This window comes from Streptomyces sp. NPDC001339, from assembly GCF_042895955.1.
Lineage (GTDB): Bacteria > Actinomycetota > Actinomycetes > Streptomycetales > Streptomycetaceae > Streptomyces.
Map to the genome: position 1 here is coordinate 115,344 of NZ_JBIAWT010000012.1, position 56,536 is coordinate 171,879.

Here is a 56,536-nt window from a genome sequence, read left to right on the forward strand (position 1 = left end):
CGGCGGACGCCGGGCATCAGGGTGGTGTCGGAGTCGGCGGGGCCGCGCTGGCCGATCACGGTCTGGGACGGCGTGGTCTGGGCGGGCGGGGGGTCGTCGAGGCGGACCCGGGGCAGGACCTGGGTCGTGCCGACGTCCTCGCCCTGACCGCCGTCGAGGCCGATGCCCGAGTTGCGCACCGCGTGCAGGAGTTGCGTGGTGGCGCCGGCCTGGCCGCCCGGTGCGGTGCGGCCGCTCCACACCACAGGTGCCCGGCGCCGGGCGCCGGAGGCCGGGCGCGGGACGGCGGGGATCCGCGCGGTGTCGGCCATGGCCGCGCCGGTCACCGGTGCGGCGAGCTGTACGCGGAAGCTGGCGTGGTTGACGATGACCTGCGCGGGATCGCACGGCACCTTGACCGAGCTCAGGCCCGGCTCGTCATCGAAGCCCGGCGAGCGTCCCCCCGAAGGCGTGCGGGGTGTTCTGGTGTCCACGCTCATCTAACCGAGTGACTCGCGTATAAGACACTGCCTCGGCCGTCCCGATCTGTCCGAGGCCCGTCAAGACGATCACGGGATGCCCGGAAGACGGACGGAGGGTCACGTTATGCCCTGAGATGCGTGAGGTGCGCGAGGTGCTGAGGTACGTGAGGTGCGTGAGGTGCGTACGGGTGCGGCGCGCCCAGTCGCACCCGTACGACGTCATCACGCCCGTACCCGTACGTATCCGTACGGCCCCAGGGCCGACCGACGGGCTCAGCCGCGCCGCCGCGCCGCCTCCCACAGGACGACACCGGCCGCGACACCGGCGTTCAGCGACTCCGCACCGCCCGGCATCGGAATCCGTACGCGCACGTCGCAGGTCTCCCCGACGAGCCGCGACAGGCCCTTGCCCTCGCTGCCGACGACGATGACGACCGGGCCGTCCAGGACCTCCAGGTCCTGGAGCTCCATCTCGCCGTCCGCCGCCAGGCCGACGACCGTCAGGCCGGCCTTCTGGTACGACTCCAGCGTCCGGGTCAGGTTGGTGGCACGGGCCACCGGCGTACGGGCCGCGGTGCCCGCCGAGGTCTTCCAGGCGCCGGCCGTCATACCGGCGGCGCGGCGCTCCGGTACGACCACGCCGTGGCCGCCGAAGGCGGAGACGGAGCGGACGACGGCGCCCAGGTTGCGCGGATCGGTGACGCCGTCCAGCGCGACGATCAGCGGGTCCTCACCGATGTCGAAGGCGGCCGCGGAGAGGTCCTCCGGGTGCGCGTAGTCGTACGGCGGGATCTGCGCGACCAGGCCCTGGTGGTTGAGGCCGTTCGTCATGCGGTCCAGCTCGGCGCGCGGCGCCTCGAGGAGGTTCAGCCCGCGCTCGGTGGCGAGCTGCAGCGCCTCGCGTACCCGCTCGTCGCTGTCGATGAACTGCTGCACGTACAGCGTGGTGGCGGGCACGCCCTCGCGCAGCGCCTCGACGACCGGGTTGCGGCCGACGACCAGCTCCGCGGTGCCCTTGGCGCCGCCGCGCCGCGGGGCCGGGCGCTTGGCCGTCTGCTTGGCCTTGGCGTTGGCGATGCGGTTCTTGACGTGTCCCTTGCGCGCGGAGGCGGGCGGGGTCGGGCCCTTGCCCTCCAGGCCCCGGCGCCGCTTACCGCCGCTGCCGACCTGCGCGCCCTTCTTGTTGGACGTGCGGCGGTTCCTGCGCTGGCTGTTGCCGGCCATGGGTCACCTGTTTCTTCACTGCTCTCGACGTCTCGCGACGTGGAGTGGGGACGTACGTATGGATTGAGTGTGGCCCGTCGCCACCCGGAAGGGCGAATCCCGGGCGTGTGGCTACGGAGCGCGAGCGGGCCGGTACACGGCTCGCGGCAGTGCGGTCAACCGCTCACAGCACTGCGGTCGACCGCTCACAGCACTGCGATCAGGACAGTGACCAGCGGGGGCCGGAGGGGGTGTCCTCGATCGACAGGCCGGTCTGCTGGAGCTGGTCGCGGATGGCGTCGGCGGTGGCGTAGTCCTTGCGGGAGCGGGCCGCCTGGCGCTGTTCCAGGACGAGGCGGACGAGGGAGTCGACGACCCCGTGGAGGTCCTCACCCCGGCCCGCGCCCCCGGACCAGTGCTCGTCGAGCGGGTCCAGACCCAGCACCCCGAGCATGGCGCGCAGCTCGGCCAGCCGGGCCACCGCGGCTTCCTTGTCGTCGGCGCTCAGGGCGGAGTTGCCCTGGCGGACGGTGGTGTGCACGATCGCCAGCGCCTGCGGTACGCCCAGGTCATCGTCCATCGCCTCGGCGAAGGCCGGCGGCACCTCGGCGGCCGGCTCCACCGCACCGCCGGCCAGCTCCACCGCACGCTGTACGAAGCCCTCGATCCGCGCGAAGGCCGACTCCGCCTCCCGCAGCGCCTCCTGGCTGTACTCGATCATCGAGCGGTAGTGCGGGGTGCCCAGGTAGTAGCGCAGCACGATCGGGCGCCAGCGCTTGACCATCTCCGAGACCAGGACCGAGTTGCCGAGCGACTTGGACATCTTCTCGCCGCTCATGGTCACCCAGGCGTTGTGCGACCAGTACGCGGCGAAATCGTCCCCGAAGGCCTTGGCCTGGGCGATCTCGTTCTCGTGGTGCGGGAAGACGAGGTCGACGCCGCCGCCGTGGATGTCGAAGGCCGAACCCAGGTACTTGTGGGCCATGGCCGAGCATTCCAGGTGCCAGCCCGGCCGGCCGCGGCCCCACGGGGTCTCCCAGCTGGGCTCGCCCTCCTTGGCGGCCTTCCACATCGCGAAGTCGCGCGAATCCCGCTTGCCCGTCTCGCCCTCACCCGATGGCTGCTGGAGGTTGTCCAGCTCCTGGTTGGACAGTTGCAGGTACCCGGGGAAGGACTTCACATCGAAGTAGACGTTGCCGCCGGCGGCGTAGGCGTGGCCGCGCTCGATCAGGCCGCGCATCATCTCGATCATCTCGGGGATGTGGCCGGTGGCCCGCGGCTCGTATGTCGGACGCAGGCAGCCCAGGGCGTCGTACGCCGTGTTGAAGGCCACCTCGTTCTCGTACCCGATCGACCACCACGGCCGACCCTGCGCCTGCGACTTCGCGATGATCTTGTCGTCGATGTCCGTGACGTTGCGGACGAACGTCACGTCGTAACCGCGGTACGCGAACCAGCGGCGCATGATGTCGAAGTTCAGGCCGGACCGGATGTGCCCGATGTGCGGGGCGGCCTGCACGGTCGCGCCACACAGGTAGATCGAGACACAGCCCGGCACAAGCGGGGTGAAGTCGCGGATCTGCCGGGCGCTGGTGTCGTACAGGCGAATCGTCACGGAACCAGGGTAGTCGGAAGCGGGCAGTGCCCTGGGACGCATGGGCCGCACGGACACCGATCCGTGACAACGGGTCCGTGACAGGCGTCCGAGGTGCTGGATGCGGCGGCCGGCGTTCCGGATACGGGGGCCATACGGGGGGCCGGTGTCCCGTATACGGGGACCATACGGGAGGCCGGTGTGCCGGATGCGGCGGCCGGGTCGCCGGGCGCCGCATCCGCCCCCCCCATGTCAAGCTCCGGGCGCCGTTTCCGGCCACCCCAGGCCACCCGGCCGGCCCCCGCCCACCGCGCCACCTGGCCCTGCGGCTCAGGCCACCTCAAGCCACCTCGGACCACAGAGAAACGCGGAGAACTCAGGCCACGGAGAACACGATCGCCGTGGCGATCGCCGCCAGGCCCTCTGCCCGGCCCGTCAGGCCCAGCCCGTCCGAGGTCGTGCCGGAGACCGAGACCGGTGCCCCGACGGCGTCCGACAGCACCTTCTGGGCTTCCTGGCGCCGCTTGCCGATCTTCGGCCGTACGCCGACGACCTGGACCGAGACATTGCCGACCACGAAGCCCGCGGCCCGTACGATGCCGGCGGCCTCCTCCAGGAGGGCCACGCCGGAGGCGCCGGCCCACTCCGGGCGGTCGGTGCCGAAGTGCGTGCCCAGGTCGCCGAGTCCGGCCGCGGAGAAGAGCGCGTCGCAGGCGGCGTGCGCCACGACATCGCCGTCGCTGTGCCCGGCGAGCCCGTAACCGTCGCTCTCGGAGGCGTCCCAGAGCAGACCGGCGCACCACAGCTCCCGCCCCTGCTCAAAGGCGTGGACATCGGTTCCGATGCCCACCAGCGGTGTCGCGGACGGTTCAAACATAGCCATCGGTGGCCCTCCTTCGGGCGAGTACGGCCTCGGCCAGGACCAGGTCCAGCGGCCGGGTCACCTTGAATGCCTCCTCGTGGCCGGGGACGACCACGACCGGCGTGCCGAGTCGTTCGACCAGCCCGGCGTCGTCGGTGGCGCCCTCGCCCTCGACGACGGCGTGGTGCGCCTTGCGCAGGGTCTCGGGGTCGAAGCCCTGCGGGGTCTGGACGGCACGCAGCAGGGCCCGTTCCGGGGTGCCGACCACCGGCTCCGGCGTGCCCTGGGGCTGCGGCTCGACCTGCTTGACGGTGTCGGCGAGCGGCAGCGCGGGGACGACGGCGGGGGCACCGGCGCGTACCGCCGCGATCACCGCGTCGACGGTGTCCACCGGGACGAGCGGGCGCGCGGCGTCATGCACCAGGACGACGTCGATGTCCTGCGGCAGCGCCGCCAGGCCGAGCCGTACGGACTCCTGGCGGGTCTGCCCGCCGGGGACGACCACCAGGTCGGTGCGGTCGGCGAGCGGGTACTCGTTCAGCAGGCGGTCGACGTCGGCGGCGCCGTCGGGCGGGGCGACGACGACGATGAGCGAGACGGCGCGGGAGGCGGCCATCGCGCGGACGGCGTGCACCAGCATGGGGGTGCCGCCCAGCGCGCGCAGCGCCTTGGGCGTGCCGGGACCGAGCCGGACCCCGCGGCCGGCCGCGGGGATCACCGCGGCGGTGCGGACCGGGCGGGAGGGTTCTGACATCGTTGGCTCCGGAGTCCGGGCCGAGCCCGGAATTGGCGCAGACAGGTTTGTTTCCTCGGGCGGGGTGGGTATGGCCTGGGGGTACCCCTTGCTCGCAGAGCTCGGGGCCGTGCCGGGTGCGTCACGCCTTGACCGGACCCTTCCGTGACATCGGTCGAGTCAGCTGCCCGGGCCCGGCACACCACAGTGAGCCGGCGGTCCTCGCCGATCCCGGCGCAGATCGCCGCCTTACCGGCGGATACATCCCCTTACCGGCAGATACGTCCCCGCAGATGTGCCAGATATGCCGCAGCGCCCGGCAACAGGCCGTCTCTCCGTTCCGGAGACGGTCGTCACTCGGGCACCGCGGCATTGCTACGTCACTGCGTCGCTGTATCGCTACATCGTCACAACGAACAAGACGACGAACAAGACGAGCCAGCCGTCACGGCGAGTCGTCACTGTGCGACTTCGTCAGGACGCGAGGACCTCGTCGAGCAGGGCCTCGGCCTTGTCCTCGTTGGTGTTCTCCGCGAGGGCGAGTTCGCTCACCAGAATCTGGCGGGCCTTGGCGAGCATCCGCTTCTCACCGGCGGAGAGTCCGCGTTCGCGTTCGCGGCGCCACAGGTCGCGCACCACTTCGGCGACCTTGATCACGTCGCCGGAAGCAAGCTTCTCGAGATTCGCCTTGTAGCGACGGGACCAGTTCGTCGGCTCTTCGGCATACGGTGCGCGCAGCACCTCGAAGACCCGGTCCAGTCCATCCTGACCAACCACGTCGCGTACGCCGACGAACTCCGCATTGTCCGCTGGCACACGAACAGTCAAGTCGCCCTGGGCGACCTTCAGCACCAAGTAGGTCTTGTCCACGCCTTTGATCTGGCGAGTTTCGATGGCCTCGATCAGCGCGGCCCCGTGATGGGGATAGACCACGGTGTCGCCAACCTTGAACGTCATGTGACAGGTACCCCTTCCGTGGCTATCCATGCTAACACGGGAACGGGCCGTTCTGAATGGCGTTTTCGCAGGTCAGGGCATATCTCGGGGCTTGACAACAGCGGTCGGGACGTGCTTCTGGGGGTTCCGCGACAGGGGTATTCGCAGGTCGGAGGGGCTTCACGGGTGAACGGAAACGCGCCCGCCACACTCCGGGAAGGCCATGATCGACAGGCCGAACGTCCCGATTTGCACGGATCCGCATGAGCGACTTCCGCTACTCCGTTCGGATGCTCGCACACCCCTCGCGACCGAATCCGGAATTGATCACCTACCGGCCGGCGAAGAGGGTGATCAATTCCGCGAGGCCTTCACATTCCCTGCGAATACTGTTTTTCGCCGGGGATTCGTGACGGGAGAAACGGGTGGGGCGCCACTCGAACGGTCGCGTGGCGAATATTCGTCCCCGTTCCGGCCGTGTTCCCGCCGCGATCGCGGTAGCGATCCCGCCGTTCCCGGCAGCGTTCCTCCCTCGTCCCGGTCGCGTTCCGGTCGCGTTCCTGTCGAGGGATCTCAGGGAGAGATCTCGGGGAGGGAGCGGGGAGGGGTCTCCGTCGCCTTGTGCCGTCGTCCCGGACCGTTGTCCGCGGGCGACGGTGACGGGAGCGGTGACGGTGACGGGCCCGTGATCACCCAGGGGGCGGGTCGGGTGCGGCGGCGCGGGGACGGCTCGGTAACCTAGCGGCGCTGACACACCCTTAGGGCGGCTTTACGCGACCGTCGCATGACGCGTACGCGGCGCCGCCCAAGCCGTCCATCCGCGACCGGGCACGAACGTTCGGCCGCCGTAGCTCGTCAAGGAGATGCCGCCGCCGTGAGCCGCAGCCTTCGACGCGGCGTCCTCGCCGCCACCGTCCTTTCGCTCTCCCTCGCCACGCTGTCCGCGTGCGGGGCCGGGAACGACGCCCAGACGCTGGAGATCAAGCCGGACAACGCCTGGGCCGTCGCGGGCGACATCAAGGTCCTCAACGCCCTCGTCATCACCCAGCCCGATCTGAAGGCGAAGGGCCCGGCGGTGGTGTCCGCGACGCTGTTCAACAACGGCGGCAAGGACCAGAAGCTGACCTCGATCTCCCTCGACGGCACCAGCCAGTCCGCGAAGCTCTCGCCCGCCGACGGCGGCTCGGGCCCGATCACCGTGCCGGCCGGCGGCTCCGTCGTGATCGGCGGCAAGGGCAACGCCTCGGCCGTCCTGCCGAGCGGCCGGGAGGCCGTCCAGGACGGGAACGCGCAGCCGCTGACGTTCGACTTCAGCTCCACGGGCAAGGTGAAGCTGAGCGCCTTCGTCGTCCCGGCGAAGACCTACTTCAAGGACTTCGGCCCGTCGCAGGTTCCGCAGCCGCCGACCGGTACGGCCACTCCGGGCGGCACCGGTGAGCCCAGCCAGAAGGGCACGCCGTCCGGCAAGCCCACCGGCACCGCCACGCCGTCCTCCACCCCGGCGGGGACGGCTCAGGGCGAGCAGGCCGAGCACGGCGAGCACTGACCCCATATGCGTCAGGGGCGCCGGTCCGGGTCGGACCGGCGCCCCTGACGCATATCGCTGAATCCCTGAATCGCTGAACCACTGACCGCCGACCTACGGCTCGAACTTGTACCCCAGGCCGCGGACCGTGACCAGATAGCGCGGCGCCCCCGGATCGGGCTCGATCTTGGCGCGCAGCCGCTTGACGTGGACGTCCAGGGTCTTGGTGTCGCCCACGTAGTCGGCGCCCCAGACCCGGTCGATGAGCTGCATCCGGGTCAGCACCCGGCCGGCGTTGCGCAGCAGCATCTCCAGGAGGTCGAACTCCTTCAGGGGCAGATCGACCTTGCCGCCGGAGACCGTGACGACATGGCGGTCCACGTCCATCCGCACCGGGCCGGCCTCCAGGGCCTGCGGAGCGACCTCCTCCGGCTCGCCGCGGCGGCGCAGTACGGCGCGGATGCGGGCGACCAGTTCACGGGACGAGAAGGGCTTGGTGACGTAGTCGTCGGCTCCTATCTCAAGACCGACGACCTTGTCGATCTCACTGTCCTTGGCCGTCACCATGATGACGGGGACGTTGGAGCGGCCGCGCAGCTGACGGCAGACCTCGGTGCCGGGCAGACCCGGCAGCATCAGGTCCAGCAGGACGAGGTCGGCGCCGTTGCGCTCGAACTCGTCCAGGCCGTCGGGGCCCGTTGCCGCGACGGCGACCTCGAAACCCTCCTTGCGGAGCATGTACGACAGTGCATCGCTGAACGATTCCTCGTCCTCGACGACAAGCACTCGGGTCACGGAAGGACCTCCGGGGCTGGGTGAGCAGGGAGCGGATCGTTGAAGGTCTCGTACGGGCGGTCCTCGTCGGTCCGGTCCTCGTACGGGCGGTCCTCGTCGTCGAGGCCGTCCGCGGAGAGGCCGGCGGCGGGCCGCCCGCGGTCGCGTCCGGCGCCGGCTTCCGGCAGACGCAGGGTGAAGGTGGAGCCCTGTCCCTCGGCACTCCACACCGTGACCTCCCCGCCGTGCGAGGCGGCCACATGCTTGACGATGGCGAGGCCGAGGCCGGTCCCGCCGGTGGCGCGGGAGCGCGCCGGGTCCACGCGGTAGAACCGCTCGAAGATACGGTCCCGGTCCTTCTCGGATATCCCGATGCCCTGGTCGGTCACCGCGATCTCGATCAGGTCACCCCCGGGCGCGGGGACACGGCGTCCGGCGATCCCGACGCGGGTGCGCGCCGGGGAGTAGTTGACGGCGTTCTCGACGAGGTTGCCGAGGGCCGCGGCGAGCTGGCCGCGGTTGCCCCAGACGCTCAGGTCGGCGGTCCCTCCGGCGGCCATGGTGATCTGCTTCGCGCCGGCCTGATGGCGGCAGCGGTCGATCGCCTCGGCGACCAGCACGTCGACCGGGACCGGCTCGGCGTCCTCCAGCGGGTCGTCGTTCTGGACCCGGGAGAGGTCGATGAGCTCCTGGACGAGGTTGGTCAGGCGGGTGGCCTCGTTCTGCATCCGGCCGGCGAAACGGGTGACGGCCTCGGGGTCGTCACTGGCGTCCATCACGGCCTCGGACAGCAGGGAGAGCGCGCCGACGGGGGTCTTGAGCTCATGGCTGACGTTGGCGACGAAGTCGCGGCGGACCGCCTCTATGCGCCGGGCCTCCGTGAGGTCCTCGACCAGCAGCAGGACGAGCCGGGAGCCGAGCGGGGCGACCCGGGCGGAGACCGCCAGCGCCTCTCCGCGGCCGGTGCCCCGGCGCGGCAGATCCAGTTCGACCTGGCGTATCTCGCCGTCCCGGCGGGTGTCGCGGGCCATCTGGAGCATCGGCTCGACGGCGAGCTTGCCGCCGCGGACCAGGCCCAGCGCGTACGCGGCCGAGCTGGCCTTGACCACGGTGTCGGCCTCGTCGAGGACCACGGCGGAGGACCGGAGCACGGAGAGGACGGTGTCCACGCCGGGCGGCAGCTCGGTGTCGGTGTGCAGGGAGGTACGGGTGGGTTTGGCCTGGTCGCGCTCGCTCCAGCGGAACGCCAGCATGGCGAAGACGCCGGTGCACAGCCCGGCGATCGCTGCCACTGCGGCGACGGCCGCATCCACGTTCATGAGTCCAGAGTATGTGCCGGGTCGGACACTCCCCCAGCCTCGAGAGCCGCTGCTCGAACAGCCGTCGCCCAGAGTTCACCGTGGCGTTCACGCGGGTTCACTCCGGCGGCCGGGAGGCGGCGCGCGACCACCTGCCAGGTGCCCGTAGGGGATCCGGCGCGGGGCCCCGCCGCTCCCCCGTACGACGAGGTGAACCGTGCGGACGGCGTGACGGCCGGGACGGTGTCGCCCAGAGTTCACCTTCACGTCGGCACCGGTTCACCCCGGGTGGGACCGGAGGACGCGATCCGGCCGCAAGGTGAGGGGGCGGGTGACGCCGGGTGACGCATGGCGCCCTCCCGGTTCCTCTCCCCTTGAGGATCCGGACCCCTCCGGAGGGATCCGTCGGCCGGGTTGCTGGATCCTCCCGCGGGCCGAGTGGACCTCTCCCGCCGGGCCACTGACCGTGAGAGCGTGGGCAAAGGTCTTCCCGGCACCCCCTCCCACCTCCCCCACGCACCATGCGCCACGCGCCGAGCCCCACGCCCCAGAGAGCACACAGCCGCACCCCACACCCCCACACCACTCCCCCCCCACACACCCACAGACCCACAGACCCACAGACGCGAGAGAAGGTCACAGATGCGGGACGCGTACCACGAGGAGCTGGATTCGATCGGCGAGGGCCTGGTCGAGATGGCCCGGCTCGTCGGCTCCGCGATCGGGCGCGCCACCACGGCGATCCTCGACGCCGACCTCAAACTGGCCGAGCACGTCATCGCCGCCGACGAGAAGGTCGACGATCTCCAGCGCGACCTGGAGGCGCGGGCGATCGCCCTGCTGGCACGGCAGCAGCCGGTCGCCACCGACCTGCGGATAGTCGTCACCTCGCTGCGGATGAGCGCCGACCTGGAGCGCTCGGGCGACCTGGCCCAGCACGTAGCCAAGCTGGCCCGGCTGCGCTTCCCGGACACGGCCGTCCCACGGGACCTGCACGCCACGATCCTGGAGATGGGGCAGCTGGCGCAGCGCCTGATGGCCAAGGCCGCCGAGGTCATCATCACCAAGGACGTCGATCTCGCACTCCAGCTGGAGCAGGACGACGACGCGATGGACCTGCTGCACCGCGCCCTCTTCCAGCACCTGATGGACGACCGCTGGAAGCACGGCATCGAGACGGCCGTCGACGTGACCCTCCTGGGGCGCTACTACGAGCGCTTCGCGGACCACGCGGTCTCCGTCGCCAAGCGGGTCGTCTACCTGGTGACCGGCGAGCACGCCGACGAGATCACCGCGCCGACGGCGGTCGAGGGAGTGTAGGGAGCGTAACGACGAGGGCAGGGGCGAGCGCGGCGCAGCTCCGCCCCCCTGAGCCACCGTGCGCCGTTGACGTGTGCCTCCACGCGCCGTTGACGCGCCTTGTCACCGGGGCTTGCAATGGGCTGCGGTGACCCGCCGGGCATGACCCCACGGGCACCACGGCGACCCCTAGGAGGCAAGACATGGCACCTACGGCGCACTCGCACTCCCCCGGCCCAGCCGCCGCCCGGGACGACGACCCGGTGGCCGTCGACCGCCCTCGGCTCCCCCTGCTCGGCAACTGCGGCTGCGGCCCCGGCTGCAGCTGCGGCTGCCAGGCGGGCGGCCCCTGCCAGTGCGGCGGCAGCTGCGGCTAGCGAAACACCGGAAACACCAGCCACCCACGGCACAGCGTCACAACGGCCCCGGCCGGCCCACCGCCGACCGGGGCCGCTGCCTGCCCGTGATCCGGCCCGCCGGATCGCTGTCGCCAGGGGCCAGGGTTACACGATCCCGTAGACCAAAGCCCCGCGGGAGCCCGGAACGTCCTTACCGTTCTTGCCGTTGAACGCCTGGAGCGTGAACCGCTGTCCGTTGTGGAGCTTGGGCTTGTACGTCTGGCACTCGCCGCTGCCCTTGGTCATGTTGTAGCCGAAGAAGTTGCCGTCGTCCTCGATCGTCACCATGACGCTGAGGCCGTCGGCGGCGTTGTCGCACACCTTGAGCGTGTTGGTGGAGCTGTCGAACACGGCGCTCCCCTTGTTCATGTAGTGAGGGTGCGCCGTGTACGTGGCCGCGTATGCGGGCGAGGTCGCGAGCACGGTGGCTGCCGCGGCGAAGGCAGCAGCCCCCAGCGTCCGGGCGAAACGCATGTTTCCTCTTTCTCCAGGTGAGTCGTACAAGGTTGCGACGCTACCAGCACGATCAACTGCCTGGAGCAGGCTGCCTGGTTCAGACTGCCGGACTGCCTGGTTCAGGCTGCCTGGTTCAGGAAGACAGGCAGGCCGAGCACCGCGAAGGGCCCACCACCAGGGAGAAAGCACTGGTGGCGGGCCCCTCGGCGGGGATTACTTCTTCTTGCCCTGATTCTTCACTGCCTCGATGGCGGCCTTGGCGGCCTCCGGGTCGAGGTAGCGGCCACCGGGGTTGACCGGGCGGAAGTCGGCGTCCAGCTCGTAGGCGAGCGGGATGCCGGTGGGGATGTTCAGGCCGGCGATGTCCGCGTCGGAGACGCCGTCGAGGTGCTTGACCAGGGCGCGCAGGCTGTTCCCGTGGGCGGCGACCAGGACCGTGCGGCCGGCGAGGAGGTCCGGCACGATGCCGTCGTACCAGTACGGCAGCATGCGCGCGACGACGTCCTTCAGGCACTCGGTGCGCGGGCGCAGCTCGCTGGGGATGCCGGCGTAGCGCGGGTCGTCGCTCTGGGAGAACTCGGTGCCGTCCTCGAGGGCGGGCGGCGGGGTGTCGTACGAGCGGCGCCAGAGCATGAACTGCTCCTCGCCGAACTCGGCCAGGGTCTGCGCCTTGTCCTTGCCCTGCAGCGCGCCGTAGTGGCGCTCGTTCAGCCGCCAGCTGCGGTGAACCGGGATCCAGTGCCGGTCGGCGGCCTCCAGGGCGATCTGCGCGGTGCGGATCGCGCGCTTCTGGAGGGACGTGTGGACCACGTCGGGCAGCAGTCCGGCGTCCTTCAGCAGCTCGCCGCCGCGGACCGCCTCCTTCTCGCCCTTCTCGTTGAGGTTGACGTCCACCCAGCCGGTGAACAGGTTCTTCGCGTTCCACTCGCTCTCGCCGTGGCGGAGGAGGATCAGCTTGTACGGTGCGTCGGCCATGGCGTCGAGCGTAATCGAATTCCGCGAAAGGGCTTGCGCACGGCCGTGACCTGGGCTTCTCTGTGACGTTTGACGCTTCCGGTCAATTGGATGGCGCCGACGACCGACCCGCCAGTAGGTTGCGATCAACGCCTTCACCACTTACGCCCTCTTGCTCACCACTCACGTCCTCTTGCTTCACCACTCACGTCCTCTTACGCCCTCGCCGGCCCACCGACGGAAACGGAAGTGTCATGTCCGCATCCACGCCGCCCACGCGAACCCGTGCGCTGGCCCGCCTCAGACGCGCAGCGGCGGAGAGCGTGTCCGGCCTCCCCCGCCAGTTCTGGTGGCTGTGGACCAGCACCCTGATCAACCGTCTCGGCGCGTTCGTCGCTACCTTCCTGGCCCTCTACCTGACCGTCGAGCGCGGTTTCTCCGCCTCCTACGCCGGCCTGGTAGGCGCGCTCTACGGGCTCGGCGGCGTGATCTCGTCCATCGGCGCCGGGGTACTGGCCGACCGGCTCGGCCGACGGCCCACCATGCTCATCGCGCAGCTGTCGACGGCAGCGTCCGTGGCGCTGCTGGGCTTCCTGACGGACCCGGTCGCGATCGCGGTGGTGGCGGGCGTGGTCGGTATGGCGACGAACGCCTCCCGACCCGCCGTACAGGCGATGATGGCCGACATCGTCGCCCCCGAAGACCGTGTCCGCGCCTACTCCCTCAACTACTGGGCGATCAACCTCGGCTTCGCGATCTCCGCCACCGCCGCCGGGCTCATCGCCGAACACGGCTATCTGGTCCTCTTCCTGGGCGAGGCGACGCTCGTCCTGGCCTGTGCCGTGGTCGTCTTCTGCAAGCTCCCCGAGTCCCGACCCACCGCCACACCGGCGACCGCGGACCACCGGAACACCTCCGGCTCCGGGTCCGGCTCCGCGCCCGCCCCCGCTTCTGCCCCCGTCTCCATGCTGACCGTCCTGCGGGACGGCCGTTTCATGACCGTCGTGGCCCTCAATCTGCTGCTCGCCCTGCTCTTCCAGCAGGCCTACGTCTCCATGCCGGTGTCGATGAGTCAGAACGGCTTCTCCAGCGCCGACTTCGGCTCGGTGGCCGCAATCAACGGCATCCTCATCGTCCTGCTGCAGATCCCCGTCACCCGCTTCATCGAGCACCGCAGCCCTGCGATGCTCCTCATCGGCTCGTCCCTGCTGACCGGTTACGGCTTCGGGCTGACCGCGCTGGCCGATTCGGTCGCCGTATACGCCCTCACCGTCGCCATCTGGACCCTCGGCGAGATCATCAACTCCCCTACCCAGATGGGCCTGGTCGTCCGCCTCTCCCCCGTCCACGGCCGCGGCCGCTACCAGGGCATGTACGCGCTGTCCTGGTCCATCGCCTCCCTCACGGCCCCGCTGCTCGGCGGCACGGTCATCGACCACTTCGGCTCGGACGTGCTCTGGGCAGGCTGCGCAGCCGTGGGCACGCTGGCGGCGGCCGGCTACGGGCTGCTGCTCAGAAACCTGCCGGCCGGGACGAAGTCCGAGGCAAGGTCCGAAGCGAGGTCCGAAGCGAGGTCCGAAGCGAGGTCCGAAGCGAAGCCCGAGGCGGGGGCCGCCTCCACGCCGGACCCGACCTCAACACCGGCCTCGGCACCGGTCTCGGCCGCATCGGCATCGGCGTCTCCGGCGGCGCCGAGCGATCCGGTGGCGTAACGCGGCGGGCGAAGGGCCACGGGCCCGAAGGACCGGGTCTCGCCGAACCGCACGTCACCGAACCGCACGTCACCGAAGTACAAGGCCATCGAAGTGCACAGTCATCGACGTGCACAGTCACCGAAGTGCACGGTCACCGAAGTGCACCGTCTTCGCGGTCAGGAGGAACAGGTCCGGGCGGCGGTCGACGCAGGCCGGGTCGGCGGGGTCGAGGAGCCGGTCCAGGGCCGCCAGGTCCTCCGTGTCCAGGAGTTCGTCGAGCATCTCGCGGCGGCGTTCCAGGGACAGTCGCGCCCAGAGCCGTAGCGGCTGTTCCGGGCCCTCGGGCAGCGGAGCGGGGTGGTCGACGAGGAAGGTCTTACTCCGTACGCCGGTGAGGCCCGCGGCGCGCAGCATGCCGGGCCAGTCCTCGACCACCGAAACCGAGGCGGGCAGCTCGGCGCGCATCTGGGTGAAGCGGTCCGCCATCGCCGCATCGAGCCGTTCCTGCAGTCCGGGACGTCCGAAGCCGAGATCGCGCGGCAGCCAGCGGGACGGCAGGCCGCCCTCGACGACGGCCAGGACGCCGCCGGGGTTGAGCAGCCCGGCCAGCCGGTTCAGCGCGTCCTGCTGGTCGCCCACGTGGTGGACGGCCTGTGCCGACCACACCAGGTCCGCCGGGCCCAGGCCGGCCAGCCCGGCCGGGAACTCGGCCACCCGCGTCCGCAGTCGTACGCCGAGACGTGCGGCCCGCTCCTCAGCGCGGGTCAGCAGCGCCGGGGTGCCGTCCACGGCGGTGACCTCGGCCTGCGGAAACACCGCCGCCAGCCGGCAGGCGGCGACGCCCGGGCCGCTGCCGATGTCCAGGATCCGGCGGGGAGTCAGGTGTTTCAGCTCGTCGAGGGCCTGCTGAACGTAGGGGCTGTGCGTCTCGCCCTCGAGTTCCAGCAGATCGGCCAGTGCGGCCCAGTCGAAGTCCTCGACCTCGCCGTCACCGTGGCGGACGTGGCCGTGATCGTGGTGAACGTGGTCGGCGTCGTGGTGAACGTGGCCGTCATTGTGGTGGACGTGGCCGTCGTCGGCCGGTGTCGCTGTCGCGTTACGGGTCGTCCTCGCGTGAGCTGCCATGACACTCGCTCCCGTGCTCGTACGGTCTGCCTGATGGCGCCGACCATGCGCCCGGGCGGACGGAGCAGGCAAGCATTGTTGCCGTTCCGGCAACAGGCTTACGCCTCGTCGCCGCTCCCGCGCGTCGGATTTTCGCCGCTCCCGCGGGTCAGATGCGCGAAGGCCGCCAGGTTGCGGGTGGACTCGCCGCGGGAGACCCGCCAGGCGTACTCCTTGCGGATGGCGGTGGCGAAGCCCATTTCCAGAAGGGTGTTGAAGCTGCCGTCGGCGTTCTCCAGAACGGTGCCGAGGACGCGGTCGAGTTCGTCGGGGGTGACGGCGGCGAGCGGGAGCTTGCCGGCCAGGTAGATGTCGCCGAGCCTGTCGATGGCGTAACTCACGCCGTAGAGCCGGGTGTTGCGCTCCAGCAGCCAGCGGTAGACGGCCTCGTGGTTCTCGTCGGGGCGACGGACGACGAAGGCGTTGATGGAGAGGGAGTGCTTGCCGACGATGAGCGAGCAGGTGGTGGAGAGCTTGCGGGTGCCGGGGAGGGTGACGACGTAGTTGCCGTCGGAGGGGGACTCCCAGACGAGGCCGGCGTCGGTCAGAGCCGTCTCGATCACCCGCCGCGGGTCGCCCGCGCGTCCCGCCTCGTCAGCCATCGCCTGTCGCGCCTCGTCAGGCATCGTCCGTCGCGCCTCGTCAGCCATGCAGGGATCGTAGGTGACGCCGCCGTTCCTGCATCGCCGCGGTGTACACGTCGCCGGTCGCCACCGCCGCCGTACCCCAGCCGAAGGACTGGGCGTGCCGGGCCGCGTCGGCGCCCATACGGGTGGACAGCGCCGGTTCGGCGACGAAGCGCCGCAGGGCTCGGGCGTAGTCGGCCGGGTCATGGCCGGCGACTAGGAAGCCGCTGACGCCGTCGCGTACCGCCACCGGCAGGCCGCCGACCGCGGCAGCGACGACCGGTGTGCCGCAGGCCTGCGCCTCGATGGCGACCAGTCCGAAGGACTCGCTGTGCGAGGGCATGACCAGCACGGATGCGGCGCGGTACCAGTCGGCGAGCCGCTCCTGTCCGACCGGTGGACGGAACTGCACCACATCGGCGATGCCGAGCCGGGCCGCCAGCTTCTGCAGGCCCTCGGGCTTGGCCAGGCCGCTGCCGCTGGGCCCGCCGACGACCGGCACGACCAGGCGGGAGCGCAGTGCGGGGTCCGCGGCCAGCAGGTCGGCGACCGCGCGCAGCAGGATGTCCGGAGCCTTGAGCGGCTGTATTCGGCCGGCGAAGAGCGGGATGACCGCGTCCTGCGGCAGGCCGAGGCGGGCGCGGGCGGCGGCCCGGCTCGCTGCGACATCCCCGGCAGCGTTCGCAGAGGCATTCCCAGCGACACCCCCGGCGGCATCCCCCTTCGCGGGCGCGGGCCGGAAGCGGTCGAGGTTGACGCCGGGGTGGACGACAGCGACCTTGCCGGGGTCGGCCTCGTAATGCCGGACGAGCTCGTCGGCCTCCTCGGCGGTGTTGGCTATCAGGCGGTCGGCGGCCCGTACGATCTGGGTCTCGCCGATCACCCGGGCGGCCGGCTCGGGGGTGTCACCGGCCGCCAGAGCCGCGTTCTTGACCTTGGCCATGGTGTGCATGGCGTGCACCAGCGGAACGCCCCAGCGCTCGGCGGCCAGCCAGCCGACGTGGCCGGAGAGCCAGTAGTGGGAGTGGACCAGGTCGTAGTAGCCGGGGCGGTGTCCGGCCCAGGTCCGCATCACGCCGTGGGTGAAGGCGCACAGCTGGGCGGGCAGCTCCTCCTTGGCCAGGCCCTCGTACGGCCCGGCGTCCACATGCCGTACGAGGACGCCGGGAGCGAGCTCGACGGCGGGCGGGAGGGCGCCGGTCGTGGCGCGGGTGAAGATCTCCACCTCGATGTTGATCGAGGCGAGCTTCTTGGCGAGCTCGACGATGTAGACGTTCATGCCGCCGGCGTCGCCCGTGCCGGGCTGGTGCAGCGGGGAGGTGTGCACGCTGAGCATGGCCACCCGGCGCGGGCGCCGCGGGCCGCCGGGCAGGCGCAGCCGCCCCTGGCCCGAGAACTGGCCAGGGGGACGGCTGCGGAGCCGGGACACGTATCCGCTCACGTCGAGCTACCTCCTAGGCGGGGCGGGCGGCAGCGCGCCTCCGAACCCCTGCAACAACACACCTCGGCATTCCCTTCCCGTCCGGCCCGCCGTCTCCGTACTTTGCCAAAGCATGACCGTGCGCGGCCGCCCGGGTGCGCCCCGACCAGCGACGACACGGCACCGGGCCAGTGACGGCGTGGCACCTGACCAGCGACGGCGCGGCAGCTGACCAGGGAAGACACAGCGTCCGTCCAGGAAGGTACGGAGCCCGGCCAGGCACCCTGGCTATGGCACCTGACCAGGGAAGATACGGAGCCCGGCCCGAGAAGCCATACTCTCGAAGCCATGCCCCGCCGCCCCCTGCCCGCCGCCGCGCCGCCGTCCCGGCCCGTCGGCAATCCCACCCGAGGGACCACCAACCCCAACCGGCTGCGCCGTATGGACCGCTGGATAGCCGCGGAACACGGCGCCGAGCTACGCCGCGCCGCCGACCCCGTCGCGGTGGACCTCGGCTACGGGGCCGCGCCCTGGACGGCCGTGGAGCTGCTGGACCGGCTCCGTACGGTCCGGCCGGACGCGCATGTCGTCGGCGTCGAGATCGATCCGGGCCGGGTCGAGGCCGCCCTCCCGTACCGCAAACCGGGGCTGGACTTCCTGCACGGCGGATTCGAGGTACCGCTGCCCGGCGAGCGAGGCCGGGCTCCGCTCCTGATCCGGGCGGCGAATGTCCTGCGGCAGTACGACGAGGACGAGGTGGCCGCGGTCTGGCGGCGCCTCTGTGCCCGGCTGGCGCCCGGCGGCCTGCTGGTGGAGGGCACCTGCGACGAGATCGGGCGGCGGCACGTATGGATCGCGCTGGGCCCCGAGGGCCCCCGCACCGTCACCTTCGCCACCCGGCTCAGCTCCCTGCGGACCCCCTCCGACCTGGCGGAACGCCTCCCCAAGGCGTTGATCCACCGCAATGTGCCGGGCGAGCCGGTACACGCCTTCCTCCGGGACTTCGACCGCGCCTGGGCGGCGGCCGCCCCGCTCGGGGCACTCGGCGCACGCCAGCGGTGGCGCGCCGCCGTACAGGCCCTGGCGACGGACTGGCCCCTGGCCGGCGACCCGCGACGGCGCCGCCAGGGCGAGGTCACGGTGCGCTGGGAGGCACTGGCCCCGCGGGCATGAGCGACCGCCCGCCGCCCAGCCGCTCCCCCATCTCCCCCAGCTCCCCCAGCTGCTCCATCTCCTCCAGCTCTTCCCTCTCCCCCAGCTTCCGCAGCTTCCGTAGCCGCCGTTCCGTCTCCGACCCGCGCGGGGCCGTGTACGTCACCAGGCACTGGTCCTCGTCCGCACTCAGCCGGAAGCTCTCGAACGTGACGTCCAGCGCGCCGACCTCCGGATGCTGAATCCGCTTGGTGCCGCGCAGGCACTCGTGTACCGACTGGGTCTCCCAGATCCGCCGGAAGTCCGCACTGCGCGCCAGCAGCTCGTTGACCACCGCGCAGACCCGCGGGTCGTCCGGGTACCGCCCGCTGTCGGCGCGGAGGTTGCCGACCACCTCCACGGCCTTCGCCTCCCAGTCCGGGTGCAGCTCGCGCGCGACCGGGTCGAGGAAGACCAGCAGCGCGGTGTTCCGGCGGTCCGGGGCGAGGGCCTCCAGGTCGAAGGCGAGCCGGCCACCGAGCGCGTTCCACGCCAGGATGTCCAGACCACGGCCGACGATCATGGCCGGAACGGTGTGGTCCATGGCATCCAGCAACTGCCGGATCCCGGGCCGTACCCTCCGCCGCACCACGGCCCCGGGACCACAGCACCCCGCTGCACACCCCTCACCACTTGCGCACCCCTCACCACTTGCACATCGCTCACCACTCGCGCATCCCGCCCCACTCCGACGCCGGGGAACAGCGATATTGCGCAAGTACGTCGCCTCGCCGCCGGACAGCCGCAGCGCCCGCGCGAGGGCGTCGAGCACAGAGTCGGAGATGGTGTGCGCACGGCCCTGCTCGATGCGCGTGTAGTAGTCGACGCTGATACCGGCGAGCTGGGCCACCTCCTCACGCCGCAGCCCACGCACCCTCCGGCGGTTGACGCCGCCGGGCAGCCCGAGGTCAGCGGGCTCGAGGGCAGCGCGGCGCGCCTTGAGGAACGAGCCGATCTCGATTTCCGCGTACAGCATCCGTCCAGTATGCGACGGCCGACGCCCGGGCGGCCCCGCTGCCGGCCGGGCCGCCTACGGGCCCTTCGGTACCGCCATGGCCTTCCGCTGCTGCCCCGCACGAGGCTGCCGCACGCCGTGATCGGCGGCATCACGGCCGCGCTCGGCTACGCCGTGGGCGCGCCGCTCGGCGCCGCCCTCGTCCTGATCGTCATGATCGTCCGGGTCGTCCACATGGCCTCCCGCCAGGTGGTCAACATCCTGAACATGGACGGGAGTTATCCGTTGTGACTGAGCGGCCGAGTTGGCCCGGGAGCGTCGCGGTTGGCCCACACAGGGTGCGACTCAAGTCGTCAGGATGCGCGGCCGAAGACGACGTCCTTGGTCTCGACCGTCCCAGCCGTCCGCCCCGGCGCTGTCTGGTAGGTCCAGTACAGGTTCGTGTGCGCGATGACCTGGTCCGGCGGCGGCGCGCCCCATGCCGTCTTGTCGCTCGTCGTGTGGGCGTCGCTGACCAGGGTCGCGTCGTATCCCCTGGCGAACGCGCCGTGAAGCGTCGAGCGGATGCACGCGTCTGTCTCCGCGCCGACGACGACGAGGCGCCCCGCGTCGAGCCCCGACAGCACGCTCTCCAGAGTGGTGTCCTCGAAGGAATCGCCGTAGCTCTTCTCGACGAGCGGCTCGGTGTCCTCTGGAGCGAGCTCCGGGACGATCCGCCAGCCGTCGCTCCCCTTCGTGAGCTCCTCGTCGGAGTGCTGGACCCAGACGACCGGGACCTCTTCCCGCCGCGCCCGCTCGACGAGGCCGGCTATGTTCGCGACGACCACGTCGCGCTGGTGGGCCCCTTCGACGACTCCCTTCTGCACGTCGACGACAAGGAGCACGGTGTTCGGCCGGTTCGCCAGTGTGGTCATGTTCTCCCTTTACTCACGCTGGGCTCGTGTATCCATGCACGGTAACCCCATCCACTGACAGCGGGCCGGCCATCGATCAGCGCCACCGCCTCGGCAGCAGCACGAGGAAATCCGGTACGTGGCAGCCCGGGGCGATGCCGCTGTCCCGCGCGTGGTTCGGCGAGAGCCGGGGGCAGGGTTCGGCGATGTCAGGGGCGGGGAGCGCTATACGAGCGGGTGGGCGGGGCGGGGAGCTGTGTGGGGGCCTGGGGTGCGGCCGATGGTGCGGGCTTTCCCGGCGTGGTGGGCGCGTCGGTGCCGCACATCGCCTTCTGGGCGAAAGCCCCGGACGCGGTGTCGATCGGGCCCGGCTTGATGTGGTTGTTCTCGTCGAGCTGCTGGTACTTGGCCCGGTTGAAACCGAGTGTCATCTGGCGCTTCCCGTCGGGCGTGGAGAACGTCAGCGTCTCGGCGCCCCACACTGAGCCGGTGTGTCCCCAGAAGCGCCCGCACGCCGTGTCCGTCGCGGAGATGCCGAGGCCGTAGTGCATCAGCAGATTGCCCTCGGCGTCCTTGGCCTCGACGGTGGTCTGCATCTCGCGGAGTTGGGCCGGAGCGAGCAACTTGCCGGTCAGCAGCGCCCGGTAGAAGTCGTTCACGTCCTCCATCGTCGCGACCAGTGCCCCGGCGGTGCCCGCCCAGGACACGTCGTAGGTGCTGTAGTCGCGGGCCGGGCTGATCAGTCCGTACATGGACTCGTACATCTTGGAGTGCGGCCCGGATATCCGTGCGGAGGTCGGGAAGTAGGTGTTCTTCAGGCCGGCCTTGCGGATGACGTTGCGGGTGATGTACTCCTCCGGATTCTCGCCGGTGACCTTCCGCAGCAGCAGTCCCGCGATGACGTAGTTGGTGTTGGCGTACGACCACTTCTCGCCGGGCTTGCCCGTCGCCGGTGCCTGCAGGCCGAGGCGGACCAGTTCCTCGGGGTCGAAGTGGCGGTAGCGGTTGTCGTCCAGGCTCTTGGTGCTCAACTTGAGGAGGGAGGGGAAGGCGCCGGGAATGTAGTCGGCGATGCCGCTGGTGTGGTTGAGCAGCATCCGGACGGTGATCTGCCGGCCGCGTTCGCCGGGGACGAGGTCGGGAAGGTAGCGGGCGACGGGAGCGTCCAACTCGATCCGGCCCGCGGCGACCTGCTGCAGTACGGCGACGGAGGTGAAGGCCTTGGTAATGCTGCCTATGCGCTGCCGCATATCGGGCCGGACCGGGCGGTTGGTGGCGATGTCGGCGACACCGGCCGCACCTCGCCATGCGTCCCCGCCGTCCCGGACGGCCGCGTAGGCGCCGTACATGCCCGCCTTGTGCAGGGCCGCCAGTCTCGCGTCCAGGGCCTTGTGGTCGAGGTGGAGCGGGGCGGCGGCCGTCGTTCCCGTGCCGGGGGCGCCGGGCGCGGCCGTGGGTGCGGTGGCGGCCTGGGCCGGCACCGCCGCTGCTGCCAGCGAGAGCAGAACGGCCGTGGCGGTAGCGGCGGCCCGGGCGCGACGGCGGGCGGGGCGGTGCAGGGGCGGCAGGGGTGGCAGGGTCATGGGGTCTCCCATCACGACGTGCTACTGCGGTCGGTCGGTCAGTCAATCGATCGACCGCCTGTGCGATCTCGGTTGTCTCGATTCTCGCGACCGCTGCCGCCCCCGGAGGCCCACCCGTGTCATCGAATCCCATGACATTTGTCAGGCGTACGCGAGCCCGAAGTGTGCCTGCTGGAGGATGAGTTCAGAGGGGGTTCGGAGGGGGTTCAGAGGGGTGGGATCGGAGGGGTGGGATCGGGGCGGGCAGAGGGGGCTCAGGGCGTGCGCGGGTCCGGCGTGTGCGTGGTGCCGAGTTGTGCCCGGTCCGCGGCCTCCGTGCCCTGGTGCCAGCCCTCGGCGTCACGCACTCCGCGCAGCCGGACCGGGGCCGTCTCAGGGAACAGTTCGCCTGCCGTATCCCGCACGGCCGCTTCGCGGGCGGCCAGCACCGGCAGAAGATCCGGTGCCCGGCTCGCGGCCTGTGCCGTGGCCTCTCCGGTGGCGGCCGACAGCCGGCCGCGGATCCGGTCCGCGTACGCGACGAGGAAGGACTGCCGGAAGTCCCGGGTACGGCGCGAACGGCCGCGCGCATGGTGGTCGTCGCCCGCGCGGTTCATGGCGAAGGTGGCCTGGAGCAGCAGCGAGGTGTAGAGGAGTTCGACGGCCTCCAGGTCCGGCGGGAAGCCGACGACGGTGGAGAAGCCGAGCTCGGCCGCCCACACCGCCTGGCAGCGGTTGGCAGTGGCCACCGCGTCCAGGAGGAGCGCCTTGGCCTGCTCGTACGGCCCCTCGATGCCGATACGGACGGCCGACGGCGCCCGGCCTCCCGCCGCCGCACCGCCCGCCCCACCGAAACCACCGGAACCACCAGACCCACTGGTCCCGCCCGTCCCGCCTGAGCCCGTGTCCAGCAAGGCCTCGTCGATGCTGTACCGGGCCATCAGCTCCTGCGCCTTGGCCGACAGCGCCTCGGCCTCCTCCGGGAACTGCGTCGCCTCGGCCTTCGCCAGCAACCCGCGGATGCGGCCGAGCGCCCGCGGATCGCCTCCCCCCGCTGGGCTTCCGCTCGCCGACGCGGCCGCGCCCCAGCTGGGCAGCGGTGTGATGCGCGGCAACCGGGCGATCGTACGCAGCGCCTCCAGTACGTCGTACGCCGTCTCGAAGCGCGAGGTGCGGCGGCGGCGCGCCAACCCGTCCAGATAGCCGCCGTCCGTCTCCCACCACACCTCGGCGCGCAGTTCTCGCAGTTGGGCCGCCCACCGCGGATCGCGCCGGTCAGCGGCACCGGCACCGCGCCGGGCCTCGGCGGCAATCGCGTCCACGGCCAGCGGAGCCGCCCGCTCCGCCGTACGCCGTACCATCCGCTCCAGATCGGCGGGCTGCCAGCCGCCCTCCCAGCACCGCCGTACCCGCGCCTCGGCGGCGGCCAGCACGGCCTGGCTCACCGCCTCCCAGCCCACCGGGGCCGCGGCCAGCATCGAGGCGCCCGCCTCGATGGCATCCTCGGAGGGCTCGCCGTCCGCCGCGTAGACGACGGTCCCGAGCACGGTCCCGACCAGCTCCTCGGCGGCGGCCGCGCACCGCCCCTCGCGCCCGCTCTTGCTCTTGCTCTCGCCCTTACCCTTGCCCTTGCCCTTGCCCTTGCCCTTGCCGCTGCTACTGCCCCTGCTCTTGCCCTCACTCACACGATCACTGTACGGACCACAGCCCACACCGCCCCGGGACAGCAGACCTGGCACTAGACCCGGCGCTCAGGCCAGGTGCAGCGTCGCCAGGAGCGCGTCAACCAAGGGGCGGTCTCGTTCGTAGGTCAGGCGGGCGCGGGCTTCGGCGGGTGGGAGCCAGATCAGGCGGTCGACCTCGGCGCTCGGCGTGAACGAGCCGGTGACGGCTTCGGCGGCCCAGTAGCGGACCCGCTTGGGGCGGCCGCCGGCGAGGTAGTACGAGGTCGGCAGCGGGGCGCCGGGACGGCAGTCCATGCCGGTCTCCTCCGTCACCTCGCGCACCGCACCGGCCAGCGCGTCCTCGCCACGCTTCAGCTTGCCTTTCGGGTGTGACCAGTCGTCGTATTTGGGACGGTGGACGAGGCCTATCTCCAGGTTTGTCTCCAGGTTGCCGGTTCCCGCATCCAGGTCGTTACCGGATGGCGCGTGCCGCCAGAGGACGCAGCCCGCGGCGCGCACCACTGACTTCTGAGGGGACGTCACGCCTGCTCATCCCCTTCGGGGGAGCCAGAGGCGGCCGAAGGTGAAGCGGGCCGCTTCCACCTGATGGCGCTGGTCGGCGTGCAGGATGCCGAGGGCGTATGCGGTGGCCGGGGCGATTCTGGGAGTGCGGGCCGCGGCGGCGGCCGCGGCGGCGGCCTCCGCGGCGTCCCGGTGGCGGTCCAGTACCCGGGCTGCCTCGGCCAGGTGGGGGTCGGCGTGGTCCGGTGCGATCAGCTCCTGGGCGTAGCGGGTCAGCCGTACGAGGAGCCGGACCTGGTGCCAGGGTGCGTCCTGGCGGTGGTCGGCGGTGAGCGCCTCGGCGTTGTACGGGTGCCCCGCACGGGACAGCGGCAGGGCGGCGACCGCCTCCGCGAGCCGCCGGTGGGCCTGCTCGGCGAGCGACGGCAGCGCCTTGGCGGCAGGCAGGTCCGCGGTCGTACGGGTCGGTGGGGCCTCGGAGGCGAGGACGGCGACGGAGTCGGCGACGGCGTGGAAGCGGGACGAGCCCAGCGCCTGCAGGGCGGCGGAGTGGGCACGGGTGCGGGCGAGGGTGAGCTGACGGTCCAGCAGCGCCCCGGCCCGGGCGGCACCGGCGGACAGCGCGGCATCAGGGTCGGGGGCGGAGTCGGGAACGGGAGAGGGAGCGGGCCCGGGGCCGAAGCCGGAACCAGGGCCGGAACCGGAACCGGAACCAGGGCCCGAACCGGAACCGGAGCCAGGGCCTTCGGAGTGTTCGGGGCGTTCTCCCCGTCCCGCCCCCGTCAGCCGCTGGAGCGCCGTCATCAGTCGCTCGCGGCGGGCCACACAGGCCTGTTCGCGGGCGAGCGTACCGGACAACCAACCCAATTCGGCCACGAGTTGACCGGCCCAGGCCTCGTCGGTCAGCGGCCGGAAGGTGTGCAGTGTGGCGCTGATCCGGCGGGCGGCGCGGCGCATCCGGAGGGCGGCCTCCCCCGCACCCACCACGTCCTGACCGCTCTCGCGGTGCGACCGCAGGCTGCGAAGGAACTCCGCGGAATGGTGGTGGAGATAGCCGGCGAACACCTCCTCCGCGGTGCGGGAGCCGAGGCCGGGAAGACCAGCAGGACCGTCATGACCCGCAAGCCCGTCATGACCCGCAAGCCCGGCACGACCGGGCAGACCGGCATGACCGGCGACGCCGGCGAAGTCGGCCGGGGAGGCGTCGGTGAGCGGGTCAGGGTCGCCACCGAGGGTCCCCGCCCCGTCGTATGTGCCGTCGCACGGGCCGTCGTATGAGCCGTCGCACGGGCCGTCGATGAGACCGGTCGGCCCCCCGGTCGGCTGGTCAGGTCGCTGAGCCACGTCGGCGCCTCCGGGCGTCGATGAGCATTTCCTGTACGTTGCGCAGCGGCGCGCCGTCCGCGTCCACGGCGTGCCGGGTCCAGTCGCCGTCCGGGCCCAAGTGCCAGGAGGACGTGGTGTCCGAGGCCCCGGTCTCCAGTAGGCGGTTGAGGGAGGCGCGGTGCGCCGGGTCGGTGACCCGGACCAGCGCTTCGATCCGCCGGTCGAGGTTGCGGTGCATCATGTCGGCACTGCCCAGCCACACCTCGGGCTCGCCCCCGTTGCCGAAGGCGAAGATCCGGGAGTGTTCCAGGAAGCGGCCGAGGATGCTGCGGACCCGGATGTTCTCGCTGAGGCCGGTGACCCCGGGGCGCAGCGCGCAGATGCCGCGCACCCAGATGTCGACCGGAACGCCGGCCTGCGAGGCATGGTAGAGCGCGTCGATCACGGCCTCGTCGACCATCGAGTTGACCTTGATACGGACGTAGGCGGAGCGGCCGGCCCGCTGGTGCGCGATCTCTCGCGTGATGCGCTGGATCAGGCCGTCGCGCAGGGACTTTGGGGCGACCAGGAGACGCCGGTAGGTCTCACGGCGGGAGTACCCGCTCAGCCGGTTGAAGAGGTCCGAGAGGTCGGCGCCGACCTGCGGGTCGGCGGTCAGCAGGCCGAGGTCCTCGTAGAGCCGGGCCGTCTTGGGGTGGTAGTTGCCGGTGCCCACATGGGAGTAGCGGCGCAGCATGTCGCCTTCCTGGCGCACGACGAGGCAGAGCTTGCAGTGCGTCTTGAGGCCGACCAGGCCGTAGACGACATGGCAGCCGGCCTCCTCCAGCTTCCGCGCCCATTTGATGTTGGCCTGCTCGTCGAAGCGGGCCTTGAGCTCGACCAGGACGAGGACCTGCTTACCGGCCTCGGCGGCGTCTATCAGGGCGTCGACGATCGGGGAGTCGCCGGAGGTGCGGTAGAGGGTCTGCTTGATGGCGAGGACGTCGGGGTCGGTCGCGGCCTGCTCCACAAACGCCTGGACGGAGGTGGAGAAGCTGTCGTACGGATGGTGGAGGAGGACGTCGCGGGCGCGCAGGGCGGCGAAGATGTCGGGAGCGGAGGCGGACTCCACCTCGGCGAGGTCACGGTGCGTACCGGCGACGAACTTGGGGAACTTCAGCTCGGGCCGGTCCAGGGCCCCGACCCCGAAGAGGCCGGTGAGGTCGAGCGGGCCGGGCAGCGGGTAGACCTCGGCGTCGGAGATCTTCAGCTCCTGGACCAGGAGGTCGAGCACAGCGGGGTCGATGGACTCCTCGACCTCCAGCCGGACCGGCGGCCCGAAGCGCCGCCGCATCAGCTCCTTCTCCAGGGCCTGGAGCAGATTCTCCGCGTCGTCCTCCTCCACTTCGAGGTCTTCGTTGCGGGTGACCCGGAACATGTGGTGCGCCCGCACCTCCATGCCCGGGAACAGCTCCTCCAGATGGGCGGCGATGACGTCCTCGATGGGGACGTAACGCTGCGGGGAGGCCTCCAGGAAGCGGGAGAGCAGCGGCGGGACCTTGACCCGCGCGAAGTGGTCATGGCCGCTGACCGGGTTGCGTACGACGACGGCCAGGTTCAGCGAGAGACCGGAGATGTACGGGAACGGGTGCGCGGGGTCGACCGCCAGTGGGGTGAGCACCGGGAAGATCTGCTGGCGGAAGAGGGTGAACAGCCGGGCCTGCTCCTTCTCGGTCAGCTCCGGCCAGCGGATCAGATGAATGCCCTGGCCGGCGAGCTCGGGGGCGAGGTCCTGCTGGAAGCAGGCGGCGTGCCGGGCCATGAGCTCGCGCGAGCGCGTCCAGATCAGCTCCAGGACCTCGCGGGGCTGGAGCCCGGACGCGGAGCGGGTGGCCACACCGGTCGCGATCCGCCGTTTGAGTCCGGCGACCCGGACCATGAAGAACTCGTCGAGGTTGCTGGCGAAGATCGCGAGGAAGTTCACCCGCTCCAGGAGCGGGGTGGCCGGGTCCTCGGCCAGTTCGAGCACCCGCTCGTTGAACGCCAGCCAGCTGCGTTCACGGTCCAGGAAGCGGCCGCCGGGCAGCTCCTCGCCGTCCGCACCCACCATGCCCCGGTCCACGTACGCGTCCGGGTCGGCGTCCAGGTCGGGCTCCAGGCCCGGTACGGTCCCACGGACCGCGTGGGGGCGGTGCGCGGCGATCGAGCCCACCGAAGGCTGGGCCGCGGGGGCCAGGACCGACGGCGGCTTCGGCGCCTGCGTCTCGGGCTGGACCGGTGCCTGAGCGCTGGGCTGCTGCTTCATGACCCTATTCTTCCGCTTCCCGGGCGTTCCAGGCGCGTCAGCGGGAAGATCGACAGGAAGACCGGCAGCAACAGGAAGATCGACAGGAAGCGGTGGCGCGACACTGAGTCTCGGGCTCGGGACGTTCGGCACAGCGGGCTGCATTCAGCGATGCTCGCAACCGATATTGAATCGCCGGTAACGCGGATGTGGCGGACAGGCAGCGAGCAGGCAATCGGGGCACCAGGGCGGGGGCCGGGCAGCCGGGTCGGGAACCCACCGGATCCCGGGAGGCTACCGGGGCCCTCCCGGAGGGCGCCTCGGGGGACGCCCGCGGCACACATGCGGTACACATGCAGCGTTACCCGTCTCGACGATCGTTACCCATAGCCGTCGCCATCGCACGCGCAGCCGTCGCCATCGCACGCGCAGCCGTCGTCATCGCACGCGCAGCCGTCCTCACACGCGTAGCCACCTCGCCCGCGCCCCGGCCCGGACCTCCCCGTCCGGCTCAGGCGCACATACCGCCGTCGACCCGGAGGACCGTGCCCGTGACGTACGAGGCGCGGTCGCTGAGAAGCCAGGCGGCGGCCTGGGCGATCTCGTCCGGATCGGCCGCCCGGCCCAGCGGGGTCCGGGAGTTGAGCTGGTCGATGATGCCGGGGGATTCCTCGTCCCACTCGTGGAGCATCTCGGTCAGCGTGGTGCCGGGCGCGATGGCGTTGACGCGGATGCCCTCCGGGCCGTAGGTGGTGGCGGCCGACGCGGTGAGGCTGTTGACCGCCCGCTTCGCCGCGCCGTATGCGGGCAGCTCCGGGTTGCCCATCAGGCTGCCGACGCTGGAGGTGTTGACGATGGCGCCGCGCTTCGCGGTGGCGCGGATGGCGGCGATCTCGGCGGTCATGGCCAGCCAGGGGCCCTTGAAGTTGACGGCGCAGACGCGGTCGAAGTCGGCCTCCGACAACTGGTCCATCGGGCCGGGCGGCTGGGCCGTCGCGCCGTTGTTGAAGGCGATGTCGAGCCGGCCGTACAGCTCCACGGACCGGTCGACGGCGGCCCGGACGCTCACCGGATCGGCCAGGTCGCACAGGACGTGGTCGGCGGTGCCGCCGCCCGCCCGGATCTCCTCGGTCACAGCCTTGAGCTGGGCCTCCGTACGGGCCGCGAGGAGCACCCGGGCGCCCTCCCGGGCGAACAGCCGCGCCGACGCGGCGCCGATGCCGCGACCGGCCCCCGTGATGAAGGCGACCTTGCCGGCGAGCAGTCCCGAGGTCTCGGTGGTGGATGTGAGCGTGGATGTGAACGGTGTGTTGTTCATGCCGACGAGCCTGGGTCCGGCCGCCCCGCGCATCCAGGCACCGTCAGTACCCGGCTGAGCGCCCGGCGCCCGCGCACTCGCAGGGCACACTGGGGAGGTGGACCGACGAGAACTGGCCGGCTTCCTGCGCAGCAGGCGCGAGCGCATCAACCCAGCCGACGTGGGGCTGCCCGCCGGGCCGCGCCGCCGTACCCCGGGACTCCGTCGCGAGGAGGTGGCGCAGCTGGCGTTCGTCTCGGCCGAGTACTACACGCGACTGGAGCAGGCCCGCGCCCCGCACCCGTCCCGCGACGTGCTGGCCCAACTCGCCCGCGCCCTGCGCCTGTCGGACGCCGAGCGCGACCACCTCCACCACCTCGCCGGCAGCCCGCCCGGCCCCGCGTCCGGGCCCTCGCGGGAGGTACGGCAGAGCATCGCGGACCTGCTGCGCCGGCTGCCGGGGGCCGCGGCGATCGTGCTGTCGGCGACGTACGAGGTCATCGCCTGGAACGACCTGGCCGCCGCCCTGATGGAGGACTTCTCCGTCCTGCCGCGCCGCGACCGGAACCTCATCCGCCGCGCCTTCCTCGGACCGTACGGGCACGGGAACGGGCACGGGAACGGGCACGGGAACGGGAACGGGAACGGGCACGGGAACGGGAACGGGAACGGTCGCGCCGGCGGCGGCGGGCGGCTGTACAGCGACTCGGACGCGGCCGAGTTCGCCCGGACCGCGGCCCAGCACCTGCGCGCCGCCGCGGCCCGCTACCCCGACGACCCCGAAGTGACCGCACTGGTCGAGGAACTCCTGGCCGGCAGCGACGAGTTCGCCCGGCTCTGGGCCGGCCACGACGTGACCGGCGGCCCCACCCTCTGCAAGACCTTCGAGCACCCCCTCGTGGGCCCGATCACCGTCGACTGCGACGTCCTGGACATCGCCGACCGGGACCAGCGGGTCCTGATCTACACCGCCGCCCCCGGCTCACCGTCCGAAGAGGCGCTGCGGCTGCTGTCGGTCATCGGCACGCAGCGCATGGACGTGCCCGGTTAGCGCCGAGCGCCTGATTCCTGGTCACTGATCCTCGCACGGGACCCCTAGGGGGCAGTCGAACAGATCCCCTAGGGGTAGCGAGGGCCCCCTGCGGGGCCACAACCGGCGGAGGGTGGGTAGGTATTCCCATGGCCCACCCCTCGTTGTGGCCCACCCCTCGTTGCCGTCGTAGTGTCCCCTCACACCGTCGTAGGTCCCCTCACGCCGTCGTAAGGTCCCCTCACGTCTCCGGTCATGTCTCCGAGCGGTACATCAGATCCGTCTCGTGCGTCATGAATCCCAGTCGCTCGTAGACGCTCACCGCCGCCTTGTTGTCCGCGTCCACGTACAGCATCGCCGTCGGCAGGCCCCGTCCCGCCAGATGACGCAGTCCGATCGAGGTCAGCGCCTTGCCCAGGCCGCCGCCCTGGGCTCCGGGGCGCACGCCGAGCACATAGACCTCGCCCAGGCCTTCCTTCGCGTGCACCTTGGTCCAGTGGAAGCCGACCAGCCGGCCCTCCTTCTCCGCGAGGAAGAAGCCCTTCGGGTCGAACCACGGCTCGGCCTTGCGGTCGTCCAGGTCACGCTGGGTGAGCGAGCCCTGTTCCGGGTGGTGGGCGAAGGCCTCCGCGTTCACCTCCAGCCAGGCCGCGTCATCGGCCCCCGGCTGGAAGGTCCGTACCGACACCCCCTCCGGCAGCACCGGCTCGGCCAGCTCCAGGTCCGACAGCGAGCGCCGCATCTGCCGCAGTTCCCGGAACATCGTCAGCCCCAGCGTCTGGGCGAGGTGCCGGGCCGCCGGATGCCCGCCGTGGGCCCAGACCCGCAGCCGGCGCCCGGACTGGTCCAGCAGCTCGGCGCCGAGCGCCCGGCCGTGCCCGCGGCCGCGGAATCCGGGGTGCACCACCAGCTCGGCGGCCGGGGCCTCCACCGGGTCGGTGTCCTCCAGCTGCCCGTACCCGACGAGGTCCTCGCCCTCGTCCCCGGGCGAGTACACCAGCACATGCCGTACGCCCTCCCGCTTACCGCCATCACCCCGCAGCTGGAGCCGCCCCTGTTCGGACACGGCCGGCTGCCCGTCCGTCCGGGCGGCCCGTTCGATCAGCTCCAGGACAGCCGCGACCTCCTCCGGCGCGAGCTCGTCGGCCACCTCGATCCTGCGGCCGGTCCGGCCCATCTCCTGTGCAGCGTCAGTCATGCCGAAAGCCTACGTCCGTACCGAGGTTCCTGACGGGTACCACCCGGCGGCCCGAAGGACACCACCCGCGCCGCCCGCGTCCCCCGGGACAGGCACCCTCCAGGACGAGCACCCTCCAGGACGAGCACCCCCGGGACGGGCACCCTCCAGGACAGGCACCCCCCGGGACAGGCACCCTCCGCGCCGCCGCCCGACGGCAACCAGCTCGTAACCCGGCAACCCCTGTTGCGCTACGCGCGTTGACCATAAGCTTCCGTCCGCTCATGACCGTTCAGGAGGGGAAGCACACATGGCAGCGACACCGCAACGGCGCCGCACCGCAAGCAGATTGACGCTGGGGGCCACCGCACTGGCGGTCGCCGCTCTCACCGCCGCCGCCCTGCCGGCCGGCGCGGACACCGGCCATGGGAGCCACAGGGGCCACGGGGGCGACGGCGGCAGCGACAGCCGTACCGGCCGCACCGTCGACGTGCAGCTTCTCTCCTTCAACGACTTCCACGGGAACCTCGAACCGCCGCAGGGCTCCTCCGGCACCGTCGAGGAGCTCCAGCCGGACGGTACGAAGAAGACCGTCCCGGCCGGCGGCATCGAGTACCTGGCCCAGTCCCTGCGGACGGCCCGCAAGGGGCACCCGTACTCCGTCACCGCGGCGGCCGGCGACCTGGTCGGCGGCTCGCCCCTGCTGTCCGGGCTCTTCCACGACGAGCCCACCATCGAGGCCCTGAACAAGCTGAAGCTGGACGTCACCAGCGTCGGCAACCACGAGTTCGACGAGGGCCGCGCCGAGCTCCAGCGGATGCAGGACGGCGGCTGTCACCCCAAGGACGGCTGTTATGAGAAGGGGAAGAAGTTCCCGGGCGCGGACTTCCCCTACCTCGCCGCGAACGTGACGGACGAGAAGACGGACAAGCCGATCCTCAAGCCGTACACGGTATGGAAGAAGAACGGTGTCAAGATCGGCTTCATCGGTCTGACCCTGGAGGGAACCCCGGACGTCGTCACGGCCGACGGCGTCAAGGGCCTGAAGTTCCACGACGAGATCGAGACGATCAACAAGTACGCGGAGGAGCTGGACAAGCAGGGGGTGAAGTCGATCGTCACCCTGATCCATGAGGGGGGCGAGCCGGCCTCGAAGGCGTACAACTACCACTGCGACAGCCCCGGCCCCGGCGACGGCATCTCGGGCCCGATCACCGCGATCGCCAAGGGCGTCACCCCCAAGGTCGACGCGTTCGTGACCGGCCACACGCACGAGGCGTACGTCTGCACGATCCCGGACCCGGCGGGCAGGCCGCGCATGGTCACCTCGGCGTCGTCGTTCGGCAAGGTCTACACCGACACCACGCTGACGTACGACCGCAGGACCAAGGACATCGTGCGCACCAGCGTGAAGTCCGCGAACCACGCGGTACGGCGTGATGTACCCAAGGCCGCGGACATGACCTCCCTGATCGGCCGCTGGACGAAGCTGGCCGCCCCGGTCGCCAACCGCCCCGTGGGGCATATCTCCGCCGACATCCCCGGCCGCGGCGCCAACGCCCCCGAGTCCCCGCTCGGCGATGTCATCGCCGATGCCCAGCTGGAGGCCACCAAGGCGGCCGACAAGGGCGGCGCCCAGCTCGCCCTGATGAACCCCGGCGGCATCCGCTCCGACCTCGTGTACAAGGCCTCCGGCTCGGAAGGCGACGGTGTCGTCACCTACGGCGAGGCATTCACCGTCCAGCCCTTCACCAACCTGCTGAACGTCGTCGACGTCACCGGCGCCCAGCTGCTGACCGCCCTCCAGCAGCAGGTCAGCGGCGCCAACGAGGCCTCCCCCAGGATCCTCCAGGTCTCCAAGGGCCTCACCTACACCCTGGATATGACGAAGACGGGCGCCGACCGCGTCGTCAAGGACTCCGTCAAGCTCGACGGTGCCGCCCTGGACCCGGCCAAGACCTACCGCGTCGTCATGAACCAGTTCCTGGCCGGGGGCGGCGACGGCTTCCCCGTCTTCAAGGACGCCAAGAACAAGCGCGTCGGTCCCGCCGACCTGGACGCCCTCCTCGGCTACCTGAAGGCCCACGCCTCGGCGGACAGCCCGCTCGCCCCGCCGAAGGCGGACCGCATCACCATCACCAAGTAACCGCATCACCATCGGCAAGTAACCACATCACCCTCACCAAGCAGGCGTGGAAGGGGCGGTGAGGCGAGCTGTGGCGCGGGCCACCCTGGCGGAAATTTTTCGTCAGGGTGGCCCGAACAATTGACATGTAGCCGACATATCGCCAGTGAGACTTGCGTTCGAGGGATCCCCCCATGGTGAGATGAGCGGATGGGTACTCCCACACGGCTCTCTTCGTCCTCGTCGCGCGTGCCCGCCGATCCGCCCCTCGCCTCGCCCCCGTCCCCTTCCCCGGCAGCAGGGCCCCGGCACGGTTCCTCCGCTGACGCCATGTACGGCGACACCAGCGCCGACAACGGCACCGGCGCCATGAACGGCGACACCAGAAAGCTCACCCCGGTCAATCCGTACGACGATCTGGCGGCTCTCGCCGACCCCGAACCTGACCCCGGGCCGGGATCAGGGCCCGGATCGGGGCCGGGGTACGGCGATTTCGGCGTCCCGGGCGCCACTCGGCGTCGCGCCTACCTCAACGAGCGCGACGGCAGCGACGACCCGCTGGGCCTCGGGCTGCGCTCGGACGACGAGGACGAGGAGAAGGCCTGGGAGCGGCCCAACCACCGGCGGAGGAAGCGCGGTGTCAGCCGGTTCGCCGCCGTTCCTGTCGCCCTCAAGCTGCTGGTGGCGGTGGTGGTCTGCAGTGCGTTCCTGGCACTGGGAGACCGGTTCGCGGTGCTCTACGCACAGCACAAGACGGCGGAGAAGCTGAAGGAAGCGCTGCATCTGAACGCCACTCCGGAAGTCGACATCGCGGGATTTCCGTTCCTCACCCAGGTGGCGGGCAAGCGGATCGACCAGGTACGGGTGACCATCCCCGACCTGGCCGCCGACCGGGTGTCGCTGGCGAAGATCGAGGCCACGGCGAACGACATCCGTATCGACGGCGATCTGCCCGCCTCCATCAAAGGCGCCACGATCGGCAGCATGCACGGCAGCGTGCTGCTCGCCTTCGAGGACATGAACCGCGAACTGGGTGCCTCACAGGTGAAATTCAGCGAGGTGGGACCCAATACGGTCCGGGCGGAGGGGCAACTCCCCATCGCCGGACACGAATTGCGGGTGCATGCCGAGGCCCGGATCCAGCGGGCCGGTGACCGCGGTATCTCCACCGACATCAGCCGGATGCGCCTGGACATCGGCGATGTCGCCGTCTACCGCCCCGGAACCGGCCCGGACGAGGGGCTGCGGCTGACCCAGAAGGCCGCCGCCGAGCTGAGCCGGCAGGCCGCCCGGGTCAAGGACATGCTGAGCATCCCGGCGATCGCGGAGCGGATCGGTATTCCGAAGGAGTACATCGACGACGCGCTGCGCAGTGAGGACAAGCTGCACCAGCTGACCGGCTCGCCGCGCCTTGTCCGCGAGCTGATGAAGGTCAACCTCGTCGACGTGGTCATGGACCACCCGTGGCTGCTCCAGAAGGTCGGTGTCGACCCGAAGATCCTCGGTGAGCTGATCGGGCTGACCAAACCGCAGATCGCCGACCAGCTGTCGCTCTCCTTCCAGCTGCCCAAGTCGCCCGGCGATGTCCGGCTGCGCCATATCTCGGTCGTGCCGGACGGCATCCGGGCCGAGATCTCGGGATCGAACCTGCCGGTCGGGGATACCGCGAAGAAGTAGAAGAAGTAGCGGCAGGAGCGCCCTGGTACCGCAACGGCGCTAGCCGTTCGGCATCGCCGGCGGGGGCGTCGGCGCGCCCGGCAGGGTCAGGATCGCCTCCGTGCCGCCGGAGTCCGCGGAGCGCAGCCGCACCGTGCCGCCCGCCTGCTCGGCCGTGCGGGCCACGATCGACAGGCCCAGGCCGCTGCCGGGCAGGCTGCGCGCGGACGGTGAGCGCCAGAACCGCTCGAAGACATGCGGCAGTTCGTCCTGCGGGATGCCCGGTCCGTGGTCGCGGACGGTGAGCTCGCCGCCGGACAGCCGGACCTCGATGGTGCCGCCGGGCGGGCTGAACTTCACCGCGTTGTCGAGCAGGTTGACCACCGCCCGCTCCAGCGCGGCCGGTTCGGCCCGTACGTACCAGGGGTCGGTGGACGCGGTCAGGGTCAGCGACGGGCCGCGCAGCCGGGCCCGCTCCAGCGCCGTGCCGACGATGTCGTGCAGCGCGACGACGTCCACGGCGGACTGCCCGGGGGCCGACGGCCGGGACAGCTCCTGCAGATCGCCGATCAGCGCGGCCAGCTCGCCCATCTGCGCCTTCACCGACGTCAGCAGCGCCTCCTTGTCCGCGGTGGGGATCGCCCGGCCGGACCGTTCGCTCCGTACGAGCAGGTCGATGTTGGTACGGAGGGAGGTGAGCGGGGTGCGCAGCTCGTGTCCGGCGTCCGCGATCAGCTGTTGCTGGAGGTCCCGGGAGGCGGCCAGGGCCGCGGTCATGGCGTTGAAGGAGCGGGAGAGGCGGGCGATCTCGTCGTCGCCCTCCGCCGGGATGCGGATGGTCAGGTCCTCGGTGCGGGCGACGTGCTCGACGGCGTCGGTCAGCCGGTCGACGGGTCTCAGACCCGCGCGGGCCACCCAGAGCCCGGCGGTGGCCGCGCCCAGCACCCCGACCCCGGCGACGATCAGCAGCACCACCGCGAGCTGGTTGAGCGGGTCGGTGACCTGCTTCATGGGCACCGCGACGGAGATCGCCAGCCGGTTGCCGTTGGCGTCGGTCAGCGCACCGCCGTACGGCTCGGTCCACACCCGCATCTCGGCCCCGTCCCGGGCCCTGGTGGTGTGTACCGCGGCGTTCGTCCGGCCCGCGGCCACCGCGGTGTCCGCCCGCTGGGCGGGGATCGGCGACTTGTACGGTGCGGTGCAGACGTAGCCGCCCGCCGACACCAGCTGGATGGTGTACGGCGTGGGCTGGAAGTTCACCGCGTCCAGGGCGTTGTTGCAGTAGGCGCTGAGCGCCTGGACGGAGCTGGGCTGCACCTCGACGTTGCGGAGCTGTTCGTCGAGCTGCCCGGTCAGCCGGTCCCGGGTGATCAGCCAGCAGGCGGCGGCCGAGAGGGCCACCGCGAAGGCCACCGCCACCGTGGTGAGCAGCGCCAGCCGCGAGCGCAGCGGCAGTCGCCGGAGGCGCTCCAGGGGGCCCCACGGGCGCCCGCCGTTCCGTGCCGTCGTCCCGGCGCGGTCGCTCATTCCGGCCCGCCGTCCGCCCGCAGGACGTAGCCGACCCCGCGCACGGTGTGCACCAGCCGCGGCTCGCCGCCCGCTTCCGTCTTGCGGCGCAGGTACATCACGTACACGTCGAGGGAGTTGGAGGTGGGCTCGAAGTCGAAGCCCCAGACGGCCTTCAGGATCTGCTCCCGGGTGAGGACCTGGCGCGGATGCGCGAGGAACATCTCCAGCAGCGTGAATTCGGTGCGGGTCAGCTCGACCCGCCGGCCGCCCCGGGTCACCTCGCGGGTCGTCAGGTCCATCCGCAGATCGGCGAAGGACAGCGTCTCGCCGTCCTCCGGCTGCGCCTCGGCCGCCGCCGCGTACGAGCTGCGGCGCAGCAGCGCGCGGATCCGGGCGAGCAGCTCGTCCAGCTCGAAGGGCTTGACGAGGTAGTCGTCGGCGCCGGCGTCCAGGCCCGTGACACGGTCACCGACGGTGTCACGGGCGGTCAGCATCAGGATCGGTACGGTCACCCCGTTCGATCGCAGTCGGCGGGCGGCGGTCAGCCCGTCCATCCGGGGCATCAGGACGTCCAGCACGATCAGCTCGGGGTCGTAGGACGCGACCTTCTCGACCGCGTCCAGGCCGTCGACCGCCTGCTCGGTGCGGTACCCCTCGAAGGCGAGCGAGCGCTGGAGCGCCTCGCGGACGGCGGGCTCGTCGTCGACGATCAGGATGCGGGCGGGCTGATCACCGTGCTCGGCGGGGCTCATCTGCGTGGTTACCTCGGAGGGGATGGATACGGAAGAACGGCTGGTTCCTCCTCACAGCCTTGCACGGGAGCGCGGCGGGCAGGGCATGGGTGGCGGGCAGGGCGGGTAGGGCGCAGGGAGGGCGTCAGCCCCGGCCGGTGGCGCGGGGAGGGCGTCAGACTCCGCTGGAGCCGCTGCCGCCGTCGCCGCCGCCACGCAGCGAGTCGAGGTCGGCCTTGACGGTGTTGACCGGTATGGCGAAGCCGAGGCCGACGCTGCCCGCGGTGCTGCTCGACGCCGAAGTCGGCGAGTAGATCGCGGAGTTGATGCCGATGATCTCGCCCTGCATGTTGATCAGGGCGCCACCCGAGTTGCCCGGGTTGAGCGAGGCGTCGGTCTGGATGGCCTTGTACGAGGTCTTCGACGAGCCGGTGTCCCCGTTGTACTCGTTCCCGCCGAACTCGAACGGCCAGCCGCCCCCGTCGCCCGGGTTCCACTGCCGCCGCTGCTGCTGCCCGTCCTCCTTGGGGACGGTGACCTCCCGGTTCAGGGCGGAGACGATTCCGCTGGTCACCGAGCCGGTGAGCCCCTCGGGCGAGCCGATCGCGACGACCTGGTCGCCGACCGTGAGCTTGTCGGAGTCACCGAGCCGGGCCGCGGTCAGGTTCTTGGCGCCCTGGACCTTGATCAGCGCCAGGTCCTTGCCGGGGTCCGTGCCGACGACCTTGGCCGTCTTGCGGCTGCCGTCGCTGAAGCTGACGGTCACCGTGCTCGCGCCCGCGACCACGTGGTTGTTGGTGATGATCTCGCCGTCGCTGGTGATGACGACTCCGGAGCCGGTGGACTGGCCGTCACCGGTCCGCGCCTTGATCTCCACGATCGCCGGGCTGACCGCCTTGGCCACCCCCGCGACCCCGCCGCCGCTCTTCTGGCCCGCGTTGACCAGCGGGGTGGAGGCGCTGTTCTGCGTGGCGTGCTGGGTCGCCCCGGCGATCAGTGCCGCACTGCCGCCGCCGATGAGACCGGAGGCGAGGGCCACCGCCGCGATCAGCGCGACCGGGCGCCGGGCCCGCCGCCGGGCCGTGCCGCCGCCGTCCGCGTCGCCCTCGCCGGCCACGCCGGGCGTCCCGGCCATCCCGGGCGTCCCGTGAGCCCAGGTCGCCGTCCCGTTCGCGCCGTCCGTCCCCGGTGCGTACGGCGGCGGAGGCGGAAACCCCTGGGCCTGGTGGGCCTGGCCCTGGGGCTGGCCCAGGGGCTGGCCCTGGCGGTCCTGTTCGGTGGGTGCGGTGTGCTCGGTGCCGTATGCGTACGGCCGGTTCTGTGGCATGTCATCGCCGCCGCGGCGGTAGCTCTCGGTCATGTGACCACTCTGCGCCCGGTGCATGAGAGCTGCCTGAGAACGCCCTGAGGAACCCGACAGAAGTGGGTATGCCCGGTATAAACACTGCTCCAGCCGCAGTAGAGCGGCGGCCGCCCGCGGACCGGAGGTCAGGCTGCTCCGCGCCGTCAGCCGCTGCCGGATGCCCTCAGACGCCCTCAGATGCCGTCAGCCGCCGCAGCCGCACGACCGCCGTACGACCAGCCGGGACGGGAACTGCCGCAGCCGCTCGCGCCGGGACCCGACCACCCGCAGCCCGTCGTCCAGCACCAGGTCCACCGCGGCCCGCGCCATCGCCTCACGGTCCGAGGCGACCGTCGTCAGCGGCGGATCGGTCAGCGCGGCTTCCTTCACGTCGTCGAACCCGGCCACCGCCAGCTCGCCCGGCACATCGATCCGCAGCTCACGGGCGGCCCGCAGGACACCGATCGCCTGGTCGTCGGTGGCGCACATGATGGCCGGCGGCCGCTCCGGCCCGGACAGCAGCTTCAGCGCGGCCTCGTAGGCGTCATAGCGGTTGTACGCGGCCTCGTAGTAGCGGCCCTCCGTCGGCTTCCCCGACTCCAGCATGGCCCGCCGCCAGCCCTCGACATGGTCGGTGACCGGGTCGCCGGACTTCGGGGTCTCCTCCGTACCGCCGAGGAACGCGACGTACGGATGGCCGTGCTCCAGCAGATGCCGGGTCGCCAGCTGCGCACCCCAGACGTCGTCCGTCATCACCGCGACATCGTCGATCGCGTCCGGCCGGCGGTGCAGCAGCACCACGCGCGCGTCCCACGCGTCGATCTCGGCGGCGGCGTGCTCACTGGGCCCCTGGCTGATCAGGATCAGCCCGGCCACCCGCATCCCGAGGAACGCCCGGAGATAGTGCGCCTCGAGCTCGTCCTCGTAGTTGGCGTTGCCGACCAGGACCATCTTTCCGCGCTCGGCGGCGGCCTGCTCCACGGCGTGCGCCATCTCCGCGAAGAACGGCTGCCGGGTGTCCGGCACGATCAGACCTATGAGGTCGGTACGGCGGGACGCCATGGCCTGCGCGACCCGGTCCGGCCGGTAGCCCAGCTCCTTGATCGCGGCGAGTACCCGCTCGCGCGTGGCCGGGGCGACCGGCCGGGGTCCGTTGTTGATGACGTAACTGACGACCGCGGTCGACGTCCCCGCCAGTCTTGCCACATCATCCCGCGTCACCTTGGCCACGCGCGGCAGTCTACGCGGGTGGTCCTACCGGGAGGCAGGCCGTACGGCAGCGGATTCCGTGGCCCCGGCCACGGGGTTTCCGGAGCCGATCGCCGTCCCGGAGTCGGCCGCCTGCCCGGAGCCGGTGCCGCTCTCCGCACCGCGTCCCCGCTCCGGCCTCCCGCCCTCAGGGGACGTCGGCTTCGCCTCCGCGGCCGCCTTCTCGGCCTTGGCCTTGGCCTCGGCGGCGCGCTCCACCTTCTCCGGCGTCACAAAGCGGTAGCCGACGTTACGGACCGTACCGATCAGCGACTCGTGCTCGGGCCCGAGCTTGGCGCGCAGCCGCCGTACGTGGACGTCGACGGTCCGCGTACCGCCGAAGTAGTCGTAGCCCCACACCTCCTGGAGGAGCTGGGCGCGGGTGAAGACCCGGCCCGGGTGCTGCGCCAGGTACTTCAGCAGCTCGAACTCCTTGAAGGTCAGGTCCAGGACCCGCCCCTTGAGCTTGGCGCTGTAGGTCGCCTCGTCCACGGAGAGATCCCCGTTCCGGATCTCCATCGGACCGTCATCGGCGGAGATCTGCTGGCGGCCCATGGCCAGCCGCAGCCGCGCCTCGACCTCGGCGGGGCCGGCGGTGTCCAGCATGACGTCGTCGACGCCCCAGTCGGCGGTGACCGCCGCCAGCCCGCCCTCGGTGACGACCAGGATCAGCGGACAACCGGGCCCGGTGGACCGCAGCAGCTGGCACAGGGACCGCACATGCGGAAGATCACGGCGGCCGTCGATCAGTATGACGTCGGCACCCGGGGTGTCGATCAGAGCCGGCCCCTCGGCGGGGGCCACCCGCACGCTGTGCAGCAGCAGGCCGAGCGCCGGGAGCACCTCCGTCGACGGCTGAAGGGCATTGGTCAGGAGCAGGAGCGAACTCACCTCCGACCACCTGCCGTGTGCTGCGCACGCTTGTGCCGACTGTTTTGCCGACTGTGCCGCGCGTGGTCGTCCTGCCTGCTTCGCTCGCCCATGACGTCTGGTTCCTCCTCGGTCCCTGTGACGGGGGCACATAGCCTTCCGCCACGCCCCGTGGTGGCTGAAAGCACGAAAGGACCCGGGGGCAACGCTGCCCGGATCCTTCTTAGCGAGACAGGATACCGCATCCGCTGCGCTTGGCTTGCTTCCCACGTTTTTGGCTTTCCCGCCGTGCCTTCCGTTTCGCCGTTGCGCCTGCGGCGGGCGTGGGTGGGTCGGGCGCGGGTCCGCTCCTCCGGACTTCGTCCTGCGGAGCGGCCCCTCCCGGAAGTGGGAAGAAAACGGTGAGTGGGGGTGTACGCGAGTGGTCCACTGCGGGCACGCAAGGGATCACGTACACCCCCACCGGTCTCTTTCCACCCACCCACGGGAGGGGGCGCACCGCAGGACGGCAGTCCGGAGGGGCGCACCCGTGACGTACAGCCCCGCGCAGCGGCAACAGCCCGCCGCCAGGCGCAACGGCGGGACAGCCAAAAACGTGGGAGGTCAGCCAAGCGCAGCGGAACGGCCCGCCGCAGGCGCAACGGAAGGTACGGCGCCGCAGACGACAACGTGGGAAGCCAGCCAAGCGCAGCGGAACGTCACTCCGGCTCCGCCACCGCCTCCGCGAACTGCGCGGCGTACAGCCGGGCGTACGCGCCGTCGGCCGCCAACAGCTCGTCGTGGGAGCCCTGTTCCACGATCGCGCCGCTCTCCATGACGAGGATGGTGTCCGCGTCGCGGATCGTGGAGAGGCGGTGGGCGATGACGAAACTGGTGCGGCCGGTGCGGAGTTGGGCCATCGCGTGCTGGATGAGGACCTCCGTGCGGGTGTCGACCGAGCTGGTGGCCTCGTCCAGGACGAGGATGGCCGGTTCGGCGAGGAACGCGCGGGCGATGGTGATCAGCTGCTTCTCGCCGACGGAGACGTTGTTGCCCTCCTCGTCGATGACGGTGTCGTAGCCGTCGGGGAGGGTGCGGACGAAGCGGTCGACGTGGGTGGCCCGGGCGGCCGCGACGATCTGGTCCATGGAGGTGCCGGCGGGGGCACCGTAGGCGATGTTCTCGGCGATCGTGCCGCCGAAGAGCCAGGTGTCCTGGAGGACCATGCCGATGTGCGAGCGGAGTTCCTCGCGGGACATGGCGGCGATATCGGTACCGTCCAGGGTGATCCGGCCGCCGCGGACCTCGTAGAACCGCATCAGGAGGTTGACCAGGGTGGTCTTGCCGGCGCCGGTCGGGCCGACGATGGCGACGGTCTGGCCGGGGCGGACGGCGAGGGAGAGGTGCTCGATGAGGGGTTTGTCGTCGGTGTAGGAGAAGGAGACGTCCTCGAAGGAGACATGGCCGCGGACCGGGGTTCCGGGGCGGGCCGGCTGCTCGGGGTCGGGTGACTGCTCCTTGGCGTCGAGGAGTTCGAAGACCCGCTCGGCGGAGGCGACACCGGACTGGACGAGGTTGGCCATCGAGGCGACCTGGGTCAGCGGCTGGCTGAACTGGCGGCTGTACTGGATGAAGGCCTGGACGTCGCCGATGGAGAGGGCGCCCGAGGCGACGCGGAGGCCGCCGACCACCGCCACCAGGACGTAGTTGAGGTTGCCGATGAACATCATCGCGGGCTGGATGATGCCGGAGATGAACTGGGCCTTGAAGCCCGCCTGGTAGAGCGCCTCGTTCTGCTCGCGGAAGAGGGCGGCGGACTCCTTCTGACGGCCGAAGACCTTCACCAGGCTGTGGCCGCTGTACATCTCCTCGACGTGGGCGTTGAGCTTGCCGGTGGTCTTCCACTGCTGGACGAACTGCGGCTGGGCGCGCTTGCCGACCTTGGTGGCGACGATGATCGAGACCGGGACCGTGACCAGGGCGACCAGGGCCAGCAGCCAGGAGATCCAGAACATCATGCCGAGCACGCCGAGGATGGTCAGCAGCGAGGTGATGATCTGGCTGAGGGTCTGCTGGAGGGCCTGTCCGACGTTGTCGATGTCGTTGGTGGCGCGGGAGAGGACCTCGCCGCGCTGCTGGGTGTCGAAGTAGCTGAGGGGGAGCCGGGCCAGCTTCTCCTCGACCTCTTCGCGGAGGCGGAAGACCGTGCGCTGGACGACCGTGGTGGCGATCCGGGCCTGGACGAAGCCGAAGACGGCGGCGCCGACGTAGATGGCGGTGACCCAGAGGAGGACCACGCCGACCGCGCCGAAGTCGATGCCGTGCCCGGGCACGACCGGCATCGTGCCGAGCATGTCGGCCAGACCGCCCTGGCCCTGGGCGCGCAGCCGGGCCGCGGCCTCGGCCTTGGTCAGTCCGTCGGGCAGCTGGCGGCCGACGATGCCGGACATGATCAGGTCGGTGGCATGGCCGAGGACCCTGGGGCCGATGACGGTCAGGGCCACGCTGAGGACGCCGAGGAGCAGGGCGACGGAGATGATGCCGCGCTCGGGGCGCATATGGGCGAGCAGGCGGATGCCGGAGCCCTTGAAGTCGAGGGATTTCTCGGTGGGTTGGCCGCCCATGAAACGGGCCGCGCCGGCCGCCGGGGCCGGGCCCCGCGCCGGGGCCTTGTCGGGGTTCTTGTCGGGGTTCTTGTCGGCGGCCTGTTCCGGGGCCGCCGTGCGGTGCCGCGTGGCGGGTGCCTGGTCCTTGGTGGCCGCCGCCTTGTCCGGGGGTGTCACGCCGCCTCCTGCTCAGTGAGCTGGGAGAGCACGATCTCCCGGTAGGTCTCGTTGCCGGCCATCAGCTCGGTGTGGGTGCCGGTGCCGACGACCCGGCCCTCGTCCAGGACGACGATCCGGTCGGCGCCGCGGATGGTGGAGACGCGCTGGGCGACGATCACGACCGTGGCCCGGTCCGTCTCGCGGGCGAGGGCGGCGCGCAGGGCGGCGTCGGTGGCGTAGTCCAGGGCGGAGAAGGAGTCGTCGAAGAGGTAGATCTCCGGGCGGCGGACCAGGGCCCGCGCGATGGCCAGGCGCTGGCGCTGGCCGCCGGAGACATTGGAGCCGCCCTGGGCGATGGGGGCGTCCAGGCCGCCGTCCATCCGCTCGACGAAGTCCCTTGCCTGCGCCGTCTCCAGGGCGTGCCACAGCTCGTCGTCGGTGGCGTCCGGGTTGCCGTAGCGGAGGTTGCTGGCGACCGTGCCGGAGAAGAGGTACGGCTTCTGCGGGACCAGGCCGATGGCCTTGGCCAGCGTCTCCTCGTCGAGGGTGCGGACGTCCTCGCCGTCCACCAGGACCGCGCCGCCGGTCGCGTCGAAGAGGCGCGGGACCAGCCCGAGGAGGGTGGACTTGCCGCTGCCGGTGGAGCCGATGACGGCGGTGGTCTCACCGGGGCGGGCGATCAGCGAGATGTCCTTGAGGACCGGCTGCTCGGCGCCCGGGAAGCGGAACTCGACGTGACGGAGCTCCAGTTCGCCGTGGCGGCGGAGCTCGGTGACGGGGTGGGCGGCCGGGGTGACGCTGGAGTCCGTGGTCAGGACCTCCTGGATGCGTTCGGCGCAGACCTCGGCGCGCGGCAGCATCATCACCATGAACGTCGCCATCATGATCGACATCAGGATGTACATCAGGTAGCTGAGGAACGCCGTCAGCGCGCCGATCCGCATCTCGCCGCCGTCGATGCGCAGCCCGCCGAACCAGACCACGGCCACACTGGAGACGTTCACGACCAGCATGACCAGCGGGAACATCATCGACATCAGCCGGCCGGCGCGTACCGAGACGTCGTAGAGCTCGGTGCTGGCCACGGCGAACCGCTCCCGCTCGTGCCGGTCGCGGACGAAGGCACGGATCACGCGGATACCGGCGATCTGCTCGCGCAGGATGCGGTTGACGGTGTCGATGCGCTCCTGCACCCCGCGGAAGAGCGGACGCATCCGGCGCATGAACAGTGAGACGAGGATCCCGAGGACCGGGACGATGACCAGGAGCAGGCCCGACAGCGGCACGTCCTGGTTGAGCGCCATGATGACGCCGCCGATCATCATGATCGGTGCCGAGACCATCATCGTGAACGTCATCAGGACCAGCATCTGGACCTGTTGGACGTCATTGGTGGTGCGGGTGATCAGGGACGGCGCGCCGAAGGCGCCGACCTCCCGCGCGGAGAACGACTGCACCCGGTCGAAGACCGCGGCGCGGATGTCCCGGCCGAGCGCCATGGCCGTACGGGCACCGAAGTAGACGGCTCCGATGGCGCAGGCGATCTGCAGCAGGGTGACGGCGGTCATGAAACCGCCGATACGGAGGATGTAGCCCGTGTCGCCCTTGATGACACCGTTGTCGATGACGTCGGCGTTGAGGCTGGGCAGGTAGAGGGTTGCCAGGGTCTGGATCAGCTGGAGGAGGACGATCAGGGATATCGAGCGCCTGTGGGGCCGCAAATGTGCCCGCGCTAGTCGGACCAACACACAAGGAGACTAATCGAACGCTTGCCTTCAGCAACCGAATTCCCAGAAGAATCAGCCCCATACCGCAGTGAAATCGGACCCGCGCCCTACGTCCAAAGGCTGAAGCGCGCCGCGCGCGGGGCGGAACCAGCGGTACCGGCGGTACCGCCCCCCTTGCTCGCCCGCGCCCGGACCGGCCGCCGCGTAAGCCATCATGGAGGCGGTAACGACGAACCACACGACGAAGACGAACCACACGACGAACACGACGAAGAGGGCGCCGTGACAAGAACTGGCACCGTGCGCTACTGGGCCGCGGCCAAGGCCGCCGCCGGCACGGCGGAGGAGCCCTACGCGGCGGCGACGCTCGCCGAGGCGCTCGACGCGGCACGCGCGGCGCACGCGGCGAACCCCGAGTTCGCGCGCGTCCTGCAGCGCTCCTCCTTCCTGGTGGACGGCGATCCGGTCGGCACCCGCGACCACGCGGCGGTGCCGCTGGCCGAGGGCGGCACGGTCGAGGTCCTGCCGCCGTTCGCGGGAGGGTGAGCAGAGGGTGAGCAGCAGACGATGAGCGATCAGCAGCCGCAGGGCCACCGCCCCTATCCGTCATCGGATCCGTACGCGTCACAGGATCCGTACGCGTCACAGGATCCTTATCCGCGCCCGTCAACGGATCCGTATCCGTCACAGGATCGGTACCCGTCGCAGGATCGGTACCCGTCGCAGGAGCCGTATTCCTCGCAGGAGCCGTACGCCCAACAGTCGGACCCGTACGCCCAACAGGCCTACCAGGCACCGCAGTCCGGGCAGTCCGGGCAGTCCGGGCAGCCGCCCTACGACGCGCGGCCCGCGTACGGCACCCCCGGCGCCCCGTACGGGCAGCAGGCGTACGGGGCTTATACGGACCCCTATGCGCAGCAGCCGTCGCCGGCGCCCGCGGCGCCACCGCCCGCGTCGCCGCCGCAGAACAACCCCCCGTACGCGCGCCCCCAGTACGGGTACGACGGGCACGGCCACGGAAACGGACACGGGCACGGGCACCAGGCGCAGCCGCAGTCACCGCCACCGCCCGCGGCGCCGCGGCCACCGCACTACGGCCAGACACCGGCCCCGCACCACCCGGCCCAGCCGCCCGGCGCACACCAGAGCGCGCCGGCGGCCCAGCACCAGAGTGCGCCGCGGGCCGAGGAGCCGTACGCCCGCCAGCACCCCCCGCAGGCCAGGCCCGCACCGGCTGCCGTCGCCGCCGCCACGGCCGCTACAGCCACTACGGCCGCCACGACCGACGCAGCGGCCGCCGCCCGCCGGGCGATCCCCAGCGCGCCGCTGGCGCCCAACCAGCGTGCCCGCCTCGAAGGCCGCTCGCCGATCATCCCGCCCGGCATCCAGCCGGCCGCGCTGACCGCCGGGCTCGCCGTCCTGCTCGCGCTGACCGCACCGCTGGCCCAGGCGGTACTCGCCCTGCCCGTCGTGTTGCTGCAGGCGGTCACGGCGGCCGGCTGGTTCCGGCTGAACGGCATGTGGCCGGCCCGCCAGGGCATCGCGCTGGCGTTCCTGGCCGGCCTGACCACCGATGCCGCGCTGCTGGCCACCGACCGGGCGAGCGCGCCCCTGGTGGGTATCGGCACGCTCGGGGTGTGGTGCCTGCTGGTCCTGATCCTGCAGCTGCGCAACCGCGGCAGCGCCGATGAGCGGATGTACGCGCTGACCGCGGGCATGACCTCGACCGCGCTGGCGGTGCTCGCCGCCGGGCTGCTCGCGGCCGGCGCGCACGCGGTGGTGGTCGGCGCCGCCGCGGTCGCGGTGGCCACCCTCGCCCGGGCGCTGCCGCTGCCCTCCCCCGTCTCGCTCGGCGTCTCACTGGTGGCCGCCGCGGGCGCGGGCATCGGGGCGGGGCAGCTGACCGGCCTGGGGGCGTCCGGGGCGCTGCTGGGCCTGGCGGCCGGCGGCTGCGCGCTGATCGGCCTGCGGGTGGCCAGCTACGACTACCCGTCGCGGTTCGTCCATATGACGGCCGGTGTCGCCCTGCCACTGGCCCTGGCCGCACCCGCGGTGTACGTCCTGGGGAGGGCGCTGGGCTAGGACTGGGCTAGGACTAAAGCTAGGACTGGGCTAGGACCTGTCACCTCACATCCCCCTATATCCCCCTTCTCCATGCATGGCCGGACTCATACGCAGTCGTACGCATATGAGTCCGGCCGTATGCGTACGAAACCGGCGGTCGTCGCAGGGCGCTCCTCGCGCCCCGGGACGGCCGCCGCTCCCGTTCCCCTTCCCCTGTCGTCTAGGGTCGGTCGGGTCGCAGGCACAGGAAGGGGACCTGCGCGGACGAATCGGCCGGTGATCCCGGCCCGGGTGTGGGGGTAGTGATTCGATGCGAGCACTGCGTGTGCTGCTGGTCCTCGTCGTCATATTCGGCGGCTTGTTCGTGGCCGCCGACCGGCTGGCGGTGAACCTGGCCGAGGACAAGGCCGCGGAGAAGCTCCGCGCCAGCCGGGGGCTGGACCGGACCCCGGAGGTCTCCATCAAGGGCTTCCCCTTCCTGACCCAGGTCGCCGGCCGCAGCCTCGACGAGGTGGAGGCCAAGCTCGGCAGCGTCGAGGCCCGGGCCGAGGGGCACACGCTGCGCATCGACCAGATGTCCGCGCAGTTCCAGGACGTCAAACTGACCAGCGACTACGGATCCATCGAGGGCGCCGCCTCGGCGACCGCCACGGCCCGGATCACCTACGCCGACCTGACCAAGGCGTCGGGCCGCAACGTCAAGGTCTCCTACGCCGGGGAGAAGGACGGCCGCAGCCAGGTCAAGATCACGCCGAACGTTCCGTTCCTCGACTCGCTGACGGTGACCGGTTCGATCACCGTCGAGAACGGGAACACCGTCCGGCTGCGCGCCGACGAGCTTCCGGTGGTGTGCCGGGCCCTCCCGGGATGCCAGGCCAAGGTGCGCGCCGAGACCGACCACGACTGGAAGCTGGACCAGCTGCCCGGCAACCTGAAGCTGGACAAGGTCACGACGCAGGCGGACGGCATCTCGATCTCCGCCTCCGGCAAGGACGTCAAGCTCACCGGCTGACCTGGCCACCGGCCACTTGGCCGGACCAGCTGACCGGGCGCGCGTGGCGGGCCGCCCCACCGGCCCGCCATCAGCCCGCCATCAGCCCGCGGCCGAACGGCCATCCAATCTCTGAGACGCCCTGGTCCGCAGACCAGACCCCCCACCGGCGTCCCCCTCCCGGCACCCCGCCCGGACCCGCCCGGACTCGCCTCACAAGGCCACGCGTACCGTCATGCGGACAATCATGTCTCGCCATATGACACGCCGGTGACATGCCCGGCTCCGCGTCCCTACGATCGGGGCCATGCAGAGCGCATTGAGCCGTCCCCACCCTCGGGGACTGGCGGTACTCACCAAGCGGCGGGCAGTCGACCTGTGCCGCGTCGCCGCCATGCTCTGTCGCCCTGTCTGAGACGCCCTGTCCGCGTCGCCCTGTCTGAGTCGCGCCGTCCGACGGGCTTCCGCACCCTCCCCCAAACCCTCTGAAGAGCCCTGAAGAGCAGCGAGCTCTTCGAGGAACAGGGAGGAACAGGGGTGCCTCGTCCCCAGCCGGCTCGTCGGCCCCTCGGGCCGGATCCATGTGTCCGCACCGCGCCACTTGGGCACCGTACGAAAGTGACGGCGCCCGGAACCCACCGGCGCACAGTCGGCATCGGCATACCCGCACACCACTCCGCACCTTCCCCCAAGCTCTCAACGAGCGGGGGGCGCCACTATCCATCCGCCACTGCCCCGGAGGAGAAGAACCATGAGCCGCAGCGACGTCCTCGTAGACGCCGACTGGGTCGAGGCCCACATCAACGACCCGAAGGTGGTCATCGTCGAGGTCGACGAGGACACCTCGGCCTACGACAAGAACCACATCAAGAACGCGGTCCGCATCGACTGGAAGAAGGACCTCCAGGACCCGGTGCGCCGCGACTTCATCGACCAGGCGGGGTTCGAGAAGCTTCTCTCGGAGAAGGGCATCGCCAACGACGACACCGTCATCCTCTACGGCGGCAACAACAACTGGTTCGCCTCCTACGCCTACTGGTACTTCAAGCTCTACGGCCACACCGGCGTGAAGCTGCTCGACGGCGGCCGCAAGAAGTGGGAGCTGGACTCGCGCGAGCTGGTCGACGGCTCCAAGGTCCCGCACCGCCCGGCCACCGAGTACAAGGCCAAGGCCCAGGACACCGCCATCCGCGCCTTCCGTGACGACGTCGTCGCCGCGATCGGCAACCTCAACCTCGTCGATGTGCGCTCCCCCGACGAGTTCAGCGGCAAGCTGCTCGCCCCCGCGCACCTCCCGCAGGAGCAGTCGCAGCGCCCCGGCCATGTGCCCAGCGCCCGCAACATCCCGTGGTCGAAGAACGCCAACGACGACGGCACCTTCAAGTCGGACGACGAACTGAGGGCGCTCTACGAGACGGAGTCCGTCGACCTCTCGAAGGACACCATCGCCTACTGCCGGATCGGTGAGCGCTCCGCGCTGACCTGGTTCGTCCTGCATGAGCTGCTCGGCCAGACCAACGTCAAGAACTACGACGGCTCCTGGACCGAGTACGGCTCGCTCGTCGGCGTGCCGATCGAGCTCGGCGCCAACAAGTAGGCCACCCCGACCTCCCTTTCCTCTGGTCCCTTCCCCCTAGGAGTACACATGTGTGGAGCAAAGGCCGGCGGCCCCGACGCTTCGACCGTCAAGTCCGGTGAGACCACGATCCAGGGCAGCGTGACCCGCGACGGCGAGCCCGTCGCCGGATACGTCCGACTCCTGGACAGCACCGGCGAGTTCACCGCCGAGGTCCCCACCTCCGCGACCGGACAGTTCCGCTTCTACGCGGCCGAGGGCACCTGGACGGTGCGCGCCCTCGTCCCGGGCGCCACCGCCGCGGACCGCACCATCGTCGCCCAGCAGGGCGGCCTGGCGGAGGTCGCCATCGCCGTCTGACGGCGGACCGGTCGCCGGTATCGGTACCAGTGACCGATACCGGTGACCGACGACCGGCGACCGGCGACCGATACCGGTGGCCGGTGGCCGACGGGCAGTACGTACCTTCCGTACGGCCGGAGGGCCGCACCCCAGAGGTTTGGACACCTTGTGCGGGGGTGCGGCCCTCCTGCTGCCGCTGTCCGCCCGGCACGCTTCTTTCCGGCACGCTTCTCTCCGGCCCGCCGCGGACTTACCGTGGAGTTGTGTACGCGCACCGCCGCTCGCCCGCAGAGCGCCGTCATCGCCGGTACTTCCTGCTGATGGGCGCGTGCCTGGTGCTGTTCGTGCTCGCCTGGGGCGTGGTACGGCTGTGGTCGGTGCCGGCCGCGGTGGCCATGTGCGTCGTCGCCATGGTCATCCCGCCGATCGCGGCGTTCGTCGGCAACCGGCGGGAACCCGGTGAGCGCTGGTGGGACGAGTCGGGCGACCCCGAGTCCGACCGCTGGTGGGGCGAGCTGGACGACCGGGGCGACACCAAGCACCCGCACTAGGCCCTGCCGGGCTTCCGGGAGTACCTCAGCACACGGGAATGCCTCAGTACACCAGCGCCTGGACGTCGTCCGGCATGATCTCGCTGACGAAGAGCTGGGCGCCGGCGATGCCCGCCCCCTCGATCAGGTCCTTCTCCTCGATGCCGCGCCGGGCCGCACACTGGGTACAGACCGTGATCGCCCCACCGCCCGAGCGGATCCCGTCGATCAGATCCGGCAGCGGCGCGGCGTGCGGGAGCTCGAACTCGGCCGCCCGCCCCGGCAGCGCGAACCACACCGATTCCCCGGTCAGCCACAGTGACACCTCGACGCCGCTGGCCGCCGCCACCGCCGCCACCGTGAACGCCTGTGAGCACCGCTCGGGCGCATCGGCACCCGCCGTCACCTTGATCACGAGCTTCTTCGCCATGAGGTAAGAGTAGGCGGCGGCCGGATGGGGCGGTGGACCTCACAGCGCCGTTGTCAGCGGTGCCGACTAGACTCGCTGGCGGTCCGATACATCCATACATCCTCACTCCGCCCAAGGAGCGCGCTCGTGCTTGAGGCATTCTTCACCTCCCTGCTGGTTCTGGTCGGTATCGGCGTGCTCGCGTTCGCCGGTCTGACCTGGAAGAAGCTGTACCAGGGCCAGCGCTGAACTCCTGAGCACCCCCTCCCCCCTCTATAGATCGTCTGAGTACTCATGATCGAGATTCCGTCCGACCTGAACCCGTCCCTGGTACCGCTCGCCTTCCTCCTCGGCGACTGGCAGGGCGCGGGTGTCTACGCCCGCGTCGGAGACACTGCCGAACAGGGCCCCGACGCCGAGAAGTGCAACTTCGGCCAGGAGGTCTCCTTCAGCCACGACGGCCGTGACTTCATCGAGTACGTCTCGCGCACCTGGGTGCTCGACGAGGACGGCAAGAAGGTCCGCCCGCTGGAGAGCGAGACCGGCTACTGGCGTATCGACAAGGACCGCAAGGTCGAGGTCGTGATGATCCGCGACCACGGCGTCGCGGAGGTCTGGTACGGCGAGCTGGCCGACCAGAAGCCGCAGATCGACCTGGCCACCGACGCCGTGGCGCGCACCGCCGCCTCCGGCCCGTACAGCGGTGGCAAGCGGCTCTACGGCTACGTCAAGGGCGACCTGATGTGGGTCGGCGAGAAGGCCACGCCGGACGTGCCGCTGCGCCCGTACATGTCGGCGCATCTGAAGAAGGTCGCCAACCTCCAGGAGTGGGCGGAGAGCCTGCCCGACGACATGCCGGACGGGGTCTCCTTCTTCAACCCGGACGGCACGCCGTACCAGGGCTGACCGCCCGGGGCGGCGCGGCATCTCGTCCCCTCGTCGTCCCTTCGCCGTGAGCAGCATCCTGTCCCCTCGCCATGGACTGCGAGGGGACAGGGAAGAGCTACGGAAGAGGGACAGAAGAGCCGCGAAGGGGCCGCGGAAGGGCCACGGAAGAGCTGATGCGGCGGCGCCGATCGCCCTTCCGCGGACAGTCGCCCTCCTACACTGGGGGTGTGGTGACCACCGACTGGCAGAGCGACCTCCGCAAGCGCGGATACCGTCTGACCCCGCAGCGCCAGCTCGTGCTGGAGGCCGTGGACAGGCTGGAGCACGCGACCCCGGACGGCATCCTCACCGAAGTCCGCAAGACCGCGGGCGGGGTGAACATCTCCACCGTCTACCGCACCCTCGAACTCCTCGAGGAGCTCGGCCTGGTCAGCCATGCGCACCTCGGGCACGGGGCGCCGACGTACCACCTCGCCGACCGCCACCACCACCTCCATCTGGTGTGCCGGGACTGCACGGACGTCATCGAGGCGGATCTGTCGGTGGCCGAGCCGTTCACGGCCGCGCTGCGCGAACAGTTCGGCTTCGACACGGATATGAAGCACTTCGCGATCTTCGGGCGCTGTGCGGCCTGCCGCACCAAGGCCGCCGATGCCAAAGCCGAAGCCAAAGCCGATGCCGATGCCGCAGTCGATGCCAGAGCTGAAGCCACAGCCGACGCCAGGGCCGGCCGGGCCGACGGCTGACCGCCCGATTCGGTGCCAGGGACCCCGAGTCGGCGCCAGGGCTCCCCGAGCCGGTGCCAGGCCCCCGGACCGACGGCTGAGCCTCTGGCGTCCGGGTCGTAGGCTGGCCTCATGCTGCGACATTCACCCGCCAGCCCTCTGCTGTCGCTGCCCGGCGCCGTCCCCGCCGAGGCCCCCGACGAAGGCGTCGCCGCGCACTACGGCGACCTGTTCCGGGAACAGCGCGCGCTCGCCGACGGCTCCGGCTTCGTGGACCTCTCGCACCGCGGTGTGGTCACCGTCTCCGGGCCCGAACGGCTGAGCTGGCTGCATCTGCTGCTCACCCAGCACGTCAGCGATCTCCCGCCCGGCCAGGCCACCGAGGCGCTGATCCTCTCCGCGCACGGGCACATCGAGCACGCGGTCTACCTCGTCGACGACGGCACGACGACCTGGATGCACACCGAACCGGGCAACCAGGAGGCGCTGATCGCCTACCTGGAGAGCATGAAGTTCTTCTACCAGGTCGAGGTCGCCGACCGCACCGACGAGATCGCGGTGGTCCACCTGCCGGCCGGTTCGATCACCGAGTCGCCCGCCGACACCGTCGTACGCGAGACCGCCCACGGCCGCGATCTGTTCCTGCCGCGCACCGGGCTGGAGCCGTTCGCCGCGGCGCACGGCCCGGCGATCGGCGTGCTGGCGATGGAGGCGCTGCGGGTCGAGGCGCACCGTCCCCGCCTGGGGCTGGAGACCGACCACCGCACCATCCCGCACGAGGTGGGCTGGATCGGCACCGCGGTACACCTCCAGAAGGGCTGCTACCGCGGCCAGGAGACCGTCGCCCGGGTCCACAACCTGGGCAGGCCGCCGCGCCGGCTGGTCTTCCTGCACCTGGACGGCAGCGACGTACATCTGCCGCCGCACGGCGCCCCCGTACGCCTGGCCGCAGACGGCGAGGAGGGCCGCCAGCTCGGCTTCGTCACCACCTCGGCCCGCCACTACGAGCTCGGCCCGATCGCACTGGCGCTGGTCAAGCGGAACGTGCCGGTGGACGCCGCGCTGCTGGCGGGAGGCACGGCGGCGGCACAGGAGGTCGTGGTCGAACCGTAGTTGCCGTACGGATGCCGCCGAGGGGCCCGTACGGACGCTGCTGGGCTGCGGCGTACGGGCCAGGCCTCGGCGGGCGCGTGCATCAGACCTCGGCGCGTACGTCCGTCAGACCTCGATGGGTACGGTGAACGGCCCGTCGTCCGTCAGACCTCGACGAGTACCGTGAACGGCCCGTCGTCCGTCAGACCTCGACGAGTACCGTGAACGGCCCGTCGTTCGTCAGCGACACCTTCATCTGCGCGCCGAAGCGGCCGGTCTCCACCTGGGCGCCCAGCTCCCGCAGCTGTGCGACGACCTCGTCGACCAGCGGTTCGGCGACCGGCCCGGGGGCCGCGCCGTTCCACGTGGGACGGCGGCCCTTGCGGGCGTCACCGTAGAGAGTGAACTGGCTGATCACCAACAGCGGCGCTCCGATGTCCGAGCAGGACTTCTCACCCTGCAGAATCCGCACCGACCACAGCTTGCGGGCGAGCTGCGCCGCCTTCTGCGGGGTGTCGTCGTGGGTGACCCCCACCAGCACGCACAGGCCCTCCCCGGTGATCTCCCCGACCGTTTCTCCCGCCACCTCGACGCGTGCGCCGTCGACTCTCTGCACCACAGCTCGCATACCCGCCATGATGCCGGGCGGCCGGACCGCTTCGGACAGCCGTACCCTCCCGGGGCCGTTCGGGTGCCATGGCCCTGCGGAAGGACCGCACAGAGTGGCACGATGCGTGCACGCGGTGCGTTTCAGGGACAACATGCCCTGGACGCGGTACCGGACGAGGGGACGGAACCATCCATGACCACTGTCGGCGCCGGACAGACACCCGGTCCCGTACCAACCGCTCGTACGACACCGGATGCCCGCACGGCGTCCGGTGTCCGCGCCACACCGGAGGCCCGCACGGCGCCCGACGGACGGACGGGGCCGGAGCCGGCGACGGCATCCGCCTCCCCCTCCCCCACACCGGCGCCGCCGACCGCGTCCACGACGAGCACCACCAGTGCCACGGCTACCGCCCCAGCTACGGCAACGGCTCCGGCCACTGCTACGGCAACGGCTCCGGCCACTGCTCCGGTGACGACTACGGCCACCGCCTCCGCGGCCACCACCACGACCACGACCACGGCACCGGCTCACCGCGAGCCGGCCGGCACCAAGGACGACCCCATGCCCCAGGCAGGTCAGGCGCAGCACCCCCGCCCTCCGCAGCAGCGCGACCGCTGCCGCCCGGCCGCCGCCCCCGATCTCTCCGGTCTGGGGCTGCCCGCGCTGCGCGTACTGCGGCGCGACGCACAGCAGGAGGAGGCCGATCTGAGCTATCTACGGCGTTTGCTTCAGGGCCGGATCGACATTCTGCGGGCCGAGATCGCCCGCCGGAGCGCCCAGCACTCCCCTCTGCTCGACCGGCTGCCGGAGATCCTGGCGGATCTGCCGTCCCGGCACCGCTCCTCGGCGCGTCATGTGACGCTCGGCACACCCCACAGCGAGGAGTACCGCAGGCTGGCCGAGGAGATGCTCGGTGAGGTGGAGCTGTCCGACCTCACCGCGCGCACCGACGAGGAGCTCCACGACGCGATGGGCCGGCTGATCCGCCACGAACGGGAGGTGTCGCAACGCCGTCAGTCACTCCAGCGCACCACTGATGATTGCAGCGCGGAGATCACCCGCAGGTACCGTGAAGGTGAAGCGCAGGTAGACGACCTGCTGTCCTGACCTGGCCACAAGCCTCCGGGCACAGCGTCCTGGCGGACTGGTGGAGCCGTCCGGCACCCGGACGCGCCGGCCCCAGGGCCCGGATCCGGCCCCGGACAGCGGCACCCGACACCACCCCCGGAAGGCCGCCGATGACCTCGTCCTCGCACTCGTCCTCACCCGCCCCGATATCCGCCGCGATACCCCCCGCGATATCCACCGCTGTATCCACCGCTGTATCCACCGCTGTATCCACCGCGACAGCCTCGCCGATACCCACATCGCCCGTCCTCGCCGAGGTCGTGCGCTCCGGCTTCGTCGAGGGCCGGCACCGCGGCTCGCTGGTGGTGCTGGCGGCGGACGGCAGTGTGGAGACGGCGTGGGGCGAGGTGACCGCCCCGGTCTTCCCCCGCTCCTCGAACAAGCCGATGCAGGCCGCCGCGGTGCTGCGTGCGGGCCTGGACCTGTCCGGTGAGCGGCTGGCGCTGGCCGCCGCGAGCCACTCCGGTGAAGCCTTCCACCTGGACCTCGTACGGACCATGCTCGACGAGCACGGGCTGACCCCGGACCATCTGCAGGCACCGCCGGACCTGCCGCTGGACCCGGTGGAGGCGGAGGCGTACCTGGCCTCGGGCCGGGTCCGCGACCGCCTCGCCATGAACTGCTCGGGCAAGCACACCGCGATGCTGGCCGCCTCCGCGCTCAACGGCTGGCCGCTGGCCTCGTACCTCGATCCGGACCATCCGCTGCAGCAGCTGGTGGCCGAGGGCGTACGCGACGCGAGCGGCGAGGACGTCGTGCACGTGGGCACCGATGGCTGCGGCGCGCCGCTGCTCGCGCTCTCGCTGACCGGTCTGGCCCGCGCCTTCCGGCAGTTCGTCCTGGCGGAGCCGGGCACTCCGGAGCGGCGTGTCGCGGACGCGATGCGCGCCCACCCGGAGTACGTCGCCGGCACCCGCCGTCCCGACACCTGGCTGATGCGGGCGCTGCC

52 protein-coding genes (2 of these 52 only partly in view) are annotated in these 56,536 nt (G+C 71.1%); 21 read left to right on the plus strand and 31 right to left on the minus strand.

Annotation, left to right across the window (positions count from 1 at the left end):
- The 6 genes from ACFY12_RS29875 to ACFY12_RS29900 all read right to left on the minus strand — a co-directional run.
- Nucleotides 1-479: the 5' portion of a hypothetical protein gene (locus ACFY12_RS29875; protein ID WP_390719042.1), read on the minus strand. The gene continues 1,243 nt to the left of window position 1, outside the view; only the first 479 of its 1,722 coding nucleotides appear in the window; it begins with the start codon at nt 477-479; its stop codon lies off the left edge, out of view.
- 255 nt (nt 480-734) lie between these two features.
- The gene (gene rlmB / locus ACFY12_RS29880) at nt 735-1,685 is read right to left on the minus strand and encodes a 23S rRNA (guanosine(2251)-2'-O)-methyltransferase RlmB (RefSeq protein ID WP_390719043.1); all 951 of its coding nucleotides are present in this window, start codon (nt 1,683-1,685) and stop codon (nt 735-737) included.
- Nucleotides 1,686-1,884: 199 nt separating this feature from the next.
- Nucleotides 1,885-3,279 carry a cysteine--tRNA ligase gene (cysS, locus tag ACFY12_RS29885; RefSeq protein WP_390719044.1) on the minus strand — a complete coding sequence of 465 codons (1,395 nt, stop codon included), beginning with the start codon at nt 3,277-3,279 and terminating at the stop codon, nt 1,885-1,887.
- Nucleotides 3,280-3,634: 355 nt separating this feature from the next.
- Nucleotides 3,635-4,135, minus strand: a complete 501-nt coding sequence (gene ispF, locus ACFY12_RS29890; protein ID WP_390719126.1) for a 2-C-methyl-D-erythritol 2,4-cyclodiphosphate synthase — start codon at nt 4,133-4,135, stop codon at nt 3,635-3,637.
- Complete coding sequence (gene ispD, locus ACFY12_RS29895) at nt 4,128-4,874, minus strand: 2-C-methyl-D-erythritol 4-phosphate cytidylyltransferase (protein WP_390719045.1); 747 nt, start codon at nt 4,872-4,874, stop codon at nt 4,128-4,130. The genes ispF and ispD overlap by 8 nt, the downstream gene beginning before the upstream one ends.
- A gap of 453 nt (nt 4,875-5,327) precedes the next feature.
- The gene (locus ACFY12_RS29900) at nt 5,328-5,810 is read right to left on the minus strand and encodes a CarD family transcriptional regulator (RefSeq protein WP_003953493.1); all 483 of its coding nucleotides are present in this window, start codon (nt 5,808-5,810) and stop codon (nt 5,328-5,330) included.
- A gap of 853 nt (nt 5,811-6,663) precedes the next feature.
- Between ACFY12_RS29900 and ACFY12_RS29905 the strand changes: the two genes are divergently transcribed.
- Nucleotides 6,664-7,335: a DUF461 domain-containing protein gene (locus ACFY12_RS29905; RefSeq protein WP_390719046.1), complete on the plus strand. Its 672-nt coding sequence runs from the start codon at nt 6,664-6,666 to the stop codon at nt 7,333-7,335.
- Nucleotides 7,336-7,428: 93 nt separating this feature from the next.
- On the opposite strand, the gene ACFY12_RS29910 is transcribed toward ACFY12_RS29905, so the two are convergent.
- On the minus strand, nt 7,429-8,109 hold the full coding sequence (locus ACFY12_RS29910; RefSeq protein WP_016572018.1) for a response regulator transcription factor: 681 nt from the start codon (nt 8,107-8,109) through the stop codon (nt 7,429-7,431).
- Nucleotides 8,106-9,407, minus strand: a complete 1,302-nt coding sequence (locus ACFY12_RS29915; RefSeq protein WP_390719047.1) for a sensor histidine kinase — start codon at nt 9,405-9,407, stop codon at nt 8,106-8,108. Before ACFY12_RS29915 ends, ACFY12_RS29910 begins: the two co-directional genes overlap by 4 nt.
- A 621-nt stretch (nt 9,408-10,028) precedes the next feature.
- Between ACFY12_RS29915 and phoU the strand changes: the two genes are divergently transcribed.
- Entirely contained in the window at nt 10,029-10,706 is a 678-nt protein-coding gene (gene phoU / locus ACFY12_RS29920) for a phosphate signaling complex protein PhoU (protein ID WP_390719048.1), read from the plus strand.
- 182 nt (nt 10,707-10,888) lie between these two features.
- The gene (locus ACFY12_RS29925) at nt 10,889-11,062 is read left to right on the plus strand and encodes a hypothetical protein (protein ID WP_390719049.1); all 174 of its coding nucleotides are present in this window, start codon (nt 10,889-10,891) and stop codon (nt 11,060-11,062) included.
- Nucleotides 11,063-11,188: 126 nt separating this feature from the next.
- Here the strand turns inward: ACFY12_RS29925 and ACFY12_RS29930 are convergent, their stop codons facing one another.
- Nucleotides 11,189-11,557 (minus strand): hypothetical protein, encoded by a 369-nt coding sequence (locus ACFY12_RS29930; RefSeq protein WP_390719050.1) that lies wholly within the window; start codon nt 11,555-11,557, stop codon nt 11,189-11,191.
- Nucleotides 11,558-11,752: 195 nt separating this feature from the next.
- A complete protein-coding gene (locus tag ACFY12_RS29935; protein ID WP_390719051.1) occupies nt 11,753-12,514 on the minus strand; it encodes a phosphoglyceromutase in 762 nt (253 codons plus the stop codon).
- A gap of 233 nt (nt 12,515-12,747) precedes the next feature.
- Between ACFY12_RS29935 and ACFY12_RS29940 the strand changes: the two genes are divergently transcribed.
- Complete coding sequence (locus tag ACFY12_RS29940) at nt 12,748-14,205, plus strand: MDR family MFS transporter (protein ID WP_390719052.1); 1,458 nt, start codon at nt 12,748-12,750, stop codon at nt 14,203-14,205.
- A 117-nt stretch (nt 14,206-14,322) separates the two neighbouring features.
- Here the strand turns inward: ACFY12_RS29940 and ACFY12_RS29945 are convergent, their stop codons facing one another.
- From ACFY12_RS29945 to ACFY12_RS29955, 3 genes are all read right to left on the minus strand, one after another.
- Nucleotides 14,323-15,312: a class I SAM-dependent methyltransferase gene (locus ACFY12_RS29945; protein ID WP_390719053.1), complete on the minus strand. Its 990-nt coding sequence runs from the start codon at nt 15,310-15,312 to the stop codon at nt 14,323-14,325.
- 98 nt (nt 15,313-15,410) lie between these two features.
- A complete protein-coding gene (locus ACFY12_RS29950) occupies nt 15,411-15,977 on the minus strand; it encodes a YbjN domain-containing protein (RefSeq protein ID WP_390719127.1) in 567 nt (188 codons plus the stop codon).
- A gap of 16 nt (nt 15,978-15,993) precedes the next feature.
- Nucleotides 15,994-17,418 (minus strand): glycosyltransferase, encoded by a 1,425-nt coding sequence (locus ACFY12_RS29955; protein ID WP_390719054.1) that lies wholly within the window; start codon nt 17,416-17,418, stop codon nt 15,994-15,996.
- A 327-nt stretch (nt 17,419-17,745) separates the two neighbouring features.
- On the opposite strand from ACFY12_RS29955, the gene ACFY12_RS29960 reads away from it, so the two are divergent.
- Nucleotides 17,746-18,570, plus strand: a complete 825-nt coding sequence (locus ACFY12_RS29960) for a class I SAM-dependent methyltransferase (RefSeq protein WP_390719055.1) — start codon at nt 17,746-17,748, stop codon at nt 18,568-18,570.
- On the opposite strand, the gene ACFY12_RS29965 is transcribed toward ACFY12_RS29960, so the two are convergent.
- Nucleotides 18,533-19,564 carry a helix-turn-helix domain-containing protein gene (locus tag ACFY12_RS29965; RefSeq protein WP_390719056.1) on the minus strand — a complete coding sequence of 344 codons (1,032 nt, stop codon included), beginning with the start codon at nt 19,562-19,564 and terminating at the stop codon, nt 18,533-18,535. The genes ACFY12_RS29960 and ACFY12_RS29965 overlap by 38 nt on opposite strands.
- Nucleotides 19,565-19,573: 9 nt before the next feature.
- Between ACFY12_RS29965 and ACFY12_RS29970 the strand changes: the two genes are divergently transcribed.
- On the plus strand, nt 19,574-19,834 hold the full coding sequence (locus ACFY12_RS29970) for a hypothetical protein (protein WP_390719057.1): 261 nt from the start codon (nt 19,574-19,576) through the stop codon (nt 19,832-19,834).
- A 62-nt stretch (nt 19,835-19,896) separates the two neighbouring features.
- Here ACFY12_RS29970 and ACFY12_RS29975 read toward each other — a convergent pair whose 3' ends face one another.
- From ACFY12_RS29975 to ACFY12_RS30005, 7 genes are all read right to left on the minus strand, one after another.
- A complete protein-coding gene (locus ACFY12_RS29975; protein WP_390719058.1) occupies nt 19,897-20,457 on the minus strand; it encodes an isochorismatase family protein in 561 nt (186 codons plus the stop codon).
- A 188-nt stretch (nt 20,458-20,645) separates the two neighbouring features.
- Entirely contained in the window at nt 20,646-22,019 is a 1,374-nt protein-coding gene (locus ACFY12_RS29980; RefSeq protein WP_390719059.1) for a serine hydrolase domain-containing protein, read from the minus strand.
- Nucleotides 22,020-22,273: 254 nt separating this feature from the next.
- Complete coding sequence (locus ACFY12_RS29985) at nt 22,274-23,545, minus strand: DUF2786 domain-containing protein (protein ID WP_390719128.1); 1,272 nt, start codon at nt 23,543-23,545, stop codon at nt 22,274-22,276.
- A 204-nt stretch (nt 23,546-23,749) separates the two neighbouring features.
- Nucleotides 23,750-24,205, minus strand: a complete 456-nt coding sequence (locus tag ACFY12_RS29990) for an NUDIX hydrolase (protein ID WP_390719060.1) — start codon at nt 24,203-24,205, stop codon at nt 23,750-23,752.
- A gap of 6 nt (nt 24,206-24,211) precedes the next feature.
- The gene (locus tag ACFY12_RS29995) at nt 24,212-25,528 is read right to left on the minus strand and encodes a CHAD domain-containing protein (RefSeq protein ID WP_390719061.1); all 1,317 of its coding nucleotides are present in this window, start codon (nt 25,526-25,528) and stop codon (nt 24,212-24,214) included.
- Nucleotides 25,512-27,794, minus strand: a complete 2,283-nt coding sequence (locus ACFY12_RS30000) for an RNA degradosome polyphosphate kinase (protein ID WP_390719062.1) — start codon at nt 27,792-27,794, stop codon at nt 25,512-25,514. Before ACFY12_RS30000 ends, ACFY12_RS29995 begins: the two co-directional genes overlap by 17 nt.
- A 490-nt stretch (nt 27,795-28,284) precedes the next feature.
- Nucleotides 28,285-29,091, minus strand: a complete 807-nt coding sequence (locus tag ACFY12_RS30005) for an SDR family NAD(P)-dependent oxidoreductase (protein ID WP_390719063.1) — start codon at nt 29,089-29,091, stop codon at nt 28,285-28,287.
- 97 nt (nt 29,092-29,188) lie between these two features.
- On the opposite strand from ACFY12_RS30005, the gene ACFY12_RS30010 reads away from it, so the two are divergent.
- The gene (locus tag ACFY12_RS30010) at nt 29,189-30,121 is read left to right on the plus strand and encodes a helix-turn-helix transcriptional regulator (RefSeq protein WP_390719064.1); all 933 of its coding nucleotides are present in this window, start codon (nt 29,189-29,191) and stop codon (nt 30,119-30,121) included.
- Between the two features lie 232 nt (nt 30,122-30,353).
- Here ACFY12_RS30010 and mshD read toward each other — a convergent pair whose 3' ends face one another.
- Nucleotides 30,354-31,298: a mycothiol synthase gene (gene mshD, locus ACFY12_RS30015; protein ID WP_390719065.1), complete on the minus strand. Its 945-nt coding sequence runs from the start codon at nt 31,296-31,298 to the stop codon at nt 30,354-30,356.
- A 289-nt stretch (nt 31,299-31,587) separates the two neighbouring features.
- Between mshD and ACFY12_RS30020 the strand changes: the two genes are divergently transcribed.
- Nucleotides 31,588-33,423, plus strand: a complete 1,836-nt coding sequence (locus ACFY12_RS30020) for a bifunctional metallophosphatase/5'-nucleotidase (RefSeq protein WP_390719066.1) — start codon at nt 31,588-31,590, stop codon at nt 33,421-33,423.
- A gap of 309 nt (nt 33,424-33,732) precedes the next feature.
- Nucleotides 33,733-35,079 carry a DUF2993 domain-containing protein gene (locus ACFY12_RS30025; protein ID WP_390719067.1) on the plus strand — a complete coding sequence of 449 codons (1,347 nt, stop codon included), beginning with the start codon at nt 33,733-33,735 and terminating at the stop codon, nt 35,077-35,079.
- Between the two features lie 39 nt (nt 35,080-35,118).
- Here ACFY12_RS30025 and ACFY12_RS30030 read toward each other — a convergent pair whose 3' ends face one another.
- The 7 genes from ACFY12_RS30030 to ACFY12_RS30060 form a co-directional block, all read right to left on the minus strand.
- On the minus strand, nt 35,119-36,585 hold the full coding sequence (locus ACFY12_RS30030) for a sensor histidine kinase (protein WP_390719068.1): 1,467 nt from the start codon (nt 36,583-36,585) through the stop codon (nt 35,119-35,121).
- Entirely contained in the window at nt 36,582-37,319 is a 738-nt protein-coding gene (locus ACFY12_RS30035) for a response regulator transcription factor (protein WP_390719069.1), read from the minus strand. Before ACFY12_RS30035 ends, ACFY12_RS30030 begins: the two co-directional genes overlap by 4 nt.
- Before the next feature lie 154 nt (nt 37,320-37,473).
- Nucleotides 37,474-38,658 (minus strand): S1C family serine protease, encoded by a 1,185-nt coding sequence (locus ACFY12_RS30040; RefSeq protein ID WP_390719070.1) that lies wholly within the window; start codon nt 38,656-38,658, stop codon nt 37,474-37,476.
- A 186-nt stretch (nt 38,659-38,844) separates the two neighbouring features.
- Nucleotides 38,845-39,870 (minus strand): LacI family DNA-binding transcriptional regulator, encoded by a 1,026-nt coding sequence (locus tag ACFY12_RS30045; RefSeq protein ID WP_390719071.1) that lies wholly within the window; start codon nt 39,868-39,870, stop codon nt 38,845-38,847.
- A gap of 24 nt (nt 39,871-39,894) precedes the next feature.
- The gene (locus ACFY12_RS30050; RefSeq protein WP_390719072.1) at nt 39,895-40,779 is read right to left on the minus strand and encodes a response regulator transcription factor; all 885 of its coding nucleotides are present in this window, start codon (nt 40,777-40,779) and stop codon (nt 39,895-39,897) included.
- A gap of 677 nt (nt 40,780-41,456) precedes the next feature.
- Nucleotides 41,457-43,361, minus strand: a complete 1,905-nt coding sequence (locus ACFY12_RS30055) for an ABC transporter ATP-binding protein (RefSeq protein WP_390719129.1) — start codon at nt 43,359-43,361, stop codon at nt 41,457-41,459.
- Between the two features lie 155 nt (nt 43,362-43,516).
- Entirely contained in the window at nt 43,517-45,250 is a 1,734-nt protein-coding gene (locus ACFY12_RS30060; protein ID WP_390719073.1) for an ABC transporter ATP-binding protein, read from the minus strand.
- 279 nt (nt 45,251-45,529) lie between these two features.
- Between ACFY12_RS30060 and ACFY12_RS30065 the strand changes: the two genes are divergently transcribed.
- From ACFY12_RS30065 to ACFY12_RS30095, 7 genes are all read left to right on the plus strand, one after another.
- A complete protein-coding gene (locus ACFY12_RS30065) occupies nt 45,530-45,775 on the plus strand; it encodes a MoaD/ThiS family protein (protein WP_309302166.1) in 246 nt (81 codons plus the stop codon).
- A gap of 21 nt (nt 45,776-45,796) precedes the next feature.
- Nucleotides 45,797-47,311 carry a hypothetical protein gene (locus tag ACFY12_RS30070; protein WP_390719074.1) on the plus strand — a complete coding sequence of 505 codons (1,515 nt, stop codon included), beginning with the start codon at nt 45,797-45,799 and terminating at the stop codon, nt 47,309-47,311.
- A 292-nt stretch (nt 47,312-47,603) separates the two neighbouring features.
- Entirely contained in the window at nt 47,604-48,305 is a 702-nt protein-coding gene (locus tag ACFY12_RS30075; RefSeq protein WP_390719075.1) for a DUF2993 domain-containing protein, read from the plus strand.
- Between the two features lie 286 nt (nt 48,306-48,591).
- Nucleotides 48,592-48,699 (plus strand): putative leader peptide, encoded by a 108-nt coding sequence (locus tag ACFY12_RS30080; RefSeq protein WP_361329501.1) that lies wholly within the window; start codon nt 48,592-48,594, stop codon nt 48,697-48,699.
- A 336-nt stretch (nt 48,700-49,035) separates the two neighbouring features.
- Complete coding sequence (locus tag ACFY12_RS30085) at nt 49,036-49,881, plus strand: sulfurtransferase (protein ID WP_390719076.1); 846 nt, start codon at nt 49,036-49,038, stop codon at nt 49,879-49,881.
- A gap of 48 nt (nt 49,882-49,929) precedes the next feature.
- Nucleotides 49,930-50,220: a DUF1416 domain-containing protein gene (locus ACFY12_RS30090; protein ID WP_390719077.1), complete on the plus strand. Its 291-nt coding sequence runs from the start codon at nt 49,930-49,932 to the stop codon at nt 50,218-50,220.
- 245 nt (nt 50,221-50,465) lie between these two features.
- Complete coding sequence (locus ACFY12_RS30095) at nt 50,466-50,753, plus strand: DUF3099 domain-containing protein (protein WP_390719078.1); 288 nt, start codon at nt 50,466-50,468, stop codon at nt 50,751-50,753.
- A 43-nt stretch (nt 50,754-50,796) separates the two neighbouring features.
- Here ACFY12_RS30095 and ACFY12_RS30100 read toward each other — a convergent pair whose 3' ends face one another.
- Nucleotides 50,797-51,162, minus strand: coding sequence for a DsrE family protein (locus ACFY12_RS30100; protein ID WP_390719079.1), 366 nt, complete (start codon nt 51,160-51,162; stop codon nt 50,797-50,799).
- Nucleotides 51,163-51,435: 273 nt separating this feature from the next.
- On the opposite strand from ACFY12_RS30100, the gene ACFY12_RS30105 reads away from it, so the two are divergent.
- From ACFY12_RS30105 to ACFY12_RS30115, 3 genes are all read left to right on the plus strand, one after another.
- Entirely contained in the window at nt 51,436-52,047 is a 612-nt protein-coding gene (locus ACFY12_RS30105) for an FABP family protein (protein WP_390719080.1), read from the plus strand.
- A 209-nt stretch (nt 52,048-52,256) separates the two neighbouring features.
- On the plus strand, nt 52,257-52,775 hold the full coding sequence (locus ACFY12_RS30110; RefSeq protein ID WP_390719081.1) for a Fur family transcriptional regulator: 519 nt from the start codon (nt 52,257-52,259) through the stop codon (nt 52,773-52,775).
- A 111-nt stretch (nt 52,776-52,886) separates the two neighbouring features.
- The gene (locus ACFY12_RS30115; RefSeq protein ID WP_390719082.1) at nt 52,887-53,867 is read left to right on the plus strand and encodes a YgfZ/GcvT domain-containing protein; all 981 of its coding nucleotides are present in this window, start codon (nt 52,887-52,889) and stop codon (nt 53,865-53,867) included.
- 181 nt (nt 53,868-54,048) lie between these two features.
- On the opposite strand, the gene dtd is transcribed toward ACFY12_RS30115, so the two are convergent.
- Nucleotides 54,049-54,474, minus strand: coding sequence for a D-aminoacyl-tRNA deacylase (gene dtd, locus ACFY12_RS30120; protein WP_390719083.1), 426 nt, complete (start codon nt 54,472-54,474; stop codon nt 54,049-54,051).
- A 546-nt stretch (nt 54,475-55,020) separates the two neighbouring features.
- On the opposite strand from dtd, the gene ACFY12_RS30125 reads away from it, so the two are divergent.
- Together ACFY12_RS30125 and ACFY12_RS30130 are read left to right on the plus strand one after the other, a co-directional pair.
- Entirely contained in the window at nt 55,021-55,566 is a 546-nt protein-coding gene (locus ACFY12_RS30125; protein WP_390719130.1) for an ABC transporter substrate-binding protein, read from the plus strand.
- Nucleotides 55,567-55,697: 131 nt separating this feature from the next.
- Nucleotides 55,698-56,536 carry the 5' portion of an asparaginase gene (locus tag ACFY12_RS30130; RefSeq protein ID WP_390719084.1) on the plus strand. It continues 226 nt past the right edge of the window, so only the first 839 of its 1,065 coding nucleotides appear in the window; its start codon is at nt 55,698-55,700; its stop codon lies beyond the right edge, outside the window.

What these genes read in the sequence shown, in the direction of transcription:
- rlmB (WP_390719043.1), bottom strand. Translation starts at nt 1,685, where the DNA reads ATGGCCGGCAACAGCCAGCGCAGGAACCGCCGCACGTCCAACAAGAAG.
- ispF (WP_390719126.1), bottom strand. Translation starts at nt 4,135, where the DNA reads ATGTTTGAACCGTCCGCGACACCGCTGGTGGGCATCGGAACCGATGTC.
- ispD (WP_390719045.1), bottom strand. Translation starts at nt 4,874, where the DNA reads ATGTCAGAACCCTCCCGCCCGGTCCGCACCGCCGCGGTGATCCCCGCG.
- ACFY12_RS29900 (WP_003953493.1), bottom strand. Translation starts at nt 5,810, where the DNA reads ATGACGTTCAAGGTTGGCGACACCGTGGTCTATCCCCATCACGGGGCC.
- ACFY12_RS29915 (WP_390719047.1), bottom strand. Translation starts at nt 9,407, where the DNA reads ATGAACGTGGATGCGGCCGTCGCCGCAGTGGCAGCGATCGCCGGGCTG.
- phoU (WP_390719048.1), top strand. Translation starts at nt 10,029, where the DNA reads ATGCGGGACGCGTACCACGAGGAGCTGGATTCGATCGGCGAGGGCCTG.
- ACFY12_RS29925 (WP_390719049.1), top strand. Translation starts at nt 10,889, where the DNA reads ATGGCACCTACGGCGCACTCGCACTCCCCCGGCCCAGCCGCCGCCCGG.
- ACFY12_RS29930 (WP_390719050.1), bottom strand. Translation starts at nt 11,557, where the DNA reads ATGCGTTTCGCCCGGACGCTGGGGGCTGCTGCCTTCGCCGCGGCAGCC.
- ACFY12_RS29935 (WP_390719051.1), bottom strand. Translation starts at nt 12,514, where the DNA reads ATGGCCGACGCACCGTACAAGCTGATCCTCCTCCGCCACGGCGAGAGC.
- ACFY12_RS29940 (WP_390719052.1), top strand. Translation starts at nt 12,748, where the DNA reads ATGTCCGCATCCACGCCGCCCACGCGAACCCGTGCGCTGGCCCGCCTC.
- ACFY12_RS29945 (WP_390719053.1), bottom strand. Translation starts at nt 15,312, where the DNA reads ATGGCAGCTCACGCGAGGACGACCCGTAACGCGACAGCGACACCGGCC.
- ACFY12_RS29950 (WP_390719127.1), bottom strand. Translation starts at nt 15,977, where the DNA reads ATGCCTGACGAGGCGCGACAGGCGATGGCTGACGAGGCGGGACGCGCG.
- ACFY12_RS29960 (WP_390719055.1), top strand. Translation starts at nt 17,746, where the DNA reads ATGCCCCGCCGCCCCCTGCCCGCCGCCGCGCCGCCGTCCCGGCCCGTC.
- ACFY12_RS29965 (WP_390719056.1), bottom strand. Translation starts at nt 19,564, where the DNA reads ATGCTGTACGCGGAAATCGAGATCGGCTCGTTCCTCAAGGCGCGCCGC.
- ACFY12_RS29970 (WP_390719057.1), top strand. Translation starts at nt 19,574, where the DNA reads ATGCGACGGCCGACGCCCGGGCGGCCCCGCTGCCGGCCGGGCCGCCTA.
- ACFY12_RS29975 (WP_390719058.1), bottom strand. Translation starts at nt 20,457, where the DNA reads ATGACCACACTGGCGAACCGGCCGAACACCGTGCTCCTTGTCGTCGAC.
- ACFY12_RS29980 (WP_390719059.1), bottom strand. Translation starts at nt 22,019, where the DNA reads ATGACCCTGCCACCCCTGCCGCCCCTGCACCGCCCCGCCCGCCGTCGC.
- ACFY12_RS30000 (WP_390719062.1), bottom strand. Translation starts at nt 27,794, where the DNA reads ATGAAGCAGCAGCCCAGCGCTCAGGCACCGGTCCAGCCCGAGACGCAG.
- ACFY12_RS30005 (WP_390719063.1), bottom strand. Translation starts at nt 29,091, where the DNA reads ATGAACAACACACCGTTCACATCCACGCTCACATCCACCACCGAGACC.
- mshD (WP_390719065.1), bottom strand. Translation starts at nt 31,298, where the DNA reads ATGACTGACGCTGCACAGGAGATGGGCCGGACCGGCCGCAGGATCGAG.
- ACFY12_RS30020 (WP_390719066.1), top strand. Translation starts at nt 31,588, where the DNA reads ATGGCAGCGACACCGCAACGGCGCCGCACCGCAAGCAGATTGACGCTG.
- ACFY12_RS30025 (WP_390719067.1), top strand. Translation starts at nt 33,733, where the DNA reads ATGTACGGCGACACCAGCGCCGACAACGGCACCGGCGCCATGAACGGC.
- ACFY12_RS30030 (WP_390719068.1), bottom strand. Translation starts at nt 36,585, where the DNA reads ATGAGCGACCGCGCCGGGACGACGGCACGGAACGGCGGGCGCCCGTGG.
- ACFY12_RS30035 (WP_390719069.1), bottom strand. Translation starts at nt 37,319, where the DNA reads ATGAGCCCCGCCGAGCACGGTGATCAGCCCGCCCGCATCCTGATCGTC.
- ACFY12_RS30040 (WP_390719070.1), bottom strand. Translation starts at nt 38,658, where the DNA reads ATGACCGAGAGCTACCGCCGCGGCGGCGATGACATGCCACAGAACCGG.
- ACFY12_RS30055 (WP_390719129.1), bottom strand. Translation starts at nt 43,361, where the DNA reads ATGGGCGGCCAACCCACCGAGAAATCCCTCGACTTCAAGGGCTCCGGC.
- ACFY12_RS30070 (WP_390719074.1), top strand. Translation starts at nt 45,797, where the DNA reads ATGAGCGATCAGCAGCCGCAGGGCCACCGCCCCTATCCGTCATCGGAT.
- ACFY12_RS30075 (WP_390719075.1), top strand. Translation starts at nt 47,604, where the DNA reads ATGCGAGCACTGCGTGTGCTGCTGGTCCTCGTCGTCATATTCGGCGGC.
- ACFY12_RS30080 (WP_361329501.1), top strand. Translation starts at nt 48,592, where the DNA reads ATGCAGAGCGCATTGAGCCGTCCCCACCCTCGGGGACTGGCGGTACTC.
- ACFY12_RS30085 (WP_390719076.1), top strand. Translation starts at nt 49,036, where the DNA reads ATGAGCCGCAGCGACGTCCTCGTAGACGCCGACTGGGTCGAGGCCCAC.
- ACFY12_RS30090 (WP_390719077.1), top strand. Translation starts at nt 49,930, where the DNA reads ATGTGTGGAGCAAAGGCCGGCGGCCCCGACGCTTCGACCGTCAAGTCC.
- ACFY12_RS30100 (WP_390719079.1), bottom strand. Translation starts at nt 51,162, where the DNA reads ATGGCGAAGAAGCTCGTGATCAAGGTGACGGCGGGTGCCGATGCGCCC.
- ACFY12_RS30105 (WP_390719080.1), top strand. Translation starts at nt 51,436, where the DNA reads ATGATCGAGATTCCGTCCGACCTGAACCCGTCCCTGGTACCGCTCGCC.
- ACFY12_RS30115 (WP_390719082.1), top strand. Translation starts at nt 52,887, where the DNA reads ATGCTGCGACATTCACCCGCCAGCCCTCTGCTGTCGCTGCCCGGCGCC.
- dtd (WP_390719083.1), bottom strand. Translation starts at nt 54,474, where the DNA reads ATGCGAGCTGTGGTGCAGAGAGTCGACGGCGCACGCGTCGAGGTGGCG.
- ACFY12_RS30125 (WP_390719130.1), top strand. Translation starts at nt 55,021, where the DNA reads ATGCCCCAGGCAGGTCAGGCGCAGCACCCCCGCCCTCCGCAGCAGCGC.